Source organism: Rhodoferax sp. ZS1R8, assembly GCF_056521325.1.
Genome location: NZ_JBWMBA010000002.1, coordinates 509860 through 566530 on the forward strand (window position 1 = coordinate 509860; position 56671 = coordinate 566530).

Sequence of the window (56671 nt, forward strand, 5' to 3'; positions counted from 1 at the left end):
AAATTTCTTGATCAACATCTTCTCGGGCATGGTTTTCTTGTTCTTGCTGGTCGTATAGAAATGACCAGTACCTGCTGTGGATTCCAGCTTGATTTTTTCGCGTCCGCCTTTGGTTGCCATGGTTTTGCTCCTTATGCCTGGCCACGTGCGCGCAGATCTGCGAGCACAACATCAATACCCTTTTTGTCGATCAAACGCAGACCTGCGTTCGAAATCCGCAGGCGAACCCAACGGTTTTCTGTCTCGACCCAAAAACGGCGGTATTGCAGGTTCGGCAGGAACCGGCGCTTGGTTTTGTTGTTGGCGTGGGAAACATTGTTCCCGACCATTGGGCCTTTGCCCGTAACTTCACATACGCGTGCCATGAGGACACTCCGATACATTAAAACGGCTATTACTGGCGATCAGACTTGTTCAGTTTGATCTCGCTCTAGCCTCACCTCGCCAATGAAAAAGGGTGGCGGTAACCCCCCGCCCCATTGCTTATCAATGCTCAGCGGTTATTGCTATAGAACCCTGACCCTCACGGGCAGAATTCAGCAAAGCCTCGGATTATAACCAAATTAGCCGAGCATGCCAATTTAGTCCTGTTCCAAGAAGCGCTGGGCATCCAGTGCAGCCATGCAACCCGTGCCAGCGCTAGTGATCGCCTGGCGGTACACGTGGTCCTGCACGTCGCCGGCCGCAAACACGCCGGGAATGGACGTCTGCGTTGCAAAACCCTTCAGGCCGCCCTGCGTGATGATGTAACCGCCAGCCATTTCGAGTTGGCCCTGAAAAATATCGGTGTTCGGCGAATGGCCGATGGCGATGAAGCAACCGGTCAGCTTGATATCTTCGGTCGTGTCGTCCTTGGTGCTGCGCACGCGGATGCCGGTCACGCCCGATGCATCGCCCAGCACTTCGTCCAGCGTGCGGAAGGTTTTGAGCTCAATCTTGCCACCGACCACCTTCTCCATCAGCTTGTCGACCAGGATGGGTTCGGCCTTGAATTTGTCACGGCGGTGCACCAGGTAAACCTTGCTTGCGATATTGGACAGGTACAGCGCCTCTTCAACAGCGGTGTTGCCGCCACCAACCACGCAGCACACCTGGTCACGGTAGAAGAAACCGTCACAGGTCGCGCAGCCGGACACGCCCTTGCCCATGAACGCTGTTTCACTGGGCAGGCCCAGGTATTTTGCCGATGCGCCGGTGGCGATGATCAGTGCATCACAGGTATAGGTTTTGTCCCCTGTCAGCGTGAATGGTCGCTTGGAAAGGTCGACCGAACTGATGTGATCAAACAAAATTTCGGTCTTGAATCGCTCTGCGTGTTCCAGGAAGCGCTGCATCAGCTCCGGTCCTTGTACGCCGTGCACGTCGGCTGGCCAGTTGTCGACTTCGGTCGTGGTCATCAGCTGGCCACCCTGGGCCATGCCGGTTACCAGAACGGGGTTGAGGTTGGCACGCGCGGCATAGACGGCGGCCGTGTAGCCAGCGGGGCCCGAGCCCAGAATCAGGACTTTGGCGTGTTTGGGATCGGACATGGATTAAGTAACCTTCTGTTGCGGGAGACGAGAACGGGGCCGTGTACATTTCGGGGCAATGCAGGCCTTTTCAATGTAAATCCGATTGTAAGAAGTGCCGATCCAAATGTCGCGGAGCGATTTTGATGACAATGCTGAGTAACCTGGATTTGATCCGCAGGGTCTCCCTGTTTTCCACACTCACGCCCGAACAAGCCGAGGCGCTTGCCGCTGCCGTTTCCAAGAAGCGCTTCAAGCGCGGCGAGATTCTGGTCGATCAAGGCAAGAAAACCGACGCCCTCTATATTGTGCTGACCGGCCGCACCCGGGTGCTAATGACCGACAACAAGGGCCGCGAGGTGATTTTGGCCACGCTGACAGCGGGCGACTATGTCGGCGAGATGAGCCTGATTGACGACGCACCCCATTCCGCTACCGTAGTGGCAGACCAGCAGGTCGATGTCATGGTGCTGGGCCGCGACAGTTTTTTGCGATGCCTGGGCGAAAACATCGAGATGGCCCACGCCGTCATGCGCGTCCTGGTGCAGCGCCTGCGCAAGGCCAGTGAAAACATCAGCTCCCTGGCCCTGGTCGGCGTCTATGGCCGGGTCGCCAAGGTGCTGCTGGATTCCGCAGTGCCGGATACCAACGGCGACCTGCTGATACGCGACAAGGTGTCGCGCCAGGATATTGCCAAAATGGTGGGCGCTTCACGCGAAATGGTCAGCCGGGTCATGAAGGACTTTGAGGAGCAGGGTTTCATCCAGTTGCTGGACGCTGGCGTCGTCCGCGTCATAGAGCGGCGCGCGCATCCACGCTAGTGCTATCGGTTGATGCTGCGTAGGCTGCCACGGCGGTTGCGGCGTTACATCTGGGACGCTGGCGTGCGTTAAGCTTGTCGGCATTGCCTGTTTTTACATGACTTATTCCCTCCATACCCTCCACTCATCCAACCAGCCCAGCCCGCAGCCGACGACGGGCATGGGCCGCTTCGCCAACGAAATCGCGTTGATCGGCGGTTTTGTCTTTCTCGTGCTTTGGCTCACGGCCTTGCTCACCTATTCGCCATTTGACCCGGCCTGGTCCACATCGGGAACCGGTTTGCCTATAGCCAACAAAGTTGGGCGCCTGGGCGCATGGATGGCCGATGCCAGCTATTTCCTGTTCGGCTTCTCAGCCTGGTGGTGTGTAGCCGTGGGTGTTCGGCTGTGGCTGGCGCTGCTGGCCAACCGCTTGCGTGGTGATGTGGCCAGCCACGCGGTACCGCGCCGATTTGTATTCTGGATCGGTCTGGCCCTGCTGTTGTATGCCAGCACCTCGCTGGAATGGTCGCGCTTGTACAGCCTGGAATCCCGCCTGCCGGACCACAGTGGCGGCGCGCTGGGCTATCTGTTTGGGCCCTTGAGCGTGAAGTGGCTGGGCTTTGCCGGTTCCGGTCTGGTGTCGATCGCGTTGGGTGTGATCGGCGCAGCTTTGGTGTTTGGTTTCTCATGGATGCATGTGGCCGAGCGCATTGGTGCCTGGGTAGACTCGCTGGTGCAGTCGCGCAAACAGGAGCGGGAGCGGGCCGAAGACCGCGTGCTGGGTCAGCAGGCCATGCGTGAACGTGAAGAGATTTTGCTGGAAGAGCGTGAAGAAACCATTGAGCACCACCCCCAGCCCATGGTCATCATGGAGCCTGTAATCACCGACCCACCGCGCAGCGAACGGGTTGCAAAAGAACGCCAAAAGCCCCTGTTCACCGAAATGCCCGACAGCAAGCTGCCGCAGGTGGATTTGCTGGATGGTGCGCAGACCCGCCAGGAGACGGTAGCCCCCGAGACGCTGGAGATGACCAGCCGCATGATCGAGAAAAAGTTGAAAGACTTTGGTGTTGAAGTGCGTGTGGTGCTGGCCCAGCCCGGCCCGGTGATTACCCGGTACGAGATCGAACCGGCCACCGGGGTCAAAGGCTCGCAGATTGTCGGCCTGGCCAAGGACCTGGCGCGCAGCCTGAGCCTGATTTCCATCCGTGTGGTCGAGACCATTCCCGGCAAAAACTACATGGCGCTGGAATTGCCCAACGCCAAACGCCAATCGATACGCCTGTCCGAAATCCTGGGTTCGCAGGTCTACAACGACAGCAAATCATTACTGACCATGGGCTTGGGCAAAGACATCGTTGGCAACCCCATCGTCGCCGACCTCGGCAAGATGCCGCACGTGCTGGTGGCCGGTACTACCGGCTCGGGCAAGTCGGTCGGTATCAACGCGATGATTTTGAGCCTGCTGTACAAGGCCGAGGCGCGCGATGTACGCCTGCTGATGATCGACCCCAAGATGCTGGAAATGTCGGTCTACGAAGGCATTCCCCATCTGCTCGCACCCGTGGTGACCGACATGAAACAGGCGGCCCATGGCCTGACCTGGTGCGTGGCCGAGATGGAGCGGCGCTACAAGCTGCTCAGCAAGATGGGTGTGCGCAACCTGGCTGGCTACAACAACAAGATGGACGAAGCCAAGGCGCGGGGCGAGTTTATCTACAACCCCTTCAGCCTGACGCCGGAATCCCCCGAGCCGCTGGATCGCCTGCCGCACATCGTGGTGGTTATCGACGAGCTGGCCGACCTGATGATGGTGGTCGGCAAGAAGATTGAAGAGCTGATCGCCCGCCTGGCGCAGAAGGCGCGCGCCGCCGGCATCCACCTGATTCTGGCCACGCAGCGCCCCAGCGTTGATGTGATCACCGGCCTGATCAAGGCCAACATCCCGACGCGTATCGCGTTCTCGGTGGGCTCCAAGATCGACAGCCGCACCATCCTGGACCAGATGGGTGCCGAGGCCCTGCTGGGCATGGGCGACATGCTGTACATGGCCAGCGGCAGCGGCTTCCCCGTGCGCGTGCACGGCGCCTTTGTCAGCGATGAAGAAGTGCACCGCGTGGTCAGCTACCTCAAGAGCCAGGGCGAGCCCAATTACATCGAAGGCGTGCTCGAAGGCGGCACCGTGGATGGCGAAGGCGAACCGGGTGCGGATGGCGGCCCGAGCGGAGAGAAGGACCCGATGTACGACCAGGCCGTGGAAGTGGTGCTGAAGAACCGCAAGGCCAGCATCTCGCTGGTGCAGCGCCACCTGAAGATTGGCTACAACCGCGCGGCGCGTTTGGTGGAAGACATGGAGAAGGCTGGCCTGGTCAGTTCCATGAGCACCAATGGCCAGCGTGACATCCTGGTGCCAGCGCGTGCCGACTAACGACAGATCTACACACAAAGGCTGATGTGAACAAACTTCTAACCGCTACATTTTTGATAGGTGCTTACGCAAATTCCGCGGGGGCTACAGGCCTGGATAGCTTGGAGTCCTTCGTCAAAACCGTAAAGACTGCCCGCACCGACTTTACGCAGGTGGTCACCGTGCCCGCCAAGGAAGGGCAGGCCGCGCGCTCCAAAACCTCCAGCGGCGTGTTCGAGTTTTCCCGCCCGGGGCGTTTCCGTTTTGTCTACAAAAAGCCGTTTGAGCAAACCATCGTCGCCGATGGCCAAACGCTTTGGCTGTACGACGTGGATTTGAACCAGGTGACCTCACGCGCGCAAGCGCAGGCGCTAGGCTCCACACCCGCCGCGCTGATTGCATCGGCCGCGGATCTGAAAGCCTTGCAGGCGGACTTCGCGCTCAAGGACGACGCTAACAGTGAAGGCCTGGAGTGGGTGCTGGCCACGCCCAAAGCCAAAGACAGTGCGTTGCAGACCGTGCGCGTGGGCTTCAAGGGCGCGGAACTCGCCGTGCTGGAGATCGTCGACAGCTTCGGCCAGAAGTCCAGCCTGCGCTTCAACGGCTTCAAGGCCAATGCGGCCATGGAGCCTGGCGCTTTTCAGTTCAAAGCACCCGCCGGCGCCGACGTGATACGGCAATAAGTTATTTTGGGGCGCACAGCGGCACGCGCACTGTGATTAGCGTGCCAGCGTCCGGGCTGGATGCGATCTCTATGCTGCCACCCAGGATGTCGTGCACGATGTTGTAGACGATGTTCATGCCCAGGCCCGAGCCACCCTGGCCCAGCTTGGTCGTGAAGAAGGGATCGAACACGCGGTTACGTGTGTCCACCGTCATGCCAATCCCGTCGTCGCTGAACTGCAGCAGCATGTGGTCGCTGCCCGCGGCCTCGGCCCGCACATGCATCTGCCCGCGCTCGCGGCCCTCAAAGCCGTGCTGAAGCGCATTACTGACAAAGTTGGTGATCAATTGCCCCAAAGCGCCGGGGAAGCTGTCCATCTCCATCTTGTCGGGCAGCGCCAGCGTCAGGTCAAACGGGGTGTTCTTGTGCATGGGCTCCAGCGTCAGGCATATTTCGCGCAGTGTGGTCTGCACGTCAAACACGCGGCGCTGGTCGCTGGACTGGTCTACCGCCACGCGCTTGAAGCTTCGGATCAGTTCGCTTGCGCGCGTCAGTGCCCGCATCAGGATGTCTGTGCCATGTTGGGAGCTCTCCAGAAAGGCCTGCAGCGTGGAGCGGCGCAGTTCCCCCTTGTCAAAGGCCTTGGCTAGATCGGCCACCTGGTACTGCAGTGTGCTCCCCACGGTGACGCTGTTGCCAATGGGGGTGTTGAGTTCGTGCGCCACGCCGGCCACCAGCGAGCCCAACGCCGCCAGCTTTTCGGAGCGAACCAACTCGGTCTGCATGGCGCGCACGGATTCCAGTGCCAAGCTGAGCTCTTTGTTGGCGATGGCCAGCTTCTCGGTGCGGGCCTGCACGCGCAGTTCCAGCTCCAGGTTCATGCTGCGGATTTCACGCTCGGCCTCGCGCTGGCGTGTGACGTCCATCAGCGTGAACAGGATCAGCTTCTCGTTGCCGGCCAGGAAGCTGCGGCCGGACATCAGGCAGATGATGGTGTGGCCGTCACGGTGCAGATGCTCCACCTCGAAACGGTCCACAGTCCCGTTCGGCGCCAGAGCTGCCACCAGGTCCTCGCGTTGTGCCGGGTTGACCCAGATGCCCAGTTCATGCGCGGTGCGCCCAATGACGTCTTGCAATTGGTAGCCGTACTGCTGCAGCCAGGCATCGTTGGCCTCTACAAACTGCCCGTCCAGGTTGCGCACCAATGTGTGTGGTACTGGAGATTGGCGGAACAAGCCAAAAAACTTGGCCTCGCTTTCTTGCAATGAATATTGGGTGAGTTGCAGGCGCCGTATGTAGATGCGCAACGCAAAGATAAGCACAGCTACCAGGGCGATGCTGAACGCCGCCAGCAACAGGCGTTCGTAGGTGCGGCGCTCCCACGGGGCAAGTACGGTGGCATAGTCTCGCGCGTACACCATCGTGATGGGGAAGCCGGACAGCTTGCGAAAAGTGTAGAGCTTTGGGCCATCGTCATCATCCAGAAAAGTCTCATCGTCGAATGAGCCTTCCACCGCAGACCGGCGCAGTGTGTTCAGTTGGGGCGCGTCCGAGACATCGCGGTCAACGTAGCGCGCCTCAAACGGCGAGCGCGCCAGGATGAAACCTTGGTCTGACAACAGCGTAACGCTGGCACTATTTTCCTTGGCCACGCGTGAGTACAGTGTGCCAAAGTAGTTCAGGCGTATGTCCACGCTGACTACACCCACGGCTTGGTTCTTCTGGTCGTACAGGGTTCGGGCCACCGGAATGACCCACTGGCTGTCGTACGCACTGGCGTAGGGGTGGCCAACGACCGCACCATGGTCGGCAGGGTTCTTCAGCAGGTACTGGATATGGCTGCGCAGCGAGGCCTCGGTCTGGTGCGTGGGATAGTCCGGCGAACTGATCCAGCTCATGCCCTGGGGCGTCACGTATTGCAGAGCCTTCAGGTGGCGGCTGTGGCCAATGTCGTGGCTGGCCACTACGCTGCGAATCAGAGTTTGCGATTCGTACTGGTCGCTGGCGCGCACGGCGCGGCCCACGCGGTCCAGCGTGTAGACGGCGTCCTGCAAAGTCTGGCTGGCGTGCTCTTCCAGCAGGCGTACGGCCAGCAGGCCGTTGTTGGTTTCCGAGGACAGCGTCTGCTGTTTGTCTTGCACGATAGCCCACCAGGTCTGGCCAGCAATGGTCAGCGCCGTGGCCAGCGCGAACAACAGCAGCGCCAGGTTGGTGCGCGTCAGCGTACGCTCGGGCAGGTCTTGCCGTGTCATTGCACACGGCCCTCTTTCCAGGCTTGTAGCAGACGCTCATAGGCAATGGTCTCGCCCCGGGGTTTTTCGTCGGCCAACTTCTGCCACGGCGCGCCCTTGGTGGACAGCCGCTGGGCCGCATCGCGCCGGGCATTGAGCCTGGGTGTGCAGTGCTGCATGCCGGTGCTCTGCAGGTCGGCCAGCACCTGGTCCATTGCCAGGGCCAGACTGTCCATCGCGGCCTGGGGCGTTTTCTCGCCGCTGACGGCGGTGGCCACATTCGTCCACCACAGGCGCGCCATGCGTGGGTAGTCGGGCACGTTGGTGCCGGTGGGGGTCCATGCCACGCGCGCCGGGCTGCGGTAAAACTCGATCAGGCCGCCATAACGGCCAGCATTGTGGGTGAAGTAGTCGTGCTTGATATCGGACTCGCGGATGAAAGTCAGGCCGACAATGGATTTGCGCAGCGACACGGTCTTAGACGTTAGAAATTGTGCATACAGCCAAGCCGCCGTCATGTTCGGCACGGGCGTTGATTTTAAAAACGTCCACGCACCCACGTCCTGGTACCCGTTTTGCATGCCGGTCTTCCAGTAAGGGCCGTGGGGCGAGGGCGCCATGCGCCACTTGGGGCTGCCGTCCTTGTTGACAGCGGCTATACCGGGCTGGGTTAGCGACGCAGTGAAAGCCGTGTACCAAAAGATCTGCTGCGCAATCTGCCCTTGTGCGGGTACCGCTCCGGCATCGGTGAAGGTCATGTTGACGGCTTCGGGCGGCGCGAATTGCTTTAACCACTGCACATATTTGGTCAGCGCAAACACGGCAGCCGGCGAATTGGTGGCACCACCGCGCTCTACAGATGCGCCTACCGGCGTGCACTGGTCTGTGGCCACGCGTAAGCCCCATTCATCGACGGGCAGGCCGTTGGGGATGCCCTTGTCAGCCGCGCCGGCCATGGACAGCCAGGCGTCGGTAAAGCGCCAACCCAAAGAGGGGTCGCGTTTGCCGTAGTCCATGTGGCCGTAGACCTTTTTGCCATCCAGCTCCTTGACGTCGTTACTGAAGAAGCTTGCAATGTCTTCGTACGCCGACCAGTTCAGCGGCACGCCTAACTCGTAGCCGTATTTGGCGCGGAAGGCGTCCTTGAGGTCCTTGCGCGCAAACCAGTCGGCGCGAAACCAGTACAGGTTGGCGAACTGCTGGTCGGGCAGCTGGTAGATCTTGCCGTCGGGCGCGGTCGTGAAGGCTGTGCCGATGAAGTCCGCCAGGTCCAGTCCGGGGTTGGTGAAGTCCTTGCCTGCCCCTTGCATGAAGTCTGACAGCGGCACTACCGATCCGTAGCGGTAGTGCGTGCCGATCAGGTCCGAATCCGAGATCCAGCCGTCGTAATCGGATTTACCGCTTTTGATGGCCGTGTACAGCGCATCCACCAGATCGCCCTCGGGGATGATGTCGTGTTGTACGGCAATGCCCGTGATCTCTTCAAAAGCCTTGGCCAGTGTGCGGGACTCGTATTCGTGCGTGTCGATCTTCTCTGACACCACGCGCACCGAACGTATGCCCTGGCGCTTGAGGCGGTCGGCGGCCTGCATGAACCATTGCAACTCTTGCTGCTGCTGGTCGCGCGTCAGCGTGGACGGTTTGAATTCCTGGTCCAGCCAGCGTTGGGCGGCGGCGGTGTCGGCCCAGCATGCGCCCCATGCCAGCAGTGTTGCCACGTAAGCCAATCCACGAGAAATGCGCATGTGCGATGCCCTTGCTTTCAGCCTGCGTGGTCCCTAAAGCCGCTCCACGCCACGGTAGTCTTGAGTTTGCACCAATATTAAGCGCGACAATGCGCCATGCATAGTCATTTTTCTGAAACCACGGGCCGCAAGCGGCTGGTTTATGGGGTCGCGGTGGGTACAGCCGTGGCACTGTTACCGCTGCCCACAGCCTGGTCTACGCAGATGCTGCTGGCCTGGTGCGCGGGCAGCTTCACGTTTCTAATCCTGTCCTGGTGGCTGGCCGCCCGCTTTGATGCCAAGCGCACACGTGCGCGGGCCCTGGCGCAGGACCAGTCCCACTGGATCCTGACGGGTCTGATCCTGTTGTCGGTCTTCATCAGTGCGGGCGCTATTGCGCTGATGCTGCAGCACGTGAAGGACTTGGCCGCTGCAGAACGGCTCGCACACCTGGGGCTGTCCATGCTGGCGCTGGCCGCGTCGTGGTTGCTGATGCAGACCATCTTTGCCTTCCACTACGCCCACTTGTACTACCAGTGTGAGTCACGCAGCCCGGGTGCCGGCGCGGGGTTGCAGTTTCCCGGCAAGGAGCCACCCGACTACTTTGACTTCTTGTACTACGCCCACGTGGTGGGCATGACGTCCCAGGTGTCCGACGTGGTCATCACCGCCCGCCACATGCGCCGCCTGACGCTGCTGCACAGCTTGGCAGCCTTTGCGTTCAATATGCTGGTGCTGGCGCTGAGCATCAACGTGATGGCGGGGGGGATTCAGTGATATAGGCCCCCACCCTTCGCCGCAGCGCTACTTGCGGCTGAAGCGGACCAATCCTGTCGACAGGCTGGTGCCTATAACAATCACCACGCCGCAAATCAGCATCCAGGACGTAACCTCTTCGCCCAGCAGTACGACGCCATACAGCAGCGCAAACACCGGAATGCCAAACGTGACCGACAGCGCCCGTGCCGGGCCGGCCCGCTCGATAAGGCGGAAGTACAAGATGTAGGCCACGCCGGTGCACAGTACGCCCAGGGCCACCACGGCCAGCATCGCACTCAGCGACACACCTTGCGCGGGCCAGAACCACCAGGCCAGCGGTGCCAGGCAAATCGTCGCACCGAGCTGGCTGCCGGTAGCCGACACCAGGGATGGCAGGCCGGTCATGTAGCGCTTGGTAAAGCTGGCCGCTACGCCATAGCAGGCCGTGGCCAGCAGGCAGGCCATCACCGCCCAGCCGGTGGCATTGCCACTGGCGTCGGGCTTGAAACTGGCCTTGTCCCATGCCAGCAGCGCTACACCCGCAAAGCCAACAGCCAAGCCCACGGCGCGCGAGCCGTTGGGTTTGTCCTTGAGCCACAGCCAGGCGATGACGGCACCAAACAGCGGTGTCGTCGCGTTCAAAATCGACGACAGGCCGGTGGTGATCGACAGCAGTGCAAAACCAAAGCAGGCAAACGGTATCGCCGAGTTCAGCACACCGACAACAAAGGTCAGCTTCCAATGTTGGCGCAGGCTGGGCCCATGGCCACGCAGCAGCACGATGGGCAGCAAAAACAGCGCGGCTATCCCTACCCGCAGGCCGGCTGTGGCAAACACGCCCAGCTCTTTGGCGCCCATGCGGGTGAACAAGAATGACGCGCCCCAGATGGCAGCCAGCAGTACAAAATCCAGCAGCCAGGACTTGGCGGGCGCGGCCGCCGTGCCTGTGCTGGTGGTGGGCGGCGCGGCGGCTGTACCTGCGGGGGCTTTAGACGTTGTAGCGGTGTTCACAGATGGCTCTCCAATTGCAATAGCGCGACTTTGCGCGGCAGGCCGCCGGCGTAGCCGGTCAGCGCGCCATTGCTGCCCACCACGCGGTGGCAGGGCACGATGATGCTGATGGGGTTGCGCCCCACCGCACCGCCGACTGCCCGCACGGCGCTGGCCTTGCCCAGGCCTTGGCTGATCGCGCCATAGCTGGTGGTGGCACCGGGCGCAATGCCGCGCAGTGCCGTCCACACGCGTTGCTGGAACGGTGTGCCGCGGCTCAGGTCTACTGGCACGTCGAAACTGCTGCGCTCTGCGGCAAAGTATTGCTGCAGCTCGTCTGCGGCCAGGCGCAGCACCGGGTGCGTGGTGGACACGGCCCACTGGGCAAAATCCGGTGCGTGCTTCTGGCCGTCAAAGCCTACCCAAACCAGAGCTTCATCATGGGCGACCAGCGTCATGGCGCCCCAGGGGCTGGCCAGGCTGGAACGAACGGTTGTGTGAGAATTTTTCATGGTAAATCAGCCTGTAGCCCTCGTAGAACGTGCGTAAGCAGCTATAAAAATAATAGTGATTTGTGAGGATAAATTCGCTCACTGGCCGGCCTGTGCTGGTTGCGGCGGTGTGGCCAGGCTGGCCCAGGCACGCACTACCGCGTAACTGCGCCATGGCTTCCAGCGCTGCGACGCTGCCTCGGCCGCCTGTTGCGGATTAGCCGCGTTGCGTACGCCCAGCGCGTTTTGCAGGGCCACATCGCCGGCCACAAAGGCATCGGGCCAGCGCAGCGCACGCATCGCAATGTACTGAGCGGTCCAGGGACCAATGCCGGGCAGGGCCTGCAGCGCGGCCAGCGTGGCGGGCACGTCCACGCCAGGCTGCAACACCACATTGCCGTTGATCACCGCCTGCGCCAGCGCCTGTATCGCGCGCTGGCGTTGGCGGACGATGCCCATCTGCCCCAGCTCGTCACCGCTGGCCTGCGCCAGCGCCTGGGGTGTGGGGAAAAGGCGGTTGACGCCAGCCGGAGCCTTGGGCACATCGCCGCCCCAACGCTCCACCAGGCGCGCCCCCAGCGTGCGTGCCGCTTGCACGGTGATCTGCTGGCCCAGGATGGCACGCACACCCAGCTCGAAGCCGTCGGCACAGCCTGGCATGCGCAGGCCGTCTGAACCGGGAAAGTCGTCCTGCAAGCAGGCATTGATGGCCCAGGGCTCGGCATCCAGGTCCAGCATCGCGCGCAGTCGCGCCAGCACCATTGGCAGCGCGTCGTTCAAGCTGTTGCAGATGTCAAATACCACGGTGCATCGCTCAGGCTCAAAGCGCGCCTGCACCCAACCGCTGTAGGTGCGCTTGCCCACGGCCAAAGACAGCGTGCGCGCCAACGTCAGCCGAGCCGGGTCTACCAGTTCCATGCCGGCGATCTGCCGCGTCGCAAAAAAGCCCAGCATCGCCGCCACATCGTAAGGCGGGCGGTACGCGCTCTTGAGCACAAAACCGGCGGTGTTGGGCGCCGTGGCGCTGCCCACCGGTTCGCGGTCCTTGCGCAGCTGGCGTGGTTGCAGGCGGTAGTGGTCAACAAAGCTGGCATTGAAACGGCGCAGGCTGCCAAAGCCGCTGAGTGCTGCCACCTGCGTCACCGGTAGCTCGGTATCGGTCAGCAAGCGCTTGGCCATCAGCAAACGCCGCGTCTGCAGATACTGCAGTGGCGACACGCCGCAATGTGTCTCGAAAATACGGCGCACGTGGCGTTCGCTGACGCCCAGCCGGTGGGCCAAATCCGCCATCGACGGCGAGCCATCGCTCCACAGCGTAGGCTCATCCAACAGGCGCGCAGCCTGCTGGGCCAGGATGGCGGAGGCGTCTTGTGTGGACCAGTTTTGAAGGTTGCCCAACGCCGCGCCATTCAGTGGTGTGGCACCCGGTGCCAGCTCGGGCCGGCAGCGCAGGCAAGGGCGGTAGCCGGCCGATTCAGCCTGCGCCGCCAGCGCGAAGAAGCGGCAGTTTTCACGCTTGGGCGTGCGCACCCGGCACACCGGCCGGCAGTAGACGCCGGTGGAGCTGACAGCCGTGAAGAAGTGGCCATCAAACCGCGCATCCCGCGCCTTGAGCGCCAGGTAGCAGGCGTCATCCTCGGCGGGGGTGTTGGTGCTGGTGGTTGGGGCTTTTGCGGCTGGCATGTGGGGAATGATACGCAGGGCGGGGGCGGGAAGTAGCCGTTTTCGGACACGTGGCTGGGCTTCGTTTGTGGCTACGTGGCTGTAGTGAGCTTGCGCGACCGGGGTTGGTACGTTCTGCTTGTGTTGGGGGGTCAGCTATAGTGCGAACCGGAAATTGCCACACGGAAAAGTGTTGTTCGCGACGAAAAGCTGTGTACTGCTTGTCGGTCGTATCGTTGAACTTTTTGCACACATTGAATGTATGTCCGCTCGTTTCTCACTGTTGCTCTGCGCCGCCTTGGTTTTTTCATGGGAGGCGCAGGCAGGCGAACCCTGTAGTCTGCAAACCGCTGCACTTCTGTCGAAGGGCAAGACGCAGGAGCTGGCTGCACTATTTGACGAACCAACTGCAGTCGCCGAAACATTTCAGCGCACGGCAGAGTATCTGGGCAAGATGTCGGCCGTTCAAGAGGCGGCTAAACCCCGTTTCGTGCAGAACAAGCGGCTAACTATCAAATCCAAAGACTCGCCGACGGCATACCGGTACGAAGGCTTCTGGATCAACGCACTGTCAGAGAAGGTTGGTCCAGTGCAGTTCCATTTTGAGCAGGCGCCAGGGTCAAACTGCAAATTGCTTGCGGTGCACGTCGATATTGAAACGTAGATACCGCTGTGTGAATCGCCGTCGGCCATTGAAAAATGGGGCAAGTCGGTTACGCCGCCGCGCGAGGAGTGTTGCACGCATTGCCGTTGGGCAATGCCGCTGAGTATGCGGGGTCTCCGTCCGTGCGGTCGACAGCAGTAGCGCAAGCGCCGCACACCTACAATCCTTCGCTCAGGCACGGCACCTGCATTCCGCCGTCTGCCACATCGATTATTCGTACAGGGAAAAAACTACACCATGATGAATCTCGCACCCAGCATCTTCAAAGCCTACGACATCCGCGGCATTGTGCCCACCACTATCAATGCCGATGTGGCACGCGGCCTGGGCCGGGCGTTTGGCACAGTGGCCTTGGCCGAGGGCCAGACCACAGTTGCCGTGGGGCGCGATGGGCGTTTGAGCGGGCCCTCGCTGGCCGAGGCACTGATGGCCGGTTTGCAGGACGCCGGCATCACCGTCATCGACATTGGCATGGTGACCACGCCGATGCTGTACTTTGCCGCCAGCACGCTTGCTGCGTCTGGCATCCAGGTCACGGGCAGCCATAACCCCAAGGACTACAACGGTTTCAAGATGGTGCTGGCCGGTCGCGCCATCTATGGCGATGACATCCAGAACCTGCGCAAAATCATGGAGACCGATGGCTGGACGCTGAAAGCCGGCGGCGCGCGCCAGACGGCCGATGTGCTGGAGGCCTACCGCAGCCGTATCGTCGGCGACATCAAGCTGGCCCGGCCGATCAAGATCGTTGTCGATTGCGGCAACGGCGTGGCAGGTGCCTCGGCCCCCGCCATCCTGCGCGCCATCGGCTGCGAGGTGACCGAGTTGTTCAGCGAAGTGGACGGAACCTTCCCCAACCACCACCCGGATCCGAGCAAACCCGAGAATTTGAGGGATCTGATTGCGGTATTGCAGTCTGGTGACGCCGAGCTGGGCCTGGCCTTTGATGGCGACGGGGACCGCCTGGGCATCGTCACCAAGGACGGCACCAACATCTACCCAGACCGCCAAATGATGCTGTTCGCCCGCGACGTGCTGAGCCGCGTGCCCGGCGGCACCATCGTCTACGACGTGAAGTGCTCGCAACGCCTGGCGCCGGCCATCACCGCTGCGGGTGGTGTGCCGCTGATGTTCAAGACTGGCCACTCGCTGATCAAGGCCAAGATGCGCGAGATCGATTCGCCGCTGGGTGGCGAGATGAGCGGCCACATCTTCTTCAAGGAGCGTTGGTATGGCTTTGACGACGGCACCTACGCCGGTTGCCGCCTGCTGGAGATCGTCAGCCGCGTGGCGGATGCGGGTGTGATGCTCAACGACTTGCCGACCAGCTTCTCTACGCCTGAATTGAACGTGAAGTGCGCAGAGGGCGAACCCCACGCCTTGGTGGAGCAACTGATTGCGAAAGCATCATTTGCAGCGCCCGCCACCATCAACACGATTGATGGTGTTCGCGTGGACTGGCCGGATGGCTTCGGCCTGATCCGCGCCTCCAACACGACGCCGGTGCTGGTGCTGCGCTTTGAAGGGCACACGCCCGAAGCCTTGCACCGCATCCAGGAAGACATGCTCACACTGTTGCGCTCGGTCAAGCCCGACGCCAGTTTCGCCGAGGCTGCGCATTGAAAGAACGGCGTGCTCGCAGTGAGGTGAATCCACCCGGCGACGATGTGCAGGGGGTGCGGGAGCGTGGGGGCAATGCTCTTGCGCCGGGCCGCCCCCAGGAAGAGCACGCCCCCTCGGGGGGCAGCGACCGACACGGAGTGCGGGAGCGTGGGGGCAAGATCCTCATCGTCAAGCTGTCATCGCTGGGCGATGTGGTGCATGCGATGCCGGCTGTGCAGGACTTGCACCGAGCTTTCCCCAACGCCGAAATCGACTGGGTCGTGGAGCGGGGATTTGCCCCGCTTGTCACGCGCTGCGAAGGTGTGCAAAAAGTCATCCCATGTGAACTGCGCAAGTGGCGCAAGACTCCCTTTGCGCAAAAGACGCGTGCCGAGTGGCGGGCCTTCAAACACCGGCTGCAGGCCGAGCGATACGACGCGGTGTTGGACCTGCAGGGGCTAAGCAAATCCGCGCTGGTGGCCTGGTTGGCACGCACGACGCCAGACGGTCGCCGCATCGCCATGGCCAACCAGACCGAAGGCTCGGGTTATGAAGCGCCAACGCGCTGGGTGGCCGACGTAGCTATCCGCCTGGAGCCGCATGTGCATGCCGTGCAGCGCGCGCGCCTGCTGTGCGCGCAGGCGCTGGGCTACACGGTTGAGGGGCCGGCGTATTTCGGGCTTAAGCCTGGTGAGCATGTGGCGCTGCCGTGGGACCCCACGGGCGGCCCGGGCAATTCGTTTGTGCCGCGCAAGGCCTGTGTGGCCCTGGTGCACGGCAGTTCGCGCGAAGACAAGCATTGGCCGGTCGCCTCCTGGATCGCGCTGGGCCAGCGGCTGAACCACAGCGGCTTTGCCGTGGCGCTGGCGCATGGCAATGCCGCGGAGAAGACCACCAGCGACACCATCGCTGCCGAGCTGGATGATGCCTGGGTCTGGCCGACCATGGGCCTGGACGCGGTGACGGACACCATGGCGCAGTGTGCCGGCGTCATCGGCGTGGACAGCGGCCTGAGCCATATTGCGGTGGCGCTGGGTTTGCCCCACGTGCAGATTTACAACTTCGACACGGCCTGGCGCACCGGGCCGCCAGCAGCTGAGCAGGGGCCATCGCCCCAGGTCAGCGTCTACGCGAGTCCAACGCCGGATGTGGATGCGGTCTGGCAGGCATGGGAAGCCCTGGACACGCCGGTGTTCTCCCGATAATCCACACGCCATGCTGCGCCCTCTGTATTCCCTGCTGATGTGGCTGCTGCAGCCCTTTGTGCGCGCCAAGTTGCGCCGCCGTGCGGTGCAGGAGCCGGAGTATGGCCAGCACGTGGAAGAGCGTTTTGGTGTCTACCCGGCGTTGCAAAAACCGTTGGGCAGCGAACAGTTTTTTGTGTGGGTGCATGCCGTGTCGTTGGGCGAAACACGTGCCGCCGCCGAGCTGATAGCCGCGCTGCGCGCCACCTTGCCCGGCATGCGCCTGCTGTTGACCCACGGCACGGCCACGGGCCGGGTGCAAGGCCGGTCGCTGCTGCAGGCGGGCGACATGCAGGTATGGCAGCCGTGGGACACGCCCGGCGCGGTTAAACGTTTCTTGGCCCATTTCCAACCGCGGGTGGGCCTTCTGGTGGAGACCGAAATCTGGCCGAACATGGTGGCAGCGTGCAAGGCGCGCCGTGTACCGCTGTGCCTGGTCAATGCCCGCATGAGCGAGAAGTCGTTGAGGCAGTCGCTGCGCCTGGCCTGGCTGGCACGCCCCGCCTATGCCAGCCTGCGAGCCGTGTGGGCGCAGGCCGCGCCCGATGCCGCGCGGCTGGGCACGCTGGGTGCGCCCGTCAAAGGCGTGCTGGGCAATTTCAAGTTTGACGCCACGCCCGATGCGGCGCAACTGCAACAGGGCCATGCCTGGCACTGCACCCAGCCCGGGCCGGTCATCGTGTTTGCCAACACGCGCGAAGGTGAAGAGGCTGTTTTCCTGCAAGCGCTTAAGCAGAATCGGGCTGTAGCCCTCGTGGGTCAAGCGCAAGCAGCTACTGAAACTATAGCAAGCCCAGCGGTGCAGTGGATGCTGGTGCCGCGCCACCCGCAGCGTTTTGATGCCATTGCAGCCCTATGCGAGGCCGAAGGGTTTACCGTATCGCGCCGCAGCCAGTGGGGCGATGGCCCACCGCAGCCGGCCGACATTTGGCTGGGCGACTCTATGGGCGAGATGGCGCTGTACTACGCGTTGTCGGATGTGGCCCTGCTGGGCGGCAGCTTTGCCCCGCTGGGTGGCCACAACCTGATTGAGGCCACGGCCTGCGGCTGCCCCGTGGTCATGGGGCCGCATACCTTTAACTTTGCGCAGGCCGCTGAGCTGGCGGTGGAGGCGGGCGCCGCGTTTGCACAGCCGGATATGCCGCAAGCCATTAGCCGCGCGCTGGCGCTGGTGCAGTCAGCGCCAGAATTGAAAAAAGCCCAGGCCGCCGGTCGGGCGCTGGGCTTGGAGCATGGCGGGGCCGCCAAGCGCACCGCGCTGGCGGTGCATGAATTGTTGGGCTAGCCGCCGCGCCGGGCCGCCCTAAGCGAGGCTGCGCCCTCGGGCGGCAGCGCAGTGGGCGGAGCGACAGGCGTGGGGCTTATTACGGCGTCAGTTGGGTATTGATAGGCGCCAAGTCTTCTGCCTTCAGCGTGCCGGCAGCTTGGCGCAGTTTGAGGCCGCCCATCAGCACGTCGTATCGGGCCTTGGCCAGCTTGGCTTTGGTGTCAAACAACTGGCTTTGTGAATTCAGCACGTCGATATTGATGCGCACGCCCACCTGGTAACCCAGCTGGTTGGCTTCCAGGGCACTTTGCGTGGAAGCTTCGGCGGCTTGCAGCGCCAGCACCTGGGCCTGCCCGGACTGCACACCAAAGTAGGCGGTGCGCGTGCCTTGGGCTACGGTGCGCTTGGTTGCTTCCAGATCGGCGCGTGCCTTGTCTTCCAGCGACAGGGTCTCCCGGATACGGTTTTGTGTGGCGAAGCCGGCAAACAGCGGCAAGTTCAGGCTCAAGCCCACGGTGCCGACGTTGGCCCGGCTTTCGATGCCAGAACCGGCGGCAGAACCGCCGCGGTTGGATACCGCTGTGTAGCTGCCGGTCAAATCCAATGTAGGTTTATGGCCGGCTTTGGCTTTGTCGGTTTCCAGCAGGGCCACGTCCAGCGCTACTTGCTGCAGCTTGACGTTGGGATTATTGGCCTCGGACTGAAACACCCATTGGTTCACGTCGGCAGGCTCCACAGGCGCCAGTACCACTGGGGCTCGCAACGGCTTGGGTTTGACATTGGCTTGGCCGACCAGTTGGTTCAGCGCCAAGGATTTCACCAGCAGGTCGTTCTCGGCGGCCAGTTCCTGCGCAATCACCAGGTCATAACGGGCTTGGGCTTCACGCGAATCAGTGATGGTGGACGTGCCGACTTCAAAGTTGCGTTTCGCAGACGCAAGTTGTTCGCCCACCGCGGTCTTCTGGCTCTTGACAAAGGCAAGGCTGTCGGAAGCGGCCAGCACATCAAAATAAGCCTGGCTGACGCGCACGATCAAGTCCTGGTCGGCCGCCTCCAACTGGGCCTTGGCCAAATCAATTTGCTTCAAGCCTTGTTCGTAGCTGGCCCAGTTGGCCGGACGGTACAGCGGTTGCGATACACCGATAGTGCCGGTGTCGGTTGCATACGTGTAGTTGTTGGCGGCAATGGCAGGCGCCTTGGTGTCCTGGTTGGTCTGCGTGGTGCCCAGCGTCAGGCCGGCGGTGGGCAGCAGCAGGGCCTTGGCCTGGTCGGCTTTGGCCAGCGTTGCATCGTATTGCGAGCGTGCCGACTGGAAGGTTGCGTCATAGCCCCGGGCTGCGGCGTACAAGTCCACCAGGCTTTGTGCCTGTGCGGAGACAGACACGCTGGCAGCCAGTGCCAGCACCAGAGGGATAAGACGGAAACTCGTAGAGGCTTTATGACGGGTCATAGTGGTTTTTCTCGGGCTTGTAAAAAGTGGGAATCAGTAGCGCGCAATGCTTGGATCGAGTTCGGCAGACCAGGCATGGATGCCACCGGCAATATTGGCCAGGTGCTCGAATCCATGGCCTGCCAAAAAATGGGCGACCTGCATGCTGCGCCCACCGTGGTGGCACAGGCAGGCAATGGGTTGCTCGGGGTCCAACTTGGCCAGGCGTGCAGGGATGCTGTTCATCGGTATGGCCAGCAGCGTGAAGCCGTCAGCCTGGACGCTGGCGATCTGCAGTTCGTGCGGCTCGCGCACATCCAACACCACCGGTTCACCGATTGCGCGTACGCCGTTCAACCAATGGGCCAGATCTTGGGGACGTACTTGCGCAATCATGGGTGCCAAACTTTTACAACTTGAAGCGCGAAGGCTCGGGGAAGTTTTGCAGGCGCGGCGCCACGGTGTCCCAGCCTTGCACGGTGGTGAAGGTGGACTCGCCAGTGCGGGTGATGACGGTGGCGCGCATGATGGGCTCTTCACCCACGATGGCGCCCAGGCGGCCGCCGACTTTCAGCAGGCTCAGCAAACTGTGGGGCACCTCGGTCACCGAGCCACTCAGCGCGATGACGTCAAAGCTGCCGTCGGCAGAACCGATCTTGGCGCCATCGGCTTGGCGCACTTCCACATTCTGGATGCCAGCGTTACGCAGGTTGTTGCGGGCTGTATCGGCCAGATCAGCATGGATTTCGACGGTGATCACGCGTTGCGCCATGCTGGCCAGCAGCGCGGCCATGTAGCCGGAGCCAGTGCCGATTTCGAGCACGGTGTCAGTAGGGCGCACAGCCAGATCCTGCAGCATGCGGGCCTCCAGCCGGGGCTCCAGCATGCACTGGCCCTTTGCGATGGCTTCTTCGCCCGATCCCATCAGCGGGATTTCCAGATCGGCAAAGGCCAAGGCTTTGTGCGCGGCAGGCACAAAGGCTTCGCGCTTGACGGTGGACAGCAGCTCCAGCACGGCCGGCTCTGACACATGCCAGGGGCGAATCTGCTGCTCGATCATGTTGAAGCGGGCTTGTTCGATGTTCATGTTGGGTACTCCAGGGCGTAGGTTGGCGGTTTGCGGCAAATTTTACTTGGCGCTGGCCGCGGCCTGGACAGATGGCGCATCAGACGCTGGCCGCGTACTGAGCCCGTACAAAATGGTGTCTACCTGTACCGCCATGTACTGTTCGGGGTCGATCTGCATGCCCGCTTCGTGGCAGGCGCCCCAGCAGTTCTTCCACGTAGCCAGGAAGAGCATCGGTGCCAGTACGGTGTAGACGCCGTATTTCTGGTCGATGGGGCGGAACTCGCCGCGGTCCACACCGCGCTGCAATACCCGCTGCAGCAGTTCGTGACCGGGCTGGATGACCTCGGCGTTGTAGAAGGCCGCCAGCTCCGGGAAGTTGCCGGCCTCGCTCATCATCAGTTTGATGATGCCAGCCGCCTTCGTGGAGCCAATGCGCTCCCACCAGGCCTGCACGCAGTAGCGCAGCATATCGGCGCTGGTGCCTTGAAACGTGTTGAACTCGTCGTTCCACTCACTGAACCGGCCGGAAATGTTCTCGCGCACTACCGCCTTGAACAAATCCTCTTTACTGGAGAAATACAGGAACAGCGTGCCCTTTGACACGCCGGCGCGCTTGGCCACTTCTTCCGCACGGGTGCCGGCAAAGCCCTTTTCCACGAACAGGTCCAGCGCAGCGGCCAGCAGTTCCCCGGGACGCGCGTCCTTGCGGCGTTCGCGCTTGGCGCGTACGGTGGCAACGATCTGTTCAATAGGGCAGGAAGAGGTCATGAAGTTACTGACTGATTGGTTATTAGTGTACCGTAGCACCTTCGCAAGGTCAAGGCCGGAGCGACGGACGACGTCCAGCGCGCGATGAAAGCACCGAAACGTGCGACAGGCGAAAATGTGGACCACATGATGCCAACAATTCCCTGTAACCCGCCATTGTGCGGGCTCCCATCGCTTTATGACCACCACATGGGGTCTGCGCAGCCGGTTTGCAACGCCCCTGTTCACGTAGCGCGGGGCTAAGGCGATGTACCACGGCGAACGCTTCAACAGTATCAGCCATCTTGTCGGCGCAGGGCTGTCGGTATTGGGTGCTGTCTGCCTGGTCGTGCTGGCGGCGCAGCAAGGCGACCCTTGGAAGATCATCAGCTTCAGCATCTACGGCACGATGCTGGTGACCCTGTATGTGTTCAGCACGCTGTACCACAGCGTACGCGGGCGGGCCAAGGCGGTGCTGCAGAAGTTCGACCATTGCTCCATCTATTTGCTGATCGCCGGCAGTTACACGCCGTTTGCGCTGGTGTCACTGCGCGGCGTATTGGGCTGGTGGTTGCTGGGCGGCATATGGGCGCTGGCCTCGGTCGGCATCGTCCAGGAAATCTGGTTTGCCAAGGGCGCGCGCGTGCTGTCGCTGGTGATTTATCTGCTGATGGGCTGGTTGGCGCTGGTGGCCGTGGTGCCGCTATGGAATGCGCTCACCCCCCGCGGCTTTCTGTGGTTGGCCGCAGGGGGCGTGTTCTACACCGCCGGTATCTACTTCTATGTGGCTGACAGCCGCATACGGCACGGCCATGGCCTTTGGCACCTGTTTGTGCTGGGTGGCAGCATCTGCCACTTCTACACCGTGTTGGCCTTCGTGGCCTGATGGCTTACTGTTTCTTTTGAGCCGACGGCGGGCCGGGTAGGGCGTCTTTGCTGTTGTGGGGGCCACCATCCTTGGGCGCGTCCTTCGGGCGGCATGCGAGTGGCCGGCCTTCGGGCGCAAAACAACTGCCCTTGACCGCACCTCGGGGTGACGTGAAGTTGCAATCTTGCCCACTCTTCAATGCCTTGCACGCGTCCAGCGCTTCCTGCGGCGGCCCGCGGTGTTGCGGTGGCTGTTGCTGCTGCTGTTGGCCGCTATTCGACGGCGACGTGCCGGACGGCTGGGCACACAGCAGGCCGGATGCGAACACCATCGCGCACAACAGGCTGCTGTGTGCGATGGAATGCTTGGGTAGGGGACGCATGGTTTGACTCCTGAAGTTCGGGCAGCACCAGCTGGCCGATGGTGCATTGTGGGCCGCAAATGTGGAGAAAGAATGGAGACGCGCAACAGGGTTTAGGCACCCCGCGTAAGATGGGCCACTCGCACCCGACCAACGCCTTTTGAACGGAGAAATCCCATGACAGCCCCGACCAGCAACTCCCTGCAAACCATCACCCTGGGTGGGGGCTGCTTCTGGTGCACCGAGGCGGTGTACGTACAGGTCAGGGGCGTCGTCGATGTGGAGTCTGGCTACAGCAATGGCCGGGTGCGCCAGCCCAGCTATGAGGACGTGTGCACCGGCAACACCGGCCACAACGAGGTGGTCAAGCTGGTCTATGACACGGCCCAGATCAGCACGCGCGAGGTGCTGGAGATCTTCTTTGTGATCCACGACCCCACCACCCTGAACCGCCAGGGCAACGACAGTGGCACGCAATACCGCAGCGGCATCTACTTTTCGACACCCGAGCAACAGGCCGTGGCCAAAGAGGTGATTGCCGAGATGCAAGCTAGCGGCACCTATAGCAGGCCTATCGTGACCGAGGTGCTGCCCTTGGACAACTACTGGCCGGCTGAGGAATACCACCAAGACTTTTTTGCGCGCAACCCAAATCAGGGATATTGCATGGCGGTGGCGGCACCCAAAGTGGCCAAGTTTCGCAAGACCTTTGCGCGTCTGCAGAAGCCCTGAGCTTTTTGGCGGGCCCGCTCTGGCGGCAAGACCGACTGCCAAGCGACGAATAGCACGGGTTTTCGCTATTAGTTTGAGAGCCATGCACTCCCGATAAACGAGGCCCCTGTGCGAGAATTGGCCCCCATGAAGGTGGCGTACAAGGTTAAGGCATATGCGTGTGGGTTGCTCCTGCTGTGTACTGCCATCGGCAGCGCAGCGCTGACGCTGGGTCGGGCGCAAGGCGCCATCTTTGTCGGCAAGCCGCTGGATCTGCGGGTCCAGCTGCAGTTTGACGCCAGTGAAGACGTGCAGGCCGCCTGCATGGACGCAGAGGTCTTTTACGGCGACACGCCACTCGAAGCCGCCAGGGTTTCGGTAAGCCTGGAACCGGTCAGCGCCAAAGGGCCCACCGTGCGGGTGACGTCGCCGGTACTGATCAACGAGCCCATCGTGACGGTCAACTTCCGCGTCGGTTGCCAGCAAAAACTGTCCAAGCGCTACACCGTATTCCCTGAAGTCGCCAGCAATGTGGTGGAGCCGCCAGCCCCTCAGGCCACGCCGCGAAACACCACACCCGTCAACCTGCCGGCGGTCACCACAGCGCCGCAGCAGGCCGTGCCAACCCCTCGGGCCGAGCGCCCGCTGCGCAAACCCCGTCCAGAAAGTGCACCTTCGGCAGTGGCACCCGAGCGGCCTGCGGCCCGGCCGGTGCGCGCTGTGCCCGAGGTGGCGACCCCACCGTCCGCGGCCGCAGTGCGCGCCAAGCCGACTGCCAAGGCTGGCGGCAAGTCCCGCCTCAAGCTGGACCCGTTGGACCTGCTGATAGACCATGACCCTGTACTGCAGGCCACGACCGAGTTGCTGACCCCGCCGCAAGAGAATGTCGCCGCGCGCGCCGAGGCAGCAGCGCTGTGGCGCTCGCTGAACACCAGCCCCGAAGAACTGATGCAGCAAGAGGCCAAGGCCAAGGCTTTCGAGAAAGACCTGAAAGACTTGTACACCGTGACGGCCCAAAACCAGAAGGGTTTGATGGACCTGGTGGCCCAGGTTCAGCGCGCAGAATCGGAGCGCTATGCGAACGGGCTGGTCTACACGCTGGCGGGTCTGTGTGTGCTGGCCCTGGCGGCGCTGGTCTTGATGTGGTGGCGGGGCCGCACCGCGCGGCCAGCAAGTTGGCGGGATGGCCTGGACAGTGACGACAGCCTGCTGGCCGAATTGGTACAGGCTCCACCGGTCAGCCGTTCGCGCGCGCAGCGCCCGGTGGATGAACCTGCCGACCCAGCTGCGGTACCCGCTGCGCGCGACGTGACTTCTGCCTACGCTTTTGCCTCGGCCTCCACGTCTGGCATGGCCCCGCTGGACCTGGATCTGGATGCATTCGACGTGACGCCGACGGCACCCATACCGGTGGAGCACGTCCGTCCCTCGTTTGCCGATCTTGCAGCGCCCCGCGCCACCGTGCCCCGTCCGCCCACAGCATCCACCTCGAAGGCGGCACCGCTGGCTGGCGGCCGCGATTTTTCCATCAGCGTGGCTGGAGGCCTGCGCGCGATTGACTCCACCGAACTGCTGGACGTGCGCAAGCAAGCCAGCTTCTTCTTGTCATTGGGTGAGGTTCAAAGCGCGATTGATGTGCTGGTCAACCATATCGCGCAGGTAGGCGAGTCCAGCCCGCTGGTGTGCCTGGATCTGCTGAAGATCTACTACAAGGAAGGCCGCGAGCCGGAATACGAGGCGTTGCGCCACGAGTTCAACAACTGGTTTACCGGCCGCGTTCCCGCCATTGACGACTTCACGAACGAAGGCCGTTCACTGGAGAAGTACCCCAAGGTCATTGACCAGATTGTTGCGCTGTGGCCCGACCCACGCGTGCTGGAGTACATCGAAAATTGCATTTACCACCACTCCAGCGACGTCTACGAGCCAGACTTTGACCTGCTGGCGTACCGCGAGTTGCTGCTGTTGCACGGGGTGGCCAAGCGCATCGTGCGCCTGTCGGATGACGGCTCTGACAGCCATGCGGCTGGGCTGGTGCGTATCCCGGCGCGTGCGCCATCGGGCGACACCAGCATAGACGCGTCTGGCAATGGGGATGTGGCCCATCGGGTCGGTGCGCAACACCGCGGTGCGTGGAAACGCAACCCGGTGCCCACGCGCAAGCCCAAAGATCCCCAGGCAGACGTGGAAACCCGCGGTGCGCCGCTGGAAGACCCGACAACGGACTTCAATTTCCTGGATCTGCGCTAAGGGGCGGCCCGCTCGGCGCCGCGCTGCGGTCAGCGTACCGTGTTCCAGTTGGTATCGGGCGGCGCGTTGAGTTCCAGGTAGTTGAGCCGCTCCAGCAACGACAGAGCTTCGGATACCAGCGCAGGGTCGTCCGACTCCAACACCTCGGTGGCCAAATCCCGCGCCTCGGGCCACAACTCCAGCGCTGCCGATTCGTGTGCCAATGCCATCGTGATGGTGAAGTCGTAGGCCTTGGAGCCGGGCTCATGGGGGTTGTCCATGTGATCGGAATGTTGTTCGGGTCGCCCGTCCTCGGCTTCGACTTTCGCCTCCAGTTGGAGTTCGGGTTCCGGTTGCGCTTCTTTTTCTTTTTCTTCTTGCACTATGGGATCCAGAGTTGCTGCAGGTGGCTTGTCCATGGCGTATTCGGGTATGGCGTCGGCGGCGGCGCGCGCGGGTTCGGGCTTCATGCCGTAGTCCTCTAGCGTGAAGGACAGGTGGATATCTTCGGCCAGCGCATTGGCGTTGGTGCCCGGCAGTATTTCCCCCGGCTGGCGCCAGGGGTCCAAACCCAGATCCAGATCAAGGGGGTCGGGTTCGGGTTGGGCAGCGGCCGCGGGGGCCTCCTGCCTCTGCGGCACCGGCGCTTCCGGGGTCACAGCGCTGTCGTCCAGCCAGGCGTGGGCACTGGGTGGGGCGGGTTCGTCCAGGTCGAGGTCTAGATCCAGGTCGGCGTCCGGGTTGAGCGGCGCAAGGCCGCCTTCCTCGCGTTCCAGCAAATAGGCCCGTGCTTCGCGTTTTTCAGCCAGGGATTTGCGCACGCGAACGACTTCGGTTGCGGCAGCCTCCGAGTCAAAGGCCAGATTGGGGTCCTGCCGGGCAAAGGGGCTGGATGGATCGAAGGTCTGTGCCGTGTCACCCGACAAGGTGCTCGGGTCCCAGTGCAGCGCATCGCCGTGCGGGGCCCGGCTGGGTGGTTGGGTGCTATTGCCAGGGGCATACAGCATGGGGCCGCCCGTTTCGGACAGCGGCGCGCGTGCGCTGGTATGGGGCGCCTCCCGCGGCACGGCAGCGCGCGGCGCATCGATCCAGCGGGTGCGCGGCCGCTGCCACATGTACCACCAGGCCGCCACGCTGGCCAACAGCAGGGCAGAGCCCACGCCCAGCATGGCGCTGTTCACTGAGCTGAGGCCTGGCAGGTTGTCTGTGATGGTGGAGAAGGGGTCTACGGTGGTGCGCGTCTGTAACTGTTGCAGCGATTGCTGCGTGGCTTTCGCCTGCTGCTGCAGGCCTTTCAGCTCGGCCTCCATGCGGTCGAAATGGCTGGCCCCGGCCGCAGGCGGGTTCTGGGGCTGTGGGGTGGTCTCTGGCAGTGACGAAGTGGAGGGCAATTGGGTCTCACATGCGGGGAACGGGCTGCCCTGTGCAGACACGGCTCTCCAGGTTGCGGCGAATGATAGTGCATGCGCAGGCCAGGCCCCTAGCTCCTTGCCCCCACGGTCGCCCACTGCGTGTGGCTTCCTGCCCCCCAAAGGGGGCCGCGTTCTGCCTTGGGGCCGGCCCGGCGGCAGAACCTAGAATGCAGCCTTCCTTCTGCCGACCCCACCCAACGCCATGCCATCCACCGCCGACATCCGCATCCGCAGCGTGCGCCCGCTGATCTCACCGGCCATTCTGGAAGACGAACTGCCGCTGATGGAGGCCGGTGCCGCCGCCATCCACCAGGCCCGCCGCGATGTGGCCAAGGTCATTACCGGCCAGGACGACCGTCTGCTGGTGCTGGTGGGGCCGTGCTCGGTGCACGACCCGGCTTCGGCCCTTGACTACGCGCGCAGGCTGGCCCCGGTGGCCCAGGCCATGGCGCAAGACCTACTGGTCGTGATGCGCGTCTACTTCGAGAAGCCCCGTACCGTCGTCGGCTGGAAAGGGCTGATCAACGATCCCGGCCTGGACGGCAGCTTCCAGATCAACCGCGGCCTGCGCCTGGCGCGCAAGTTGCTGCTGGACATCACCGACATGGGCCTGCCGATCGCCACGGAATTTTTGGACACCACACTGGGCCAGTACTACGCCGACCTGATTTCCTGGGGTGCCATTGGCGCGCGCACCACCGAGAGCCAGATCCACCGCGAGCTGGCCTCGGGCTTGTCGATGCCGGTGGGCTTCAAGAACCGCACCGATGGTGACCTGCAGGTGGCGGTGGATGCCATCCTGTCAGCACGCCACCCGCATTGCTTCCCGTCACTGACGCACGAGGGCGCGCCCGCCGTGCTGACCACATCCGGCAACGAGCACACCCACCTCGTGCTGCGCGGCGGCAGCCGCAGCGGCCCCAACTTTGACGCCGCCCATGTGGCGGAGGCCGCGGCGCTGCTGCAAAAGGCAGGCGCACCGCAGGCCTTGCTGGTGGACTGCAGCCATGCCAACAGCAGCAAGCGGTTTGACCGCCAACCCGAGGTCGCGCGGGATGTGGCCGCGCAGGTGGCGGCTGGCCAGCAGGCCATCATCGGCGTCATGCTGGAGAGCCATCTGGTGGCCGGCACGCAGCCTGTGGTGTCGGGCCAGCCGCTGACCTACGGCCAGAGCATCACCGATGGCTGCCTGGCGTTTGACGACACGCTGCCGGTGCTGGAAAACCTGGCCCAGGCGGTGCGCAGCCGCCGGCTGCAGAACAAGTCGTCCTAGGGTTGCTATACATTTAGTAGCTGCTTACGCACGTTTGGCAAGGGCTACAGCCCGATTGCGCTTAAGGATTCGGCGCCAGGGCCGTACAGCCTAATCCCCCAAGCGGAATACCGACACCGCCCGTGCCAGCCGCTGCGCCTGCTCCTGCAGGCTGGCCGCTGCCGCGGCGGATTGCTCCACCAGCGCGGCGTTCTGTTGCGTCATTTGGTCCAGCTGGTTGACGGCAGTGTTGACCTCGCCAATGCCGTCAGATTGTTCGCTGGCTGCCGACGTGATCTCGCCAATCGTGTCGCTGACGCGCTGCACCGAGTTGACGATCTCGCCCATCGTGTTGCCGGCGTTTTGCACCAGCGTGGTACCCGACGCGACCTTGTCCACCGATGCACCGATCAGCGCCTTGATCTCCTTTGCAGCCTCGGCACTGCGGCCGGCGAGAGACCGAACCTCGCTGGCGACCACCGCAAAGCCACGGCCCTGTTCACCGGCGCGGGCTGCTTCCACCGCGGCGTTCAGCGCCAGGATATTGGTCTGGAACGCAATGCCGTCGATGACGCTGATGATGTCGGCAATCTTGCGCGCGCTTTGGTTGATGTCCTCCATGGTGCGGACCACCTGGCCGACCACGGCACCGCCGCGCGCGGCTACCTCGGCGGCGGAGGCAGCCAGCTGGTTGGCCTGGCGGGCCGAATCGGCGGACTGGCGCACCGTGGCCGTCAGCTCCTCCATGCTGGACGCGGTGCGCTGCAGGTTGCTGGCGGTCTGCTCGGTGCGCACGCTCAAGTCCTGGTTGCCGCTGGCTATCTCGGCGCTGGCCGTGCTTATGCTGTCCACCGCGGTGCGCACCTGCGACAGCGCGGTCTGGTAGCGCATGCGCATGCCTTCGACCTCGCGCACCAGGGCGCCGATCTCGTCGTTGCGTTCGGACTGGAACGATTGGGTCAGGTCCCCATCGGCCACCGCCTTGACCACCGTGGTCAGCTCACCCAGCGGCTGGCTCACAGTGCGCCGCACGGCGGCAAAAATGGCGGCCGCCAGCAGCACGGTGGCCAGCGCCATCAGCCCCCAGATCATCGCCATATTGCTGCGGTTGCGCGCGGTGGATTCGCTGTGCGAGACCTCGGCCACCACCCAGGCGTTGCTGCTCTTGACCTTGCGCACCAGTGCCCAGCGATCGGAGCCATTGGTCTGCAGCAGCGGTGCGGCCGTGTCAACGCGGCCATCCGGTGCAGCGGCCAGCGCCTCGACAAACGCGGTAGCCTGCGGCGAAACTTCGCTCAACTTTTTGCCACTGGCCGTGGGGTGGACCAGGAACACGGCATCGGCCGGTGCGCTGCGTGGTGCGATGACGTAGACCCCGCCGGTTTCAAAAAATTTGGCGTTGGCCACCTGCTGGTTCAGCTCGGTCTGCAGCGGTGTCAGGTCGCGCGATGCGGACAGGATGCCGATGAGCTTGCCCTCGGCGTTTTTCAGCGGCTCGTAGTGCGCCATATAGGGCTTGCCGAACAGCACTTCGCGGCCGGTGTAGGGCTGGCCAGCCAGCACGGCCTTGTAGGCGGGGTGGTCGCGGTCCAGCGGCGGGGCCAGCACGCGTTCACCATCGGTCTTCTTCAGCGATGTGGTGATGCGCACAAAGTCATCACCCTTTTTCGCAAACACGGTGCCCAGATTGCCCGTGTTGCCGGTGAAGGTGTCGACATCGCCAAAGTTGTTATTGACGGCGGCGCCATAGCTCTTGATCTCGCCAGTGGCCTCGTCCTGCGCCATCGTGGCTTCAAACGATTGCTGCAGCGTCTTGGCCGCGCGTTGCACCAAGTCGCGCTGCGCGTCGTCTGCGGCGTCCATGCTCTTGGCGATGCCTTCGATCTTGTCGGCCACCGATTCTTGTACCTGCTGGCGCGCGGTGCGCCCCGACACCACACTGATGGCCAGCGCCAGCAGCACGAGAATGGTGGCGATGATGCCCATTGCCAGCAGCGTCAGCTTGCGGGCAACCGATGGGGGCGTGGGCGTCTTGGCGGCAGCGTGGTTCATGCTCGCACTATTGCCGCTGGCGGCGGCAGCGTCAATACGCAATAAGCCAGTCAGCCAGTGCGCTTGCTGCAAGTGTGCAGAAGAGAAAGCGCAGCGCAGTGCTCAGTGTGAGGCTAGGGAATGTACCGAGCAAATGGCACGCTAATTGTCGCTATAAAGACATTTTGCTGTCATTCACCCGCGTAGCATCTGCATTCCCTGTCGATGCGCCCACCGTATGAAAACCACCATGACCCCATTCCCGCCCCGCTTCGCCAACACTCAGCAGGGGCAGCCAACGCGCCGCCGCATGTTGGGTGCGCTTGCCGCACTACCACTGGCGGCCAGCGGCGTGCCGGCTCGGGCGGACGACACCGGCCCGATCAAGATTGCGCAGTCCATCGCTCTGACGGGTCCCTTGGGCGAGTTGGGCCAGGCCATGCACCAGGGCGCCAAGGTCTGCTTTGCCGCTGTCAACGCCAAGGGCGGCGTCAACGGCCGCCCCATTGAGTTGGCCGTGGCCGACGATGGCTACGACGTCAAGCGCTCGTTGGCCAATGTCAACGGCTTCATAGAAGACCGCAGTAACTTTGCGTTGTTCAACTGCATGGGCACGCCGATGATCGAGGCTATGCTGCCCAAGGTTATCGAATCTGGCATACCGTTTTTTGCGCCGTTTTCGGGCGCTCTGTCAGTACGCCCCAAGAACGCACACAACGTGTTCAACATCCGCGCCAGCTACGCCGATGAGGCCGAGCAACTGGTGCAGCATTTGGCCACGGTGGGGATCAAACGCATTGCCATCGTTTACCAGAACAATTCATTTGGTAAGGAAGTGTTCACGGCCACGCAACAGGCCATGTCGCACTACAAGCTCGAATCCGTTGCAACGGTGACGGTGGAGAGCGACGCGTCCGATGCCGCGGCAGCAGCAAAGAAGATTGCCGCACAGGCGCCTGAAGCCGTGCTGGTGGGCCTGGCTGGCAAGCCGACCATTACCTTTGTCAAAGCCGTGCGGCAAGAGCGCAAGGGCCTGCAGTTGTACGCACTATCCATCATGGGTGCAGCGGCCACCATTGCCACGTTGGGTGGGGACGCCACGGGCATGACGATCTCGCAGATCGTGCCATTGCCCAGCAATATGTCGCGTCCTGTAGTGCGTGACTTTCAGCTTGCTTGGAAGGCGGCCAATGTAGCGCTGGAGCCTTCACACCTGGCACTAGAGGGCTACATCAACGCGCGCGTGTTCGCCGAGGCCCTGCGCCGCGCCGGTCGCAACCCTACACGCAGCAGTTTCATTGAGGCTGCATGGAGTACCAAGAACTTGGACCTCGGTGGTTTTGCGGTGAATTTCAACGAGTCCGCGATGAACGCATCGCGCTTCGTCGAGCTGACCATGGTGTCCAGCAGCGGGCGTTTTATCCGCTGATTCCCGGAGCGTGTAAAGCGCCCCGTTGAGCCATCCAATGGGGCGGTGCGTTGTCCATCGCACAGACCCATTTTCCCTCTGGAACTACCGTTGCAGTCAGTCCGAACGTGCCACTCAGGCATTCAGGGTTCAGGGCTGTTTCGCAACGCAAATCCAACGCAAGAGGAAATGAAAATGGCAAACAAAAATCAGCAACGTGGCGGGCAGAATCAGGATAGCAACTACCAAGGCTCGCAGATGGGCGGCTCGGGTCAGGGCGGCGGCCGCGACCAGCAGTCTGCCTACCAGGGTGACCAGGGGCAGTTAGGCGGCCACTATGGTGGCGACACCAACTACGAAGGCGGCCAGCAACATGGCAACCTCGAATTCGGCCAAACGTATGGCAACTACGGTTTGTCCCGCGACGCCGGCTTCAACCCACGCGAAACCAATGCCAACCAAGGCTCTTCGCAAAGTTATGGCGGTGCTATGGGCTACCAGGACGGCCTGCAAGGCGGCCAGCAGGGTGGTTCGTCAAGCGGCTTCGGTCAAGGCAACCAGGGTGGTCAAGGTCAAGGGGGCTTCGGCCAAGGTGGTTTTGGCCAAGGCCAGGGTGGTTACAGTCAAGGACAGCGCGATTTTGGCCAAAGTAGCCAAGGCAGTCATGGTCAGGGCGGCCACAGCCAGAGCGGTTTCGGCCAAGGCCAAGGCGGCCAGGAGAGCGGCTCCGGTCAACACCACGACCCGCACTACCACCAATGGCGTAACGAGCAAATTCGCGGCCTGGACGAGGACTACAAGGCATGGCGCGACGAACGCTACAGCAATTTCTCCAACGAGTTTGGTGAATGGCGCAAGAACCGTAGCAAGCAGTCCGGTAGCGGCGCTCAAGGTCCCCAAGGTTCGCAGGGCGCGCAAGCTTCTCAAAGCTCGCAGGTATCCCATGGCTCCCAAGGGTCTCCGGGTTTGCATGGAACCTCCGGCTCGCAGGGTTCGCAGGAATCCGATTCGTCAACTGGGGCAAGCCATGGTGTGCCGAGCGCCAGTGGTAGCACCGGCACCGCGTCCAAGAGCAAGTAAGCGCAACTGATCGAGCCCCCGGGTATACACCCATGCGCGCAGTGCCGACGTCGCTGCGTCCGCAAACGTTTCCTACGCCTGGGGTGCTCGTCACCCGATTGGGTAAAGCATGAAAGCTGCCGCACAGCCCGCGCAAAAGAGTAGCGCAACCACACTCGCAAGACGGGCCGTTCGTGCGGTGGAAGATGCCCTGCAGCCCTACAAAGCCAAATTCAACGGCGCTGCGGCTAACGGGCGAATCGTTGACCTCGCATCGGACGGTGCTCCCGCAAAAAGCTTTGCTGCAGCGCCCCTCAAGGCTACCCCGACCGCCGTCGTCGCGTCGGTGGTGTCGCAGGTGCGGGGTGTGAGACCCTCCTTGGTCGTAGCCACGCAACCGGCGTCACCCCCGGTGTTCAAGCCGCAGTTGGCCGTGCTGGTAGACGAGGCGCCTGAAGATGAAGCCCAGTGGATTTACGAGATCAAGTACGACGGCTACCGTCTGCTGACGCGCGTGGACGATGACGGCACAGTGCAGATGTTCAGCCGAACGGGTAGGGACTGGTCACACAAACTTACTGCGCTAGGGCAAGAACTGCAGCGGATGCAGTTGCCATCCGGTTGGTACGACGGCGAAATCGTTGTGCACAACGCCCGCACCGGCCGCCCCGATTTCGCCGCGCTGCAAAACAGCCTTGACCGCGCACACAGCGCCAACATTGTTTTGCACCTGTTTGATCTACCGTATTTTGATGGCAAGGATTTGCGCCAGCAGCCGCTACATGTGCGCCGCGTGGTCCTTGAAAAATGCCTGCAGAAAGCCCCAACCTCTGTGCAGGTAGGCTTTAGCCAGGCCCTGGATGCCGACGCCGGCAGCCTGATGGCCTCGGTCTCCAAGCTCGGGCTTGAGGGCATCATGGGCAAGCGCAGGGATTCTCCTTATGTGTCCCAGCGATCGCGGGACTGGATCAAACTCAAGTGCCTCCAGCGCCAGGAATTTGTCATTGGGGGCTACTCGAACCCGAAGGGGTCACGTAAAGATGTGGGCACCTTGCTGCTCGGTGTTTTTGATAGCGCGGGCGGCTTGCACTACGCTGGAAAAGTGGGGGCCGGGTTTGATGCCAGGAGCCTGCGCGACGTTGCCGCCAAGCTCAAACCCCTTGCCTTGCGCAAGTGCCCCTTTGTGGACGGTGCAGATATTGAGGGCGTGGCGCATTGGGTCAAGCCCGATCTGGTTGCCGAAGTGAATTTTCATGCGTGGACGCAGGCCGGGCGCATTCGCCAGGCTGTGTTCCGCGGCCTGCGCACCGACAAGCCGGCCTGCGCTATCGTGCGCGAAACTGCCGCAGCTGCAACGACAACGCGTGCAGCCGTCAATTCCACGAAGAACAGCAAGACCATGGCTGCCATGCCCCGCATAACCCATGCAGAGCGCGTCGTCGATGCCGCATCCGGTGTGACCAAGGGTGATCTGGTGGACTACTACCGGCAGGTTACCGATCTGCTCTTGGTGGACCTGCAGGACCGGCCGGCAGCCGTGCTGCGGGCGCCCGCCGGCCTGGACGGCGACAAGTTTTTCCAAAAACATCCCGGTGTGGGTGCGGGGCTGGGTATCGATGCCTTACCGGTTGATGGCGCTGCGTCGACGTACGCCATGCTGCAGATTAATGGCGCGCAGGGTGTGATGGCGGCAGCGCAGTGGAATGTTGTTGAGTTCCATACCTCCAACGCATCGCGGCGCGCGCTGCTACTGCCTGACCGCATGGTATTTGATCTGGACCCGGGTGAGGGCGTGCAGTGGGGGCAGATACAGGAGGCTGCAGCGCTGGTTCGTGTGTTTTTGGCGCAACTGGATCTACCTTCTTTTCTGAAGACCAGCGGCGGCAAGGGCCTGCATGTCGTTGTGCCGCTGCGCCGCCTGCACGACTGGGCCACAGTCAAGGACGTGTCGCAGGCCATCGTGCGGCACATCAGCGCGCAAATTCCCCAGCGCTTTGTTGCCAAGAGCGGCGCGCTTAACCGCGTGGGAAAGATATTCATCGACTATTTGCGCAATGGCGAAGGGGCCACCACGGTTAGTGCATGGTCGGCCCGAGCCCGCAGCGGTATGGGCATTTCGGTCCCAGTGGCCTGGGACGAACTGGAGCAATTGCGTGGTGGCGACCATTGGACGGTGCGGACCGCCGCTGAGCGGCTACCGGTGGGCAACACCCCGTGGGATGGCTACGCCAAGGCTGCCCGCAGCCTCACGTTGGCCATGCAGAAACTGGGCTACAAACCTGTCGGCCAAGCCGGCCCTGTTGTTGAAAGGATCGCATAAACATGCCACGTACTATCTGGAAGGGCGCCATCAGCTTTGGCTTGGTCCACGTGCCCGTGGCCTTGTACCCGGCATCACAGGAGGTGAGCGTGGATTTCGATTGGCTGGACCAGCGATCGATGGACCCGGTAGGCTACCAGCGTATCAACAAGCGCACTGGCAAGGCGATCACGAAGGAGAACGTCGTCAAGGGCGTAAAGCTCGATGACGGCCAGTACATCGTGTTGAGCGATGACGAGATCAAGGCCGCTTTTCCCAAGAGCACGCAGACCATTGCGATCGAGGCCTTTGTGCAGGCCTCGGAGATTGATTTTGTGCTGCTGGAGCGGCCCTACTACCTGGAGCCCATGGGCAAGGCACAGCGCGTGTATGCGCTGCTGCGCGAGGCCATGCGTGACGCTGGCGTGCTGGGCATTGCGCGTCTGGTCATGCACAGCAAAGAACATTTGGCGCTGCTGATCGCCACCGACACGGCGCTGATGCTGAACACAATACGCTGGTCTACCGAGCTGCGCAGCGCGGATGACTTGGCACTGCCACCTGCCGGCAAATCGGCCAACGAGTTAAAACCGGGCGAGCTCAAAATGGCGGGCCAGCTTATCGCAGAGATGACAGCGCCCTGGAAGAGCGAAATCTATGCTGACACCTTTGCCAAGGCGATAGAAGAGCTGGTGGAGCAAAAGGCAAGCGCTGGTAAGGCGCAGCAGGTCACGCCGTTGGAGTCGTCGGGAGATGAAGCCAAAGCGACGAATGTCGTGGATCTGACGGAGCTGCTGGCCAAGAGCCTGCAAGGTCGGAAGCAGTCCAATGCAGAGGCAGCACCAAAGCCAGTTCGCGCCAAGGCAGTTGCCAAAACCCCGGCTGCCAAAAGCAAACGGGCGTAATGCGCTTCTACAGTTGAGCAGAGGGCAGTACGCCCGCGGCAGCTTAGCCGGTGACCAGGGCGGACGTGTCGACCCTCTTCATGCCCTTGACTTTCTCGGCAATCGTCTTGACCAGATCAACGTTGTCTTTGTTGGGCAAGGCCACACGAACTTTTCGACCCCAACGGGTGACGGGGTGTACAGCTACATCTGCCGGAAGAGGTGCAGGTAGCTGCGGCTGATGGGCAACTGCTCGGTCCGCCCTTTGAGGCTCAGATTGGCAGTCTCGTTGGCGCCGCTTTGGACGTGGCTCACTTGACCCAGGTTGACGATGATGCTGCGGTGTACCTGCACAAATTTTTCGCCATCGAGCTCGTCAGCCAACTCTTTGATGGTCTTGCGTATCAAGGCTTCTCCGGCGGACCACACCACGAGCGTGTATTTGGTGTCGGAGCGAAAGTACACGACCTCATCCACAGGAATCATGCGCACACTGTTGCCGACCGATGCCTTGATGAAATTGAGCTGCGCTTGCGGCGTGGTTTGCGCCTTCAACTGCTGCGCGATCGTTTGCAAAATGGTATCGAAGTCAGGGGGTGTCGCCGCGGGGGGGTGGGCCAGACGCTCTTTGAGGCGTTGTACGGTATCGGCCAGGCGGGCTTCATCCAGCGGTTTGACCACGTAGTCAATGGCACCTTGTCTGAACGCATCCACCGCATAGTTCTCGAAGGCAGTGACAAATACCAGCTGTGTGCGGCGCCCAATGCAGCGCGCGGCCTCCACCCCATTCATGCCAGGCATATGCACATCCAGAAAAACGATGTCCGGATGGTGTTCGTTAAACAGTTCCACGGCTTCTCGCCCATTGCGGGCTTGGGCCACTACCGTGAGTTCCGGCCACAACCGCGCAAGTTGCGCAACCAGGCGATCGCGCAGCAAGGGTTCATCGTCAGCGACGAGGGCGGTTATGGAATTCATACAGGCGATGTGGGCGTAAAGCGCAAATCTACACGCAAACCTCCCGCTGGCGGTTCCGTGAATTCAAGCTGCGAGCCGGGGCCGAAGAACGCGGCCAGGCGTTGGCGCAAATTCGACAAGCCTGTCCCGGGCTCGGATGTTTCCTGCATGCCTGCACCCGTGTCAGCAACCCACACATTGACAACGCCAGAAGACTGGTCGCGGGATGCGCCGATTGTCACCTCGCCACCATCTTCACTCGGGTCTACGCCGTGGCGAATGGCGTTCTCCACCAATGTGAGCAAGGCCATGGTCGGAAACCGCAGCGCCAGCACCTCGTCATCCAACGTGAACCGGTAGCGCAGGCGGTCCGGCATACGCATGGCCATCAGCTCCAGGTAAGACTGCACCAGCCTAACTTCGTCACCCAAGGTAGCGGCTGCTTTCTGCAGCTGCGGCATGGTTGCACGCAGGTAGGCAATCAAGGCCCTGAAAACCGGCGCGGCCTGTGGTGAACCTGTCTCAACCAGTTCTTGCACGTTGGCTAAAGTGTTGAACAGGAAGTGCGGCTCAATCTGCGCCTGCAACAGGGCGAGCCTGGCGTCCGACGTTTGCCGTTCAAGCTGTTCTGCAGCCAGCGCAAGGTCGAGCGCCTGCGAACGGTTGCGGGCGTCACGCTCCCGCACCATGGCTCCCAACGCCATGGGTATCCCGATAGCGATGCAGGCGAAGGTGATGATAAAGAAGCCGGATACCCTGGCGGGTGCAGCAAAGAAACTCTGCAGACCGCCGCTGGTAAACCAGTACAGCAGGAACGTGACAAACGGCGCCGCGACGAACATTGCGATGAGTTGCATGACCCACTTCGGTACGCCGCGGCCGTGCCATTGGTCCGCCCACAGATAAGAGAGCAGCAAAGCCATCGCAATGGGTAGCGACCGGGTTAGCAGCGTTGACAGTGGCGTCTCAAACACAGGGCTGACGATCAATGTGCCAATAGTCGCAGCGAACAGCGTGGCTGCGACCCGCCGTACGGTCAACTGTGCCAACACGGTTTTCAATACACCATGGGATACAGGGGTTGGGTTGGGTGTTTGGGTCATGCCTTGAAGATAACGACCGACCCAGCCAGGGTCAAGGAAACCCGCCTGTCCGAATGACGGGCAGCGGTTTTGTGGGGTTGAATGGCGGTGGTCGCCCCAACCTTCAGTCCTTACCCCATCGCCAGGCGGGTGGCTCGCCTTTCAAATAGCACACTCCAACCAAAATGGCTGAAAGCGCGCCGACATACAAGGGGAACACCAGCGTGTGGGGATTGGGCGGGATGAGGACGATGCCCAATGCGAGTAAAACCCCGAACGCCCCGAGCACTGCCCAGCCTTGCCATGCGGTCGGCATGCCCCAGCCCCAACCATAGCGTTTGGCGGGGAACCAGTATTTGGAAGGTGATTTGCCCATAGAGACTCCCATTGCCCCCGCTTGCCGGTTGGCTGCACGTGTGGCAGCCCATATGTGGTCGCGGTCGGGCTTGAATTGTTGGTGTGGATAGAAACTTACACCAAGTGCGCAGCAGTGGCAAGCCGCCTGCTGATAGGCCCTCCAATGGAGACTGCTCACATTCACGATAATGGGGCCTGTCTTCTGCCAGTTGATGTTTGAACTCACCACCGTATGCTGTTTTTGCTCTCGCCCGCCAAGTCCCTGGACTACGAAACCCCCATTGACCCCCCGCAGCCCCACACGGCCCCGCTGTTCGTCAAGCAATCCAAAGAGCTGATTACGCTGTTGCGCACGCAGTCGCCGCTGCAGATTGGCGAACTGATGTCGCTCAGCGACACGTTATCGGCGCTGAATGTGGCGCGTTACCAGGCTTGGTCGACCCGGGCCACGCCTAAGAACGCGCGCCAGGCCGTGCTGGCCTTTGATGGCGATGTGTACGGCGGGCTGGATGCGCGCAGTCTCAGCAATGAGGACCTGGCTTGGTCGCAAGAGCATATATGCATCCTGAGCGGGCTGTACGGTGTGCTGCGCCCGCTGGACCTGATGCAGCCCTACCGGCTGGAGATGGGCACGCGCCTGGCCAATGCCAAGGGGCGCGACCTCTACCGCTTCTGGGGCACGCAAATTGCCGACTACCTGAACACACGCCTGCGCGCCGATATCAGCCCCGTGGTGATCAACCTGGCGTCGCAGGAGTATTTCAAGGCGGTGGACACGAAAGCGTTGAAGGCCCGGGTGGTCGAATGCGTTTTTGAGGACTACAAGAATGGCCAGTACAAGATCATCAGCTTCTTTGCCAAGCGTGCGCGTGGCCTGATGGCGCGCTACGCCGTCACGCACCAGCTGCTCACGCCCGAGCAGCTGCGCGCCTTCAAAGTCGATGGCTACGCCTGGAGCGCAGCCCAGTCCACACCCGAACGCATGGTGTTCCGCCGCAAGGTATCTAGCTAATCGGGCTGTAGCCCTCGTCAATACTCATCAGTCCGCTATGAAAGTCAAAGCAAACGGTATCGACATCGAAGTCGAAGACACCGCCGAAATCAACCCCCAGGACACCGACGCCTACACCCGCCCCGCGGTACTGCTGATCATGGGCCTGGGCATGCAGCTCGTGGCCTGGCCACCGCAGATGGTCGAGGCGCTGGTGGATGCCGGCTTTCGCGTCATCCGCATGGACAACCGCGACATCGGCCTGAGCCAGCACTTTGACCACATGGGCAAGCCCAACATTGTGTGGGCCGGCCTGAAATACAAACTGGGCCTGAAGGTGCGAGCGCCTTACTCGCTGGAAGACATGGCGCAAGACGCGCTGGGCGTGCTCGATGCGCTGGGCGTGGAGCGTGCGCACGTGGTCGGCGTCAGCATGGGCGGCATGGTTGCCCAGCGCGTGGCCATCGCGGCACCACAGCGCGTGCTGAGCCTGACCAGCATCATGAGCAGCAGCGGTGCCAAGGGCTTGCCCCAAGCCACGCCTGAGGTGACACGGGTCTTGCTCAAGCGCCCGGCCAGCGATGCGCCTGAAGACGTCGCAGACCATTACGTGCGCTTGTTCAACGCCATAGGCAGCCCCGGCTACCCGGTGCCCGAGCCCGATATGCGCGAGCGCATCCTGAGCGGCGTGCAACGCAGCTTCCACCCCGAGGGCACGCTGCGCCAGATGCTGGCCATCGTCGCCGATACCAAGCGTGCATCGCAGCTGTCCCGCATCACCAGCCCCACGCTGGTGTTGCACGGCCGCGCCGACCCGTTGGTGCCGTTTCCCAATGGCGAAGACACGGCCGCGCGCATTCCTGGCGCCCGCCTGGTCGGCTTTGACGGCATGGGCCACGACCTGCCGCCCGAGCCGGTAGCGCAGATGCTGGATGAGTTGATCCCGCACCTGCAGGCAGCCGAGCCACCGGCACCCTACCTCGCCGGAAAGGCCGCAGCATGAGTAATAGCAACACACCCGAACAATCGCAGCTGGGCAAAAGCTCTGCCTATATCGATCAGTACGACGCGTCGCTGCTGTTTCCGATCCCGCGCGCCGGCAAAAGGGCCGAGATTGGCATTGCCGGTGCGCCCTCATTTTTTGGTGCCGACATGTGGACCGCGTTCGAGCTGAGCTGGCTGAACCTGCGCGGCAAACCGCAGGTGGCTCTGGTGCACTTCACGGTGCCCTGCGAGTCGCTGAACATCGTCGAGAGCAAATCTTTCAAGCTTTACCTGAACAGCTTCAACAACACGCGTTTTGCTGATGCGGATGCCGTCAAGGCGCGGCTGCGCGCAGACATCACCGAGGCCGTCTGGCGAACTGATGGCGAGCCGGTGAAGGCCCCTACTACCATCGGCGTAACGGTGGTGCCCGCCGACCAGTTTGACCGCGAGCCGGTGCATGAGTTGGATGGTCTGAAGCTGGACCGGTTGGACATCGAATGCACGCAGTACACGCCTGCCCCGCAGCTGCTGACGGTGACGCCAGATGAGCAGCCGGTGTCCGAGGTGTTTGTCAGCAATCTATTGAAGAGCAACTGCCTGGTGACCGGCCAGCCCGACTGGGGCAGTGTGCAGATCAGCTACAGCGGTGACCAGATCGAGCAGGGTGGCCTGCTGCAGTACATCGTCAGCTACCGCAACCACAATGAGTTCCATGAGCAGTGCGTGGAGCGCATCTTCATGGACATCTGGACGCGCTGCAAGCCCACCCGGCTTACGGTGTATGCACGCTACACACGCCGTGGCGGGCTGGACATCAACCCGTTTCGTACCAGCCATCCGCAGGCGCTGCCGCGCAATGTGCGTACGGCGCGGCAATAGCATCGGTCTGAAATTTGCTATATAAATCGTAGCGGCTTACGCTCTGTGCACGAGGGCTCCAGCCCGATTTCTTATAAATGCACCAGCTCGGCCGCCGGTGCCGGGTGGCCAAACAGGTAGCCTTGAAAAGCATCACAACCCAGTTCGGCCAAGCGGTTGCGCTGTGCGGCGGTCTCTACGCCTTCGGCAATCACGGTCAGGCCCAGGCTGTGGCCCAGTGCGACGACAGAACGGGCCACGCTGGCGTCGCCCGGCCGGGTCAGCAGCGCATGCACAAAGGATTTGTCGATCTTCAACTGGTCCAGCGGCAGGCGCTGCAGGTGCAGCAGCGATGAGTAGCCGGTACCAAAGTCGTCCAGCGAAAAGCCTACTCCCAGCGCCTTGATGGCGTGCATCTTGGCGCGTGTCTCGCTGCTGTCGTTCATCAGCATGCTCTCGGTCAGCTCCAGCTTCAGCCGTTGGGCATTGGCGCCTGTGCGCTGCAGTGCGGTGGCGATTTGTGTGACAAAGCCTTCGTCGTCAAACTGGCTGCGGCCAATGTTGATGGCCAACGTCCAGTGCGCCGTGGCCTGCTGCTGGCCCCACAGGGCCAACTGGCTGCAGGCCGTGTCCAGCACCCATTGCCCCAGCAACTGCCCCACGCTGGTCTGCTCGGCCAGTGCGATGAATTGCGCTGGCGGCACCAGGCCGCGCGTGTTGTGGTTCCAGCGCAGCAGGGCCTCGGCGCCGATCGGCACGCCCTGCACATCCACCTGGAACTGGTAAAGCAGCACAAACTCTTGCCGGGCCAAACCGCGGCGCATGTCCTGCTCTAGCAGCGCATGGGCGCTGGCCTTGGCCTGCATCGCAGGGTCGAAAAAGCGGGCGGTGTTGCGGCCACCCGCCTTGGCCTGGTACATGGCCAGATCGGCCTTCTTCAGCAGCGCTTCGGTGCTCTCCTGGTCGCCCTTGAAGACGGTGATACCGATGCTGGGCGTGCTCTCGTGGTGGTGCCAGCGCAGCGCGTAGGGCTGGTTTAGTGCGGCCAATATCTTGTTGGCCACCACCTCGGCATCGGCGGCGCTCTCTACCGCGGTCGGGCTCAGGCCCTCCAGCAGCACGACGAATTCGTCACCGCCCAACCGCGCCACGGTGTCGCCCTCGCGCACGCAGGTCTTCAGCCGGCTCGCGACCTGTTTGAGCAGCGCGTCGCCAAGGTCGTGGCCCAGTGTGTCGTTGAGCAGCTTGAAGTGGTCCAGGTCGAGAAACATCAGCGCGCCACGCTGGCCGGAGCGGGCCGACGTCATCAGCGCCTGCTTGAGACGGTCCATCAGCAGCCGGCGGTTGGGCAACTGGGTCAGCGGGTCGTAAAAGGCCAGGCGTTGGATTTCTTCCTCCTGCTGGCGGCGCTGCGTGATGTCGCGTATCACGCCAACAAAGGTGGGCCGGTCTGGGCGGGCAATCTTGGAGACCGACAGGCTGATCGGGAAAATGCTGCCGTCCTTGCGCTTGCCCATTAACTCGCGCGGCGTGCCAACCAGGTAGTTGGAGCCGGTGTGTTTGAACAGCTGCATCTGCTGGTCGTGGTCGCCGCTGTAGGGCTCGGGCAGCAGCATGCCCACGCTGTGGCCCAGCAGTTCATCGACGGTGTAGCCGAAGAGTTTGACGGCGGCCTTGTTGACGGATTCAATATGCCCGCGCTTGTTGATGGTCAGCACGCCATCCAGCATATTGTCCAGAATGCTCAGCGTGTGCAGGGCTGTCTCTTGCAGTGAATGGGCATCTGCCAGATGCTGGCTTTGTGCATCGGCACTAGCGCATGCGCAGGCCTTGTGCAGCATCAGACAGCGGCTTTGCGCATCCTTGGCAAAGCAGAGAGTGGGCGAACCGTGCGCGGTCAATTCGGGCAGGTGTTTCTGCCCCGGCGGCACCACCGGATTTTTTTGCATGCAAATACCCCTATCGGGTTTGTTAACCCGAGACCATCGCGGATGAAACCACGATTTGGGGTATTTGTACAGACCCCGCCGCGGCCCAGTGCCGTGCGTGCTTAGGGAAAAACTATTGGCCCAGATCCACGAAGCGTGCCAGCGGGGTCAGCGCCGGGAAGTCGCCGGTGGCCTTGGTCTTCATGGCCTTGACCGACTCCATGACATGGCGGTTGCTCCAGATGGCGCCTTGCAGCCAGCCCATTTGTTTCAACGAGTCGTCTACCGAATGGTCACGTGCGTAGTGGATGGCCTGCTTGGTGCCCCAGATGGCGACCGGGGGTTTGGACGCAATCTCGGCTGCGCACTGCAGCGCCGCAGCCAGCATGCTTTCTTCAGAGTCAAAGATGGCGTTGACCAGGCCGTATTGCAGCGCGCGGTCTGCGCCCAGGCGCCGGCCGGTGTAGGCCAGCTCCTTGACTACGGCCAGCGGGATGAGTTTGGGCAGGCGCTGCAGCGTACCCACGTCGGCCACCATGCCGATGTTGATCTCCTGGATGCAGAAGAAGGTCTGCGGCGTGGCATAGCGTATGCAGCAGGCGGTGATCATGTCCACCGCGCCGCCGATGCAGCCGCCCTGTATGGCCGCAATCACCGGTATGCGCAGGGTCTCGAGCTTGGTGAAGGTGGCCTGCATGTCGCCCAGCATGTCAAAGATGGCGGCGCGGCCTTCGGGGCTTTGGTCGTCCATCTGAATGGCGCCGGCAAAGGTCTCCAGCGCCATGCCGGCGCTGAAGTGTTTGCCCGTGCTGCTGATGACCAGGGCGCGTGCTGCACCGTCGTGGTGCAGGTGGGTCAGCACCGCATCCAGCTCACGCCAGAACGTGGGGTGCATGGTGTTCATCGCGTCGGGCTTGTTCAGCACCAGGTGGGCGATGTGGTTGGTGGTGGTCAGGGTGAAGCAGGTGAGGTTTGGTGTTGTCATGGGTGGACTCCGGGTAATTTGCGGCTACTTTAGTGCATGGCTGGCTTCGTGCCTGTCGCGGCGGCTCAGGGTGGCCGGCTGTTTTGCTCCGTGTCCCCCGCGCTGCGCGCTCCTCCTTTACCTGCGCAAAACAGCCAGCCACCCTGAGCCGCCGGTGGCGTGGCTTTGGGGGACGCGGTTTGCAAGCCGCTCTAGCTACTCGGAGCGCGAGGCAGGGGTAGGCCTTTTGCGCAGGTAAAGGAGGAGCCCGCAAAGCGGGCGGGGGACACGGAGCAAAAGGTCTACCCCTGCCTCGCGCGGGCCCAGCTACACAGCCAGCACCCCCTAAAAAAGCCACCCCGTCCGCTCCTCCGCTGCTTCCAATCCGATAGCTGCTTGTGGTCTATCCACGAGGGCTAGCGACTTGTTTCTCTTGAAGCTCAGCAGAGCATCATCAACACCCAACAGCGCCCCCATGCGCACACCCAGCAAACGCAGCCGTTTCTGCAACGGCGCACGTTTCAGGCATAAGCCCGCGACCCGCCGTATCTCCCTGGCGTCGTTGATGTGGTGCTCTACCGTGATGTCGCGCGTGACGGCGGTGAAGTCTTCGAACTTGATCTTGATGCCGATCGTCTTGCCCACATACCCCTTGCGCTGCAGGTCGCTGGCCAGTTGTTCGCACAGGCGCGTGAAGATGGCGCCCAGCTCGGCTTTGTCGCGCACCGCGTGCAGGTCGCGTTCAAACGAAGTTTCGCGACTGATGCTGACCGGCTCGCTCTCCAGCACGATGGGCCGATCGTCTAGCCCGTGGGATGCCGCATGCATCCAGGCACCGGTGCGCTGGCCAAACGTGTCCCTCAGCCATTGCAGATCCTTTGCGGCTAGCTGGCCAATGGTTTCTATGCCGTGGCGCTTCAGTTTCTCATCCGCCTTTGGGCCGATGCCGTTGATCTTGCGGCAGGCCAGCGGCCAGATTTGCGTTTCCAAATCCTTCTCGTAGACGATGGCGATGCCGTTGGGCTTGTTGAATTCGCTGGCCATTTTCGCCAGTAGCTTGTTGGGCGCCACGCCGACTGAGCAAGTCAGACCCGTCGCCTCAAAAATGCTTTTCTGGATCAGCCGCGCCAGCACGCGCCCGCCTTCGCGCTGGCCGCCGGGCACGTCTGTGAAGTCGATGTACACCTCGTCTACGCCCCGGTCTTCCATCAGCGGGGCGATGTCGGTGATGATGCCTTTGAACAGGCGCGAGAACTTGCGGTATTCCTCAAAGTCCACCGGCAACAAAATCGCCTGTGGGCATAGCTTGGCGGCCTTCATCAGGCCCATGGCCGAGCCTATGCCGAACTGGCGCGCGGCGTACGTGGCGGTGGTGATGACGCCGCGCCCGGTGTAGCTGTGCAGCCGGGCAAAAGCGTCTATCGGTATGCGTTTGAGGGCGGCACGCTGTGCGGCGGCGTCCCAGGGTGGTTCAGGTTCAGAAGGATCGGCGTCTGCCAAGTCTTGCGCGCGCAAGGATTCCAGCGCGTCTTGTATCGCCTTGCACCCCGCGGCAATGACGACCGGCAGACCCTTGAGCTGCGGGTAACGCAGCAGCTCCACCGACGCGTAGAACGCGTCCATGTCCAGGTGGGCAATGCGCCGCACCGGCATCATCAGCCATCGGAATTGATCTGGTTGACCAAAGCGCCCAGCACGTCTTCGGCTTGCTCGTTGTCAACCTGGCATGTGCCGGCAGCATTGTGGCCACCACCGCCGTACTGCAGCATCAGCTCGCCCACATTGGTCTTGCTGCTGCGGTCCAGAATCGACTTGCCGGTGGCAAATACCGTATTCTGTTTTTGCACACCCCACACCACATGGATGGAGATATTGCACTGCGGGTACATCGCATAAATGAGGAACCGGTTGGCAGCGAAGATGGTCTCTTCGTTGCGCAGGTCCAGCACCACCAGGTTTTTGTGCACGGTGGCGCAGCGCTCGATCTGTTCGCGGGCACGTGCGGCGTGGTCGAAATACAGGTCGACCCGTTCAATCACGTCTGGCAGTTGCAGGATGTCAGCGATGCCGTGGTTGCGGCAGTATTGGATCAGGTCCATCATCAGCTGGTAATTGCTGACGCGGAACTCGCGAAAACGGCCCAGTCCGGTGCGCGAATCCATCAGGTAGTTCAGCAGCACCCAGTCGGTGGGTTCCAAGATTTCTTCGTGGCTGAACTGCGCCGAATCGGCCTTGTCCACCGCCACCATCATGTCGTTGCTGATGTTGGGAAAAGCCTTGGCGCCACCGTAGTAGTCGTACACCACACGCGCCGCCGACGGGGCGTGGGGCGAGATGATGTGGTTGGGGCGATCGCCGGTGTTGCGTATGGTCTCCGACTCATGGTGGTCAAAGGCCAGATGGGCCGCTGCCACATACGGCAGGTTGGTCGTGATGTCGCGGCTGGTGATGTCGATCTTGCCGTCCTGCATGTCCTTGGGGTGGACGAACTTGATGTCGTCAATCAGGTCCAGTTCATTGAGCAGCACCGCGCAGACCAGGCCATCAAAGTCGCTTCGGGTCACCAGACGGAATTTGCTTGCGCTCATGGGAAAATCCTTTGCGGGGCGGTCAGGTGGATGGAAAAAAACAATTCATCCTAACGCAAAAAAATGACCCGGCAGATATTCCCCTGCGATCCGTGCGCCCGTGGCGTCACACCGGGTAGCTGCCTGGCAGCAACATGCTTTTGTCCACCTGTGCGATGCTCGATTTGCCGCACAGCGCCATGCTGATATCCATTTCCTTGCGGATGATTTCCAGTGCCTTGGTGACGCCGGCCTCACCCATGGCCCCCAGACCGTAGATGAAGGAGCGGCCGATGTAGACGCCCTTGGCGCCCAGGGCCAATGCCTTCAGCACATCCTGGCCGCTACGGATGCCGCCGTCCATGTGCACCTCGATCTGGCTGCCCACGGCGTCCACGATCGCCGGTAATGCCTGTATCGACGATTCGGCACCGTCCAGCTGGCGCCCACCGTGGTTGGAGACGATGATGGCGTCGGCGCCGCTGGCCACTGCCAGCTTGGCGTCTTCCACGTCTTGTATGCCTTTGAGGATCAGCTTGCCGCCCCAGCGCTCCTTGATCCAAGCCACGTCGGCCCAGTTCAGCGTGGGGTCAAACTGCTTTGCCGTCCATTCGGACAGTGACCCCATGTCGTCCACGCCGCTGACGTGGCCGATGATGTTGCCAAAGCCCCGGCGCTGCGTGCCCAGCATGCCCATCGCCCACTGCGGCTTGGTCATGATGTTGGCGATGTTCTTCAGCGTGAGCTTGGGCGGTGCGGAGAGGCCGTTCTTGATGTCCTTGTGGCGCTGGCCCAGGATTTGCAGGTCCAGCGTCAGCACCAGGGCCGAGCACTTGGCGGCACGGGCGCGTTCGATCAGGCGTTCGATGAAGCTGCGGTCGCGTGTCACATAGACCTGGAACCAGAACGGGTGGTTGCCGGTGCCGGCGGCCACGTCTTCTATGGAGCAGATGCTCATCGTGGACAGCGTGAAAGGCACGCCGAAGGCCTTGGCAGCATGGGCCGCCTTGATTTCTCCGTCGGCATGCTGCATGCCGGTCAGGCCCACGGGTGCCAGGGCCACCGGCATGGCCACGGGTTGGCCGACCATGGTGCTGGTCGTGCTGCGGTTGTCCACATTGACGGCCACGCGCTGTCGGAACTTGATCTTCTGGAAATCAGACTCATTGGCGCGGTAAGTCCCCTCGGTCCACGAGCCGGAGTCGGCATAGTCGTAAAACATGCGGGGCACACGCTTTTGCGCCAGCACGCGCAGGTCTTCGATGGTGGTGATGGGTGTCGCCATGGCTTGTCTCCTGGTATGGGTCACGATAGTAGCCCCCCGGCAGCAGGGGCATGCGTGAAATCCGCTTGCGGCAGTTTGAAATATTTTGATGGCATGGGCTAGACTGACCCAGCGTTACCAGGCGCCCCAAAGCGGGGCGGTCAACCCGGGCATAGCGCGTCAATGGAGCAGCAATATGGTCTTGTGGGGTGCAATCTGGGGGGGCATTCTTGGGTTTTGCCTGGATCGGCACGACGAAGGGTTTGGGCTCTTCATGGGCGCGGTGTTGGGTGCCATTGCTGGGTTTACGTTGCGCCGTGCCGTGCGCAAGGCGGCGCGTGTGGCCGCACTCGAAGTGATGGCCGAGCAGCAGCCCACGGTGCCGTTACCGCAGCCCGTTGCGCCGTCACTTCAAGCTGTATCAACACCACCGGGGCCTGCGCCAACGCCGGTAGCCCCGTCCGCCGCCGCAGCGGTGGGCGTCATTTCCGAAACTGACTGGAGCGTGGACATGCCCATCCACGTGCCGCGCGCGGCATTGGAGGACGACGGCAGCGTGCCATCGGAGTTTGGAGACACGCAGTCGGGCTTTGCCGCTGCAGCCGGTAAACGCGACCCCGTCCAGACGGAATTCCCGACCGTGCAGACGCCCGATGGGGTGAGCCGCGCCATAGGTGCCGCGCGCGATTGGCTGCTGGGTGGCAACACCATCGTGCGCATGGGTGTGCTGGTGCTGTTTGTCGGCCTGGCCTTCCTGGCCAAGTACGCGATAGACAACGCTATGCTGCCGCCCGAGTTGCGCCTTGCTGCCATTGGCGCGGCGGGTATTAGCCTGTTTGTCTTTGGCTGGAGGATGGTGCCCGACCGCCCGGGTTATGCGATGAGCTTGCAGGGAGCCGGCGTCGGTGTGCTCTACCTGACGGTGTTTGCGGCCTTCAGGCTGTACCAGTTTTTGCCGGCCGGTGCGGCATTTGCAGTACTGGCCCTGGTGTGCGCGTTTTCCACGGCGATCGCGCTCTTGCAAAACGCGATGCCGATGGCTTTCATCGGTTTTGCTGGTGCATTTGCAGCACCCATTCTGCTGTCCACAGGCCAGGGCGACCATGTAGGGTTGTTCAGCTACTACCTGTTGCTGGGTGCCGCCATAGCGGGTGTGGCTTGGGTCAAGGCCTGGCGGGCGTTGAACCTGTTGGGCTTCTTTGCGACCTTTGGCGTGGCCACGGCATGGGGCGCGCTGAAGTACCAGCCCGAGCAGCTGGCCAGCACCGAGCCTTTCCTGATAGCCTTCTTTGTACTCTACCTGGCCGCCAGCCTGATGTATGCGACGCGCCACGGGCTGCAGCCCAAACAGGCGGTCGATGCCACGCTGATTTTTGGCGTGCCGCTGGTGGCATTTGGCTTGCAGGCCCGTCTGGTGCACGAAGTGGAATACGCCACCGCTTTCTCGTCACTGGCCATGGGCGCCATTTACCTGGCCTTGGGTTGGTGGGCTTTGAAGCACAAAGACTCTGGCAAGGACGGCGGCGTCGGCCAGTGGCTGGCCGAATGTTTTGTCGCGCTGGGTCTGGGCTTTGCGACGCTGGCCGTGCCCTTGGCGCTGGACGCACGCTGGACCACGGCCGTGTGGGCGGCCGAGGGTGCCGCCGTGTACTGGATGGGCAAGCGCCAGGACCGCTGGCTGGCCCGGTTGGCAGGCTTGGCGCTGCAGCTGTTTGCGGCGCTGAGCTTCATGAAATCTTTTGACACGGTGCAGGTATCCAACTGGCCGATCGCCAACCCGGCCTTTATTGGCGCCGTGCTGCTGGCCCTCTCCGCGCTGGTGATTGCCTACTGGTCGCGGCCGCCGGACGCGGCGCCCGATGTGCCGCCCGCCACGCCCTTTGTGGCGCTGGAAAACGGCCTGTCGCCGGTGCTGTTCTGGGTTGGCTTCTTGTGGTGGCAGTTTGCGCTGGGCCATGAGATCGAGCGTGGCGCGGTCAATGCAGACGGTCTGTGGACGCCGGTGTTCAGCAGCACGCTGCAGGCTTATCTGGAGATGTTGGCCTGGCTGGGCAGCGCCTGTCTGGCCCACCGCTTTGCGCTGCCGACGCGGCCACGGCCGTGGGCGGTGGCCGCCTCGCCGGCCTGGTTCTCGCTGCCCGTCATGGGGGTCGTTGCGCTGCAAGGCGTCATGGGCCTGCACCACGTGTTCCAGTCCTGGGGTTGGCTGGTGTGGCCGCTGGCGCTGGTGCTGCATTTTGCGACGCTCAAGCAGCTGGACAGCCTGCCGCCGCGGCGCTGGTGGTCGTGGGTGCACAGCGGGGGTGTGTGGTTGATGGTGCTGTTGGTCGGCAACGTGATCGTGTGGGCCGTGCAGCAGGCGCAGTTGCAGGGCACGGCCTGGGCCAGCGTGATCTGCCTGGTAGCCGGCGTGGTGGTGCTGTTGGCGTTGGGCCAGCCCGCGCTGTATGCGCCGCAGGGCCGCCTGCGCACCCGGTGGCCGCTGGACCGCTTCGCCGATGCCTACCTGTGGCGCGCTGCCGCGCCGCTGGCCGTGTGTGTGGCGCTCGGCGCGGTGCTGGTGGCGGTGCATTCCAATGGCAACGCCAGGCCCTTGCCCTATGTGCCGCTGCTCAACCCGACCGACATCACGGTGGCGCTTGCCTTGGCGGCGTGCAGCCTGTGGCTGGTGCGTGTGCGCCGCAGTGATATTGCTGCGCCGCAGGGCATCCACAGCGCACGGTGGACCCTTGTGCTGGCGGCCTTGAGCTTTATCGTCTTCAACACGGTGTGGCTGCGCGTCGTGCACCACTGGGCCGGTGTACCCTGGGATGCGGACCAGCTGTTCGCATCTTTCCTGGTACAGACCGGATATTCCATTTTGTGGACGCTGCTGGCCATGGCGCTGATGCTGGTGGCGCACCGCCGCCATGCGCGGCCGCTGTGGACCGGCGGTGCCACGCTGCTGGGCCTGACGGTGGCCAAATTGTTCTTGGTGGATTTGTCCAACCGCGGGGGCTCCGAGCGCATCGTTGCCTTCATCGCGGTGGGTGTTTTGATGCTGGTGGTGGGCTACTTTGCGCCCATTCCGCCGGTGGCTTTGGCTGACGATAGGGAGAAGACGGCATGAGTGGCAAGACTGCGCGCACGCGTATTAGGGGGCTGGCGGTATCTGCGTGGGTGCTGCTGGCCTGCGGGGCATCGGGCTTGGCGGTAGCGGATACACCTGCGCAAGCTGGCGACTTTGCATGGCGTGCCAATTTGACGCTGCCCACCGGGGCCAGCCTGGCACGCGTTGAATTGCCGGTGCAAGCGCTGCAGGGCATGCGCAGTGGGGCCGCCAACGATGTGCGCGTGTTCAATGCGGCCGGTGCCGTAGTGCCTTTTGCGCTGCTGGGCGGTGCGGACCTGGCCCGCAGGGCACCGTTTGCGCAAACCGTCAGCTACAAGGCCTACCCGTTGTTCTCGACCAGTGGCGATATCAAACCCACGCGTGGCGCCGTCGAGGTGCGCATCGACAACGGCGAGCAACGCACCAGTGCCTGGGTGCGCTGGGACCGGCCCGACATGAAGACCAGCGCCGCCGATGCCGCCGTGTCCGCACAGCCGCTGCAGGCCGCACTGTTTGACCTGCGCAGCGAGAAGCAGACCCTGGCCGCGCTGGACCTGGTGGTGGACATGCCGCACAACGCGCTGGTGCATGTCTCGGTTGCCAGCAGCACCGATCTGCTGGAGTGGACGCCGGTGGCTACCAAGGGCCCGCTGTTCCAGTTTGACGGCGGCGACGCGCCTGCCAACACCACGCTGGATCTGGTGCAACCGTTGCAGCCCCAAGGCCGCTACCTGCGCCTGTCGTGGCCCGGACAGGCCGGCGTGAAGCTGCGCGCACTGACTGGCACGGTGGCTGCATCGCAGACGGTGGCGCCGCCGGCGCGGGCCGCCCTGCCAGTCGGCACGCCGGATGGCAACGGCGCACTGACGTGGACCCTGCCGTTTGCCACACCCATTGCCGCGCTGCACTTGCAAGCCGTGCAAAACAACAGCCTGGTGCCGGTGCGTATCCTGGGCCGTGGTGAGGCCTCACAACCCTGGCGTACGCTGGCGTCCAGCGTGGTGTACCGGCTGGACGGCGTGGGGCAGGGCGGCAGCAACCCGGCCACCGCCTTGTACGGCGCGTCGCTGCACAGCCTGCGCGTTGAGGCGGGCAAGGGCATGGCGCTGCCGGCCGGCGGCCTGCAGGCTACGGTGGAATTTGCGCCGCTGCAGGTGGCTTTTCTTGCATCGGGTGCCGGGCCGTTTACGCTGGCCGTAGGCCGGCCCAACACACCCGCTGCGGCGGTAGACGCTTCGCTGCTGGGCTCAGTGACGCCAGCCAAGCTGGCCGAGCTGCCGCTGGCTACCGTGTCCAATGTGGTCGTGCGGGCCCAGGCCACTGGCGGCCTGGACGGCGCTGCGTCGCGCTGGCTGCCCGATAGCGTGTCCTTGCGCAGCGTGCTGCTGTGGGTGGTGCTGGGTGTTGGCGTGCTGGCGCTGGGCGCCGTGGCGTATTCGCTGCTGCGCGAGATGGCGGCCAAATCTTAGTGGTCAAATCGGCCGCTAGCCCTCGCGGAGTGAGCGTAAGCAGCTCCTGATTTGATAGCGAAGAAAAAGTAGCCACTGAAACTAAAGGTATGCCAGCGCACGGACCGCTCTTCGATGCGTCCGCGATCATGAATCGGCCCGTGGCTGCGGTCTGCTGGTATCAGGCCAAAAACAAAGCCGCCAGGGCCAGCACCGCAGGCACAGTTTGCACGAACAGGATGCGGATCTGCACGGTGATTGCCCCCCACACACCCGCCACCGCTACGCAGCCCAGGCCGTAAATGGTGAACGCTGTTGCGGTGGCGGGGTGGGGAATCAGGAAGCCAAGGGCCAGCGCCACAGCCAAGAAGCCGTTGTAGCAACCCTGGTTGGACATGGCGGGCCGCATGATGTCGGCTTGCTCCTTGCTCAAGCCAAATACCTTGCGGCCGCGGGTCGGAAACAGCACGGTTTCCAACAGGAAGATGTAAATATGGATGAAGAGTACGAGTCCGGCGAGTACTTTGGCGGCGAGCAACATGGTGAAGGTCCTTGGTTAGCAGGGGATAGAAGATATCCTGCGATTTGGAAAGTATGTAGAATACATAATTACGTTATGTTTAAAAGTCACCTATGCGACAGCTAGCCCATCGTTCTCTGAAAACTGCCTCCGTGCAAGCCATCGGTGCGGTGACTGAAAGCTCGCCCATGGTCACCGCCGCTCCAGCAGACGGCCGCAAGGCCAATGCCGCTTTTACGCAGGCCGCGCTGCGCGCCGTGGGCCGCAGATTGTTTGGCCAGTTGGGTTACGAGGCCACATCGCTGGGCGCCATCTGCGCCGAGGCGGGTGTGACCACCGGCGCGCTGTACCACCACTTTGGCGACAAGAAAGGTTTGTTTGCCGCTGTTGCCGAAGAGTTGGACGAAGGCTTGGTCAAGCTGACCGCTGCCGCCCGCGCCAAGGCGCTGGCCGGTGGTGCGGATGCCTGGCAGGCTTTCATGGCCGCTATCGACGTATTTTTGCAGGCGGGTTTGAACCCTGAGGGCCGCCGCATCGGCCTGACCGACGCACCCGCGGTGCTGGGTGCGCAGGCCTGGCTGGAGATACGCGAGCGCCACGGACTGGGCGCGATGGTGCAAACGGTGCGCACGCTCCAGTCATTGGGCATGCTGCCGGCCGGCGATGTGCTGCTGCGCGCGCGGCTGATTCTGGGCCTGCTCTACGGTGCGGTCGAGGCGCTGGCCCACCAGCCCGAAGACGCCGCCCAGGCTGCCTTGGCCGAGACCCGCGCCTTGGTGCATGCCATGCTGAACGGCATGCGTGCTGGCAGTTAGGCCCAGCTAAGCCACCAGTCCCCACAGCAAGACCAGGGCGGTCGCCCACATCATCAGCGCCACCAACCCGTCCAGCGCACGCCAGATGGACGGTTTTCCCAGGCGCTGGCCCAGCCAGAAGACGGCCAGGCCCAAACCACAAAACCAGATCACTGAGCCGGCAATGGCGCCCGCGCCAAAGGCCGCATTGCCAGGCGTGCCCCAGACCAGCGACGCAGAGCCGATCAACACCGCCGTGTCCAGCCAGGCGTGGGGGTTGAGCCACGCAAAGGCTAGCGCAGCCAGCGTGGCCTGGCGCCGGGTGATGGGTTTGGTGGCCGCCGTGGACAGGGAATCGTTGGCCGCGGCAGGCCTGCGAAAGCGGGCAAACGCCTGCGCGCCATACACCAGCAGAAAGACGGCGCCACCGCCAATCATCATCGCCTTGAGCGTCGGTGACAGGCCACCCAGCTGCGCCACACCAAACACGCCCAGCGCAATCAACACCACGTCGGAAGCTATGCACAGCACCACGGTCAGCAGAACATGCTGGCCCTGCAGCCCCATGCGTATGACGTGGGTGTTTTGCGCGCCCAGCGCCATGATCAGCGACAGGCACAGGGCCAGGCCGGCGTTGAAGGCGGGTGCCATGGGCATCAGGGCGGTAAGGCTTGGCATGGATTTCCAGTGGCGAACAAAATAGCGATGGCTGAACTGTGCCTGCAGTGCTGGTGTTTGAAAATACTTTTAAATTAAACTGTTGTTGGTTAAAAAATATTTAAGCGATTGAGGGCATACATGCTGGACGGCAAACAACTGGAAGCCCTGGCCGCGGTGCTGGAGCACGGTGGCTTTGGCCCGGCGGCCAGCGCACTGAACCTGAGCCTGGCGGCCGTGTCCCTGCGCATCAAGAGCCTGGAGGCCACGCTGGGCCAGCGGCTGCTGGTGCGCGGCAAGGTCGTGCGTGCCACGGCGGCCGGCCAGGCCCTGCTGGCCCACATCAAACAGCTGCGGCTGATGGAGGCCGATTTGTTGGCCGACGGCGCCACGCTGCAGGGCCAGGACAGGCAATGGCAGCGCCTCAGCATCGCGGTGAATGCCGACTCGCTGTCCAGCTGGTTGCTGCCCGGCGTGGCCCCTGCCTTGGCACGCCACCATCTGCTGCTGGATGTGGTGATAGACGACCAGGAGCATACGCACGAGGCGCTGAAGAGTGGCGATGTCGTGGCCTGTGTCAGCACCCACCCTACGCCGATGCGCGGCTGTGTGGCAGAGCCATTGGGCGTGATGCGCTACCGCTGCGTGGGCTCACCGGCGCTGGTGCGCAAGTGCCAGACCAAGACGGGCGCGGTGTCACCCCACCGCCTGCTGGCCACACCGGCTGTCATCTTCAACCGCAAGGACGGCTTGCAAGACCAGTTTTTGCTGCAGCACTTTGGTTTGCAGACCCCCCAGTACCCACGCCACTTTGTGCCCGCAGTCGACGCGTTTGAGAGCGCGCTGGCCAACGGCATGGGCTGGGGCATGGTGCACGAGCTGCACCTGGCCGCACGCACGGACCGTTTTCCGCTGGTGGAGATGTTGCCCGGCAGCGCGGTGGACATACCGCTGTACTGGCACCACTGGGCACGCGAGCCCGCCGCAGCGCAGCGCCTGACACAGGCCGTCAAGCTTGCGGCCCAGGCCCTAAGCCCGTAGCGGGCCGCGCCACTGCTGCCACCAGCCGCCGCCAAAGCGGTTGATCAGCAGGCCCGCCAAAATGCAGGCCATGGCCAGCCATTTGTAGCCGGGCAGCGTCTCGCCAAACAGTAGCACCGAGCCCAGCATGCCAAACACCGGCACAAACAGCGTTAGGGGCGCTACGGTGGAGACGGGGTATTTTTTGAGCAGACCGTTCCACACCGCATAACCCAACAGCGTCGTGGGGTAGACCTGGAACACGATGGAGAAAACGGCCGTGGCATCGATGCTGACCAGCGCGTGTGCAATGCGTTCTGGCCCGGCAAACCCATACGACAACAGCAGCAAGGGCAGGGGCGCGACCAGGCTTGACCACACCATAAAACCAAACATGCTCGCAGGCTTGCCGCGTTTGACAACCAGGTTGGCTGCAGCCCATGCCAGCGCGCCCAGGACCACCAGGCCCAGTCCCAATACCGTGGCCTGGCCCTCGGCATGGGCAAACACCAGCGCTACGCCCGAGAAGGCCACAGCCGTGCCCAACAGCATGGGTGTGCTCACCCGCTCGTGGAAGAAAAGTACTCCACCGGCCATCGTGAAGAACACCGCCACCTGCAGCACCAGAGACGCAAGCCCCGCAGACAGGCCAAAGTAAATGCCGGCATACACCGCCCCCCACTGCACCACGCCAAACAACAGGCCATAGACCACCCAGTAAGGCCACGCCACATTCGGCCTTGGCACGAAGAACACGGCTGGCAGCGCACAGAGTGCAAAACGGATAGCGGCCATCAGATTGGGGTCCAGCGTGGCCAGTCCAAGTTTGATGACGGAAAAGTTCAAACCCCATATGGCGGTGACGAGCAGGGCCAGGGCGGTGTCAAAAGGCTTCATCGTTGAATATCATTCATATGTGCTGCAGCAAAGGTGCTTGGTAGCTGCAGCAAATTGTGGGTAAATTCGCCATTACCGTCAATCGAAATCGATTGTGCAAACCAGTTAAAAGCATTCACCTGTTGCCGATGACCACCCGCATTCCACCCTTGCCCGCCCTGCGCGCGTTTGAGTCCGTAGCCCGACAGGGCAGCCTGCGCCTGGCGGCAGATGAGCTGAACGTGACCCATGGTGCGGTCAGCCACCAGATCAAGTTCTTGCAGCAGGCCTTGGGTGTGGAACTGCTGGCACGGCAAGGGCGGGGTGTGGTGCTGACGCAGGCCGGCCAACGGCTGGCGCCTGCGCTCAGCGACGCACTGGCGCGGCTGGCGCAGGTCATAGAAGCCGCCCAACCCGATGCGCAGGACAAACCCCTGCGCATCTCGGTGCTGCCATCCTTTGCGGCCAAGTGGTTGTTACCCCGCCTGTCTGCATTCATGGCTGCGCACCCCGATATCGCACTGACGTTGGACGC

Annotated in this window: 50 protein-coding genes (2 of these 50 running past the window's edge); 24 read left to right on the forward strand and 26 right to left on the reverse strand. The window is 62.6% G+C overall.

The window, feature by feature from the left end; all coding sequences use genetic code 11:
• The 3 genes from rpmG to trxB all read right to left on the reverse strand — a co-directional run.
• On the reverse strand, positions 1-120 hold the 5' portion of the coding sequence (gene rpmG, locus AC097P_RS08425) for a 50S ribosomal protein L33 (protein WP_011465453.1). The gene continues 51 nt to the left of window position 1, outside the view; only the first 120 of its 171 coding nucleotides appear in the window; its start codon is at positions 118-120; its stop codon lies beyond the left edge, outside the window.
• 11 nt (positions 121-131) lie between these two features.
• Complete coding sequence (rpmB, locus tag AC097P_RS08430; protein ID WP_105260014.1) at positions 132-365, reverse strand: 50S ribosomal protein L28; 234 nt, start codon at positions 363-365, stop codon at positions 132-134.
• A gap of 216 nt (positions 366-581) precedes the next feature.
• Positions 582-1529, reverse strand: coding sequence for a thioredoxin-disulfide reductase (trxB, locus tag AC097P_RS08435; protein ID WP_479609946.1), 948 nt, complete (start codon positions 1527-1529; stop codon positions 582-584).
• 125 nt (positions 1530-1654) lie between these two features.
• Between trxB and AC097P_RS08440 the strand changes: the two genes are divergently transcribed.
• The 3 genes from AC097P_RS08440 to lolA all read left to right on the forward strand — a co-directional run bounded on the left by AC097P_RS08440 (position 1655) and on the right by lolA (position 5401).
• On the forward strand, positions 1655-2329 hold the full coding sequence (locus AC097P_RS08440; protein WP_479609947.1) for a Crp/Fnr family transcriptional regulator: 675 nt from the start codon (positions 1655-1657) through the stop codon (positions 2327-2329).
• Between the two features lie 97 nt (positions 2330-2426).
• A complete protein-coding gene (locus AC097P_RS08445) occupies positions 2427-4739 on the forward strand; it encodes a DNA translocase FtsK (RefSeq protein ID WP_479609948.1) in 2313 nt (770 codons plus the stop codon).
• A 26-nt stretch (positions 4740-4765) separates the two neighbouring features.
• Complete coding sequence (lolA, locus tag AC097P_RS08450) at positions 4766-5401, forward strand: outer membrane lipoprotein periplasmic chaperone LolA (RefSeq protein ID WP_479609949.1); 636 nt, start codon at positions 4766-4768, stop codon at positions 5399-5401.
• A gap of 1 nt (position 5402) precedes the next feature.
• Here the strand turns inward: lolA and AC097P_RS08455 are convergent, their stop codons facing one another.
• Positions 5403-7634 (reverse strand): ATP-binding protein, encoded by a 2232-nt coding sequence (locus AC097P_RS08455; RefSeq protein ID WP_479609950.1) that lies wholly within the window; start codon positions 7632-7634, stop codon positions 5403-5405.
• Positions 7631-9358, reverse strand: coding sequence for an ABC transporter substrate-binding protein (locus tag AC097P_RS08460; protein WP_479609951.1), 1728 nt, complete (start codon positions 9356-9358; stop codon positions 7631-7633). The genes AC097P_RS08455 and AC097P_RS08460 overlap by 4 nt, the downstream gene beginning before the upstream one ends.
• Before the next feature lie 96 nt (positions 9359-9454).
• On the opposite strand from AC097P_RS08460, the gene AC097P_RS08465 reads away from it, so the two are divergent.
• Complete coding sequence (locus AC097P_RS08465; protein WP_479609952.1) at positions 9455-10114, forward strand: DUF1345 domain-containing protein; 660 nt, start codon at positions 9455-9457, stop codon at positions 10112-10114.
• 27 nt (positions 10115-10141) lie between these two features.
• On the opposite strand, the gene AC097P_RS08470 is transcribed toward AC097P_RS08465, so the two are convergent.
• The 3 genes from AC097P_RS08470 to AC097P_RS08480 all read right to left on the reverse strand — a co-directional run bounded on the left by AC097P_RS08470 (position 10142) and on the right by AC097P_RS08480 (position 13260).
• Positions 10142-11107, reverse strand: a complete 966-nt coding sequence (locus tag AC097P_RS08470) for a DMT family transporter (RefSeq protein WP_479609953.1) — start codon at positions 11105-11107, stop codon at positions 10142-10144.
• Positions 11104-11598, reverse strand: coding sequence for a methylated-DNA--[protein]-cysteine S-methyltransferase (locus AC097P_RS08475; protein ID WP_479609954.1), 495 nt, complete (start codon positions 11596-11598; stop codon positions 11104-11106). Before AC097P_RS08475 ends, AC097P_RS08470 begins: the two co-directional genes overlap by 4 nt.
• Positions 11599-11676: 78 nt before the next feature.
• Positions 11677-13260 carry an Ada metal-binding domain-containing protein gene (locus AC097P_RS08480; RefSeq protein ID WP_479609955.1) on the reverse strand — a complete coding sequence of 528 codons (1584 nt, stop codon included), beginning with the start codon at positions 13258-13260 and terminating at the stop codon, positions 11677-11679.
• Between the two features lie 241 nt (positions 13261-13501).
• On the opposite strand from AC097P_RS08480, the gene AC097P_RS08485 reads away from it, so the two are divergent.
• From AC097P_RS08485 to AC097P_RS08500, 4 genes are all read left to right on the forward strand, one after another.
• Positions 13502-13903 carry a hypothetical protein gene (locus tag AC097P_RS08485; protein WP_479609956.1) on the forward strand — a complete coding sequence of 134 codons (402 nt, stop codon included), beginning with the start codon at positions 13502-13504 and terminating at the stop codon, positions 13901-13903.
• A gap of 240 nt (positions 13904-14143) precedes the next feature.
• Complete coding sequence (locus tag AC097P_RS08490) at positions 14144-15526, forward strand: phosphomannomutase/phosphoglucomutase (protein ID WP_479610427.1); 1383 nt, start codon at positions 14144-14146, stop codon at positions 15524-15526.
• The gene (gene waaC, locus AC097P_RS08495; RefSeq protein ID WP_479609957.1) at positions 15523-16710 is read left to right on the forward strand and encodes a lipopolysaccharide heptosyltransferase I; all 1188 of its coding nucleotides are present in this window, start codon (positions 15523-15525) and stop codon (positions 16708-16710) included. Before AC097P_RS08490 ends, waaC begins: the two co-directional genes overlap by 4 nt.
• 10 nt (positions 16711-16720) lie before the next feature.
• Positions 16721-18034, forward strand: coding sequence for a 3-deoxy-D-manno-octulosonic acid transferase (locus AC097P_RS08500; RefSeq protein WP_479609958.1), 1314 nt, complete (start codon positions 16721-16723; stop codon positions 18032-18034).
• A gap of 79 nt (positions 18035-18113) precedes the next feature.
• On the opposite strand, the gene AC097P_RS08505 is transcribed toward AC097P_RS08500, so the two are convergent.
• Genes AC097P_RS08505 through AC097P_RS08520 form a run of 4 tightly spaced genes read right to left on the reverse strand, consistent with a single transcriptional unit; the run spans position 18114 to position 21282 of the window.
• Positions 18114-19466 (reverse strand): TolC family outer membrane protein, encoded by a 1353-nt coding sequence (locus tag AC097P_RS08505; protein ID WP_479609959.1) that lies wholly within the window; start codon positions 19464-19466, stop codon positions 18114-18116.
• A 33-nt stretch (positions 19467-19499) separates the two neighbouring features.
• Positions 19500-19841, reverse strand: coding sequence for a rhodanese-like domain-containing protein (locus tag AC097P_RS08510; RefSeq protein WP_479609960.1), 342 nt, complete (start codon positions 19839-19841; stop codon positions 19500-19502).
• Between the two features lie 13 nt (positions 19842-19854).
• Positions 19855-20532 (reverse strand): protein-L-isoaspartate O-methyltransferase family protein, encoded by a 678-nt coding sequence (locus AC097P_RS08515; RefSeq protein ID WP_479609961.1) that lies wholly within the window; start codon positions 20530-20532, stop codon positions 19855-19857.
• 42 nt (positions 20533-20574) lie between these two features.
• Positions 20575-21282, reverse strand: coding sequence for a TetR/AcrR family transcriptional regulator (locus AC097P_RS08520; protein ID WP_479609962.1), 708 nt, complete (start codon positions 21280-21282; stop codon positions 20575-20577).
• 247 nt (positions 21283-21529) lie between these two features.
• On the opposite strand from AC097P_RS08520, the gene trhA reads away from it, so the two are divergent.
• Entirely contained in the window at positions 21530-22147 is a 618-nt protein-coding gene (gene trhA, locus AC097P_RS08525; RefSeq protein WP_479609963.1) for a PAQR family membrane homeostasis protein TrhA, read from the forward strand.
• Between the two features lie 4 nt (positions 22148-22151).
• On the opposite strand, the gene AC097P_RS08530 is transcribed toward trhA, so the two are convergent.
• Positions 22152-22511, reverse strand: a complete 360-nt coding sequence (locus tag AC097P_RS08530) for a hypothetical protein (protein WP_479609964.1) — start codon at positions 22509-22511, stop codon at positions 22152-22154.
• 156 nt (positions 22512-22667) lie between these two features.
• On the opposite strand from AC097P_RS08530, the gene msrA reads away from it, so the two are divergent.
• Positions 22668-23222, forward strand: a complete 555-nt coding sequence (msrA, locus tag AC097P_RS08535; protein ID WP_479609965.1) for a peptide-methionine (S)-S-oxide reductase MsrA — start codon at positions 22668-22670, stop codon at positions 23220-23222.
• Positions 23223-23348: 126 nt separating this feature from the next.
• Entirely contained in the window at positions 23349-25451 is a 2103-nt protein-coding gene (locus tag AC097P_RS08540; protein ID WP_479609966.1) for a type IV pilus assembly protein FimV, read from the forward strand.
• A 29-nt stretch (positions 25452-25480) separates the two neighbouring features.
• Here the strand turns inward: AC097P_RS08540 and AC097P_RS08545 are convergent, their stop codons facing one another.
• Positions 25481-26863, reverse strand: a complete 1383-nt coding sequence (locus AC097P_RS08545; RefSeq protein ID WP_479609967.1) for a hypothetical protein — start codon at positions 26861-26863, stop codon at positions 25481-25483.
• 181 nt (positions 26864-27044) lie between these two features.
• Here AC097P_RS08545 and AC097P_RS08550 point away from each other — a divergent pair, with 181 nt between their 5' ends.
• Entirely contained in the window at positions 27045-28115 is a 1071-nt protein-coding gene (locus tag AC097P_RS08550; protein WP_479609968.1) for a 3-deoxy-7-phosphoheptulonate synthase, read from the forward strand.
• 90 nt (positions 28116-28205) lie between these two features.
• Here the strand turns inward: AC097P_RS08550 and AC097P_RS08555 are convergent, their stop codons facing one another.
• Entirely contained in the window at positions 28206-30146 is a 1941-nt protein-coding gene (locus AC097P_RS08555; protein ID WP_479609969.1) for a methyl-accepting chemotaxis protein, read from the reverse strand.
• Between the two features lie 229 nt (positions 30147-30375).
• Between AC097P_RS08555 and AC097P_RS08560 the strand changes: the two genes are divergently transcribed.
• The 4 genes from AC097P_RS08560 (at position 30376) to ku (ending at position 35796) form a co-directional block, all read left to right on the forward strand.
• Positions 30376-31554 (forward strand): ABC transporter substrate-binding protein, encoded by a 1179-nt coding sequence (locus AC097P_RS08560; RefSeq protein WP_479609970.1) that lies wholly within the window; start codon positions 30376-30378, stop codon positions 31552-31554.
• A gap of 174 nt (positions 31555-31728) precedes the next feature.
• Positions 31729-32613, forward strand: coding sequence for a hypothetical protein (locus AC097P_RS08565; protein ID WP_479609971.1), 885 nt, complete (start codon positions 31729-31731; stop codon positions 32611-32613).
• A gap of 109 nt (positions 32614-32722) precedes the next feature.
• Positions 32723-34912, forward strand: a complete 2190-nt coding sequence (gene ligD / locus AC097P_RS08570) for a DNA ligase D (protein WP_479609972.1) — start codon at positions 32723-32725, stop codon at positions 34910-34912.
• A 2-nt stretch (positions 34913-34914) separates the two neighbouring features.
• Complete coding sequence (gene ku / locus AC097P_RS08575) at positions 34915-35796, forward strand: non-homologous end joining protein Ku (RefSeq protein WP_479609973.1); 882 nt, start codon at positions 34915-34917, stop codon at positions 35794-35796.
• A gap of 183 nt (positions 35797-35979) precedes the next feature.
• Here ku and AC097P_RS08580 read toward each other — a convergent pair whose 3' ends face one another.
• The 3 genes from AC097P_RS08580 to AC097P_RS08590 form a co-directional block, all read right to left on the reverse strand.
• The gene (locus AC097P_RS08580; protein ID WP_479609974.1) at positions 35980-36753 is read right to left on the reverse strand and encodes a LytR/AlgR family response regulator transcription factor; all 774 of its coding nucleotides are present in this window, start codon (positions 36751-36753) and stop codon (positions 35980-35982) included.
• Complete coding sequence (locus tag AC097P_RS08585; protein WP_479609975.1) at positions 36750-37835, reverse strand: sensor histidine kinase; 1086 nt, start codon at positions 37833-37835, stop codon at positions 36750-36752. The genes AC097P_RS08580 and AC097P_RS08585 overlap by 4 nt, the downstream gene beginning before the upstream one ends.
• A gap of 103 nt (positions 37836-37938) precedes the next feature.
• A complete protein-coding gene (locus AC097P_RS08590; RefSeq protein ID WP_479609976.1) occupies positions 37939-38397 on the reverse strand; it encodes a hypothetical protein in 459 nt (152 codons plus the stop codon).
• Between the two features lie 6 nt (positions 38398-38403).
• Between AC097P_RS08590 and yaaA the strand changes: the two genes are divergently transcribed.
• Genes yaaA through queF form a run of 3 tightly spaced genes read left to right on the forward strand, consistent with a single transcriptional unit; the run spans position 38404 to position 41028 of the window.
• Entirely contained in the window at positions 38404-39183 is a 780-nt protein-coding gene (gene yaaA / locus AC097P_RS08595) for a peroxide stress protein YaaA (RefSeq protein ID WP_479609977.1), read from the forward strand.
• Positions 39184-39220: 37 nt separating this feature from the next.
• Positions 39221-40165, forward strand: a complete 945-nt coding sequence (locus AC097P_RS08600; protein WP_479609978.1) for an alpha/beta fold hydrolase — start codon at positions 39221-39223, stop codon at positions 40163-40165.
• On the forward strand, positions 40162-41028 hold the full coding sequence (gene queF, locus AC097P_RS08605; protein ID WP_479609979.1) for an NADPH-dependent 7-cyano-7-deazaguanine reductase QueF: 867 nt from the start codon (positions 40162-40164) through the stop codon (positions 41026-41028). The genes AC097P_RS08600 and queF overlap by 4 nt, the downstream gene beginning before the upstream one ends.
• Before the next feature lie 71 nt (positions 41029-41099).
• On the opposite strand, the gene AC097P_RS08610 is transcribed toward queF, so the two are convergent.
• The 5 genes from AC097P_RS08610 to AC097P_RS08630 form a co-directional block, all read right to left on the reverse strand.
• Positions 41100-42956 (reverse strand): putative bifunctional diguanylate cyclase/phosphodiesterase, encoded by a 1857-nt coding sequence (locus tag AC097P_RS08610; protein WP_479609980.1) that lies wholly within the window; start codon positions 42954-42956, stop codon positions 41100-41102.
• A gap of 112 nt (positions 42957-43068) precedes the next feature.
• Entirely contained in the window at positions 43069-43920 is an 852-nt protein-coding gene (locus AC097P_RS08615) for an enoyl-CoA hydratase-related protein (protein WP_479609981.1), read from the reverse strand.
• Positions 43921-44244: 324 nt separating this feature from the next.
• Positions 44245-45552, reverse strand: a complete 1308-nt coding sequence (locus AC097P_RS08620) for a Y-family DNA polymerase (protein ID WP_479609982.1) — start codon at positions 45550-45552, stop codon at positions 44245-44247.
• A gap of 2 nt (positions 45553-45554) precedes the next feature.
• A complete protein-coding gene (locus tag AC097P_RS08625; protein ID WP_479609983.1) occupies positions 45555-46487 on the reverse strand; it encodes an exopolyphosphatase in 933 nt (310 codons plus the stop codon).
• 106 nt (positions 46488-46593) lie between these two features.
• Positions 46594-47751 carry an alpha-hydroxy acid oxidase gene (locus AC097P_RS08630; RefSeq protein WP_479609984.1) on the reverse strand — a complete coding sequence of 386 codons (1158 nt, stop codon included), beginning with the start codon at positions 47749-47751 and terminating at the stop codon, positions 46594-46596.
• 88 nt (positions 47752-47839) lie between these two features.
• On the opposite strand from AC097P_RS08630, the gene AC097P_RS08635 reads away from it, so the two are divergent.
• Both AC097P_RS08635 and AC097P_RS08640 read left to right on the forward strand, forming a co-directional pair.
• Positions 47840-50839 carry a DUF2339 domain-containing protein gene (locus tag AC097P_RS08635; protein WP_479609985.1) on the forward strand — a complete coding sequence of 1000 codons (3000 nt, stop codon included), beginning with the start codon at positions 47840-47842 and terminating at the stop codon, positions 50837-50839.
• Positions 50836-52290, forward strand: a complete 1455-nt coding sequence (locus tag AC097P_RS08640) for a DUF3999 family protein (protein ID WP_479609986.1) — start codon at positions 50836-50838, stop codon at positions 52288-52290. The genes AC097P_RS08635 and AC097P_RS08640 overlap by 4 nt, the downstream gene beginning before the upstream one ends.
• A 160-nt stretch (positions 52291-52450) precedes the next feature.
• Here AC097P_RS08640 and AC097P_RS08645 read toward each other — a convergent pair whose 3' ends face one another.
• On the reverse strand, positions 52451-52810 hold the full coding sequence (locus tag AC097P_RS08645; RefSeq protein ID WP_479609987.1) for a DUF1304 domain-containing protein: 360 nt from the start codon (positions 52808-52810) through the stop codon (positions 52451-52453).
• Between the two features lie 131 nt (positions 52811-52941).
• Here AC097P_RS08645 and AC097P_RS08650 point away from each other — a divergent pair, with 131 nt between their 5' ends.
• Positions 52942-53604, forward strand: a complete 663-nt coding sequence (locus AC097P_RS08650) for a TetR/AcrR family transcriptional regulator (protein WP_479609988.1) — start codon at positions 52942-52944, stop codon at positions 53602-53604.
• Between the two features lie 6 nt (positions 53605-53610).
• On the opposite strand, the gene AC097P_RS08655 is transcribed toward AC097P_RS08650, so the two are convergent.
• Complete coding sequence (locus AC097P_RS08655; protein ID WP_479609989.1) at positions 53611-54261, reverse strand: LysE/ArgO family amino acid transporter; 651 nt, start codon at positions 54259-54261, stop codon at positions 53611-53613.
• Positions 54262-54381: 120 nt separating this feature from the next.
• Between AC097P_RS08655 and AC097P_RS08660 the strand changes: the two genes are divergently transcribed.
• The gene (locus AC097P_RS08660) at positions 54382-55281 is read left to right on the forward strand and encodes an HTH-type transcriptional regulator ArgP (protein WP_479609990.1); all 900 of its coding nucleotides are present in this window, start codon (positions 54382-54384) and stop codon (positions 55279-55281) included.
• On the opposite strand, the gene AC097P_RS08665 is transcribed toward AC097P_RS08660, so the two are convergent.
• Complete coding sequence (locus AC097P_RS08665) at positions 55270-56157, reverse strand: EamA family transporter (protein WP_479609991.1); 888 nt, start codon at positions 56155-56157, stop codon at positions 55270-55272. The genes AC097P_RS08660 and AC097P_RS08665 overlap by 12 nt on opposite strands.
• Positions 56158-56285: 128 nt before the next feature.
• On the opposite strand from AC097P_RS08665, the gene gcvA reads away from it, so the two are divergent.
• Positions 56286-56671: the 5' end (the start) of a transcriptional regulator GcvA gene (gene gcvA / locus AC097P_RS08670; RefSeq protein WP_479609992.1), read on the forward strand. 511 nt of this gene lie beyond the right edge of the window; only the first 386 of its 897 coding nucleotides appear in the window; the start codon lies at positions 56286-56288; its stop codon lies beyond the right edge, outside the window.

Excerpts from the sequence above, each read along its gene's own strand:
- rpmB (WP_105260014.1), bottom strand. The coding sequence starts at position 365 with ATGGCACGCGTATGTGAAGTTACGGGCAAAGGCCCAATGGTCGGGAAC.
- trxB (WP_479609946.1), bottom strand. The coding sequence starts at position 1,529 with ATGTCCGATCCCAAACACGCCAAAGTCCTGATTCTGGGCTCGGGCCCC.
- AC097P_RS08440 (WP_479609947.1), top strand. The coding sequence starts at position 1,655 with ATGACAATGCTGAGTAACCTGGATTTGATCCGCAGGGTCTCCCTGTTT.
- AC097P_RS08445 (WP_479609948.1), top strand. The coding sequence starts at position 2,427 with ATGACTTATTCCCTCCATACCCTCCACTCATCCAACCAGCCCAGCCCG.
- AC097P_RS08455 (WP_479609950.1), bottom strand. The coding sequence starts at position 7,634 with ATGACACGGCAAGACCTGCCCGAGCGTACGCTGACGCGCACCAACCTG.
- AC097P_RS08460 (WP_479609951.1), bottom strand. The coding sequence starts at position 9,358 with ATGCGCATTTCTCGTGGATTGGCTTACGTGGCAACACTGCTGGCATGG.
- AC097P_RS08465 (WP_479609952.1), top strand. The coding sequence starts at position 9,455 with ATGCATAGTCATTTTTCTGAAACCACGGGCCGCAAGCGGCTGGTTTAT.
- AC097P_RS08475 (WP_479609954.1), bottom strand. The coding sequence starts at position 11,598 with ATGAAAAATTCTCACACAACCGTTCGTTCCAGCCTGGCCAGCCCCTGG.
- AC097P_RS08480 (WP_479609955.1), bottom strand. The coding sequence starts at position 13,260 with ATGCCAGCCGCAAAAGCCCCAACCACCAGCACCAACACCCCCGCCGAG.
- AC097P_RS08485 (WP_479609956.1), top strand. The coding sequence starts at position 13,502 with ATGTCCGCTCGTTTCTCACTGTTGCTCTGCGCCGCCTTGGTTTTTTCA.
- AC097P_RS08490 (WP_479610427.1), top strand. The coding sequence starts at position 14,144 with ATGAATCTCGCACCCAGCATCTTCAAAGCCTACGACATCCGCGGCATT.
- AC097P_RS08500 (WP_479609958.1), top strand. The coding sequence starts at position 16,721 with ATGCTGCGCCCTCTGTATTCCCTGCTGATGTGGCTGCTGCAGCCCTTT.
- AC097P_RS08505 (WP_479609959.1), bottom strand. The coding sequence starts at position 19,466 with ATGACCCGTCATAAAGCCTCTACGAGTTTCCGTCTTATCCCTCTGGTG.
- AC097P_RS08510 (WP_479609960.1), bottom strand. The coding sequence starts at position 19,841 with ATGATTGCGCAAGTACGTCCCCAAGATCTGGCCCATTGGTTGAACGGC.
- AC097P_RS08515 (WP_479609961.1), bottom strand. The coding sequence starts at position 20,532 with ATGAACATCGAACAAGCCCGCTTCAACATGATCGAGCAGCAGATTCGC.
- AC097P_RS08520 (WP_479609962.1), bottom strand. The coding sequence starts at position 21,282 with ATGACCTCTTCCTGCCCTATTGAACAGATCGTTGCCACCGTACGCGCC.
- trhA (WP_479609963.1), top strand. The coding sequence starts at position 21,530 with ATGTACCACGGCGAACGCTTCAACAGTATCAGCCATCTTGTCGGCGCA.
- AC097P_RS08530 (WP_479609964.1), bottom strand. The coding sequence starts at position 22,511 with ATGCGTCCCCTACCCAAGCATTCCATCGCACACAGCAGCCTGTTGTGC.
- msrA (WP_479609965.1), top strand. The coding sequence starts at position 22,668 with ATGACAGCCCCGACCAGCAACTCCCTGCAAACCATCACCCTGGGTGGG.
- AC097P_RS08540 (WP_479609966.1), top strand. The coding sequence starts at position 23,349 with ATGAAGGTGGCGTACAAGGTTAAGGCATATGCGTGTGGGTTGCTCCTG.
- AC097P_RS08550 (WP_479609968.1), top strand. The coding sequence starts at position 27,045 with ATGCCATCCACCGCCGACATCCGCATCCGCAGCGTGCGCCCGCTGATC.
- AC097P_RS08555 (WP_479609969.1), bottom strand. The coding sequence starts at position 30,146 with ATGAACCACGCTGCCGCCAAGACGCCCACGCCCCCATCGGTTGCCCGC.
- AC097P_RS08560 (WP_479609970.1), top strand. The coding sequence starts at position 30,376 with ATGACCCCATTCCCGCCCCGCTTCGCCAACACTCAGCAGGGGCAGCCA.
- AC097P_RS08565 (WP_479609971.1), top strand. The coding sequence starts at position 31,729 with ATGGCAAACAAAAATCAGCAACGTGGCGGGCAGAATCAGGATAGCAAC.
- ligD (WP_479609972.1), top strand. The coding sequence starts at position 32,723 with ATGAAAGCTGCCGCACAGCCCGCGCAAAAGAGTAGCGCAACCACACTC.
- ku (WP_479609973.1), top strand. The coding sequence starts at position 34,915 with ATGCCACGTACTATCTGGAAGGGCGCCATCAGCTTTGGCTTGGTCCAC.
- AC097P_RS08580 (WP_479609974.1), bottom strand. The coding sequence starts at position 36,753 with ATGAATTCCATAACCGCCCTCGTCGCTGACGATGAACCCTTGCTGCGC.
- AC097P_RS08585 (WP_479609975.1), bottom strand. The coding sequence starts at position 37,835 with ATGACCCAAACACCCAACCCAACCCCTGTATCCCATGGTGTATTGAAA.
- yaaA (WP_479609977.1), top strand. The coding sequence starts at position 38,404 with ATGCTGTTTTTGCTCTCGCCCGCCAAGTCCCTGGACTACGAAACCCCC.
- AC097P_RS08600 (WP_479609978.1), top strand. The coding sequence starts at position 39,221 with ATGAAAGTCAAAGCAAACGGTATCGACATCGAAGTCGAAGACACCGCC.
- queF (WP_479609979.1), top strand. The coding sequence starts at position 40,162 with ATGAGTAATAGCAACACACCCGAACAATCGCAGCTGGGCAAAAGCTCT.
- AC097P_RS08610 (WP_479609980.1), bottom strand. The coding sequence starts at position 42,956 with ATGCAAAAAAATCCGGTGGTGCCGCCGGGGCAGAAACACCTGCCCGAA.
- AC097P_RS08615 (WP_479609981.1), bottom strand. The coding sequence starts at position 43,920 with ATGACAACACCAAACCTCACCTGCTTCACCCTGACCACCACCAACCAC.
- AC097P_RS08620 (WP_479609982.1), bottom strand. The coding sequence starts at position 45,552 with ATGCCGGTGCGGCGCATTGCCCACCTGGACATGGACGCGTTCTACGCG.
- AC097P_RS08625 (WP_479609983.1), bottom strand. The coding sequence starts at position 46,487 with ATGAGCGCAAGCAAATTCCGTCTGGTGACCCGAAGCGACTTTGATGGC.
- AC097P_RS08630 (WP_479609984.1), bottom strand. The coding sequence starts at position 47,751 with ATGGCGACACCCATCACCACCATCGAAGACCTGCGCGTGCTGGCGCAA.
- AC097P_RS08635 (WP_479609985.1), top strand. The coding sequence starts at position 47,840 with ATGGCATGGGCTAGACTGACCCAGCGTTACCAGGCGCCCCAAAGCGGG.
- AC097P_RS08640 (WP_479609986.1), top strand. The coding sequence starts at position 50,836 with ATGAGTGGCAAGACTGCGCGCACGCGTATTAGGGGGCTGGCGGTATCT.
- AC097P_RS08645 (WP_479609987.1), bottom strand. The coding sequence starts at position 52,810 with ATGTTGCTCGCCGCCAAAGTACTCGCCGGACTCGTACTCTTCATCCAT.
- AC097P_RS08655 (WP_479609989.1), bottom strand. The coding sequence starts at position 54,261 with ATGCCAAGCCTTACCGCCCTGATGCCCATGGCACCCGCCTTCAACGCC.
- AC097P_RS08660 (WP_479609990.1), top strand. The coding sequence starts at position 54,382 with ATGCTGGACGGCAAACAACTGGAAGCCCTGGCCGCGGTGCTGGAGCAC.
- AC097P_RS08665 (WP_479609991.1), bottom strand. The coding sequence starts at position 56,157 with ATGAAGCCTTTTGACACCGCCCTGGCCCTGCTCGTCACCGCCATATGG.